Genomic DNA, 47,406 nt, shown 5'->3' on the forward strand with positions numbered 1-47,406 from the left:
CTCGACCTTGGGCTACAGAGCACCGAACGAGTACGAGCGGCTAGCTGCCTAGACACCACTTATTGAGGTGTCCGGAGAAACTTGACCAGGCCACCCTGATGTTGTGTTGGTGGGTTTTGCTGCGCGCATGGGCTGGCTGGCCCCTCGCCCGGCACAGCCGGCCTCCCACCAGTTCTCTGTAAATTCTTGATTTCCGAGACAATACACATCCCGTGGGAGGCCGGCTGCGCCGGGCGATAGGCCCTGAAGCCCCTGCACTAACCCCCACCTGCACCTCCACCTACCGGGTAGGCTGTGCACTCAAGCGATCAGCATGGTGAATCCAGGGTTATAAACCCTGATGTTGTCTTGGTGGGTTTTGCTGCGCGCATGGGCTTCAGGGCCCCTCGCCCGGCACAGCCGGCCTCCCACAAGATATGTGTAAATCCTTGATTTCCGTGACAATACACATCCCGTGGGAGGCCGGCTGCGCCGGGCGATAGGCCCTCAAGCCCCTGCACTAACCCCCACCCCCCTCCAAAATCCCCACCAACGCCCCCGCCGCAATCTCCGCCACCACCCCCAAGCGCGCCTCATCCATCCCCTCCCGCGCACTCGCAGACAACCCCGCCATCGTCGCCCCGACAAAATCCACCACCACCCCCTCCAACCCCGGGTGGCTCACCGCCACAAACGCCCGCATCCGCGCCCGCCGCTGCTCCACCACCGCCCGCGCCAACACCGCCCCCTCACCGCTGCCGCGCAACGCCTCCAGCGCCAAACACCCCCGGCAGCGCGGGTGCGCCGCATACACCCGCGCTGCCCGCCGCAGCAAATCCCCAAACGCCTCCGCCACCGGCCGCCCCGGCACCAGGCTCGGCTCCAACGCCAGCACCGTTTGCGAATAACGCTGCAGCACCCGCTCAAAAAACCCAGCCTTGCTGCCAAACGCACTGTAAAAACTCGGCGGCTTGATCCCGAAGGTTTCCGCCAACGCCGCCAAGCCCACACCGTCATAGCCCTCGGCGTGAAACATCTGCTGGCCAACTTCCAGGGCCTGTTCCGGGTCAAACCCCCGCGGCCGCCCACGGCCGGGTTTCACTGCACTGCTCATGGCGCCTCGCGCTTGCGGGTAGGGTGGGGGAATTTTATAGTGGAGATTATTTTATTCAAGCACAGCCCATCGCGGAGGCCCCCATGAGCAACAGCAATACCCAGGTCGTGGTGTACGTCACCTACCAAGGCACCCCTGAAGCCCGCTTCGACCGCGGCTACTACGTCGCCACCCACCTGCCCCTGGTGCTGAACGCCTGGGGCCAATACGGCCTCGAAAGCATCGCCGCCTTCTACCCCGCCGTAGAGCAAACCGGCACCGTGTGCATCTGCGAATGCCGCTTCCGCGACGAAGCCGCGCTGCAGGCAGCACTCAACTCCCCGGAAGCCCCGGCGGTAATGGCGGATGTGGCGAAATTCACTGACCTGGAGCCCGTGCAGGTACGGGTGGCCTAAAACATTCAAGCCCAGGCCGGTTGCCGGCCCGGGCGTGCTGCGTGTTACTGAGCAGCCTTCAGCTTGACCACGTCACCCGACACCTTGGTGGTGTAACCGGTCAGTACCCACGCCCAGAACCAGTTTTCCTGAACCTGGGTGTTGATCAGCGCATCACCGCCCTTGGCCTTGATCGCCGCGTTCTGCGCGCGCACAAAGCGGGTGTTCTGCTGGATCGGGATCACGCCAAACAGCAGCAGGCCGGTGGCCGTGGCTTCACTGTGGCCAACAACGGTGTACTGGGTGCTGTCGTACTGCGGGGACTTCATCGGGGTGCCGGTGCAGCCGGCCAGGGCCAGGCCCAGGGTGGCGGCGGCGATTGCCTTGGTAAAACGCTTCACTGTCGAGTGACTCCATGCGTGTGCCCGGATCCATTTCGCGGGCGGCGCGCACTTTAGCGGGTTTGTGTTGGGATTGATACGGTTGGGGTGGCAAATGGCTTGTAGGCGTTTTCCACGTGTAGAGCCGTGTTCAATTTTTCGCGGGCCATCTCGATGAGGTGTACTGCGGCGAAGGCGTGGTCGCGTTGGGAGCCGTGTAGGGTGTCGGCGCTTTCGTAGGCGGTGGCTTTGGCGCAGCGTAGGAGTTCTTCTGCGTCGTAGAGGAGTTGTTGGAGGGTGGGGGTGGAGTGGTGTGTGTGCATGTGATGGCTCCCAGAGTTATGGAGCTGCCACGGGCCTTCCTACGGGCTTTGGGTGGCAACTGTACGCGGGGTAGGAATACCGGAACTCTAGGCAACCGGCCACGCGCGAGCGTGCCCGCGCACAGCTGCCATAACAGGCTGCGGGGGCGCTTGGGTAGCGACCGCAGGTGGTACGGTTGGCACGTGCGCGCCTAGTTTTGTTCCGGGTTCCTACGCCCAGGTCGCTGGATTGACGGCGACGGGGGGAAGGGTAGCGGGGTGGGGGGAGTGGGGCAAGGGGGAGGGCGCGGTAGGGCCGGGGTGATCTGAACCGTTCTTGTAAATTATTGATTTAAATAGATAAATTAAGTTTTAAAATTTCAGTTGGAATACATTTTGGAATACGGGTTGACTGAGTAAGGCTTGAGTCACCCTTGGCCTCCAATGTGCAGGAGGGACAGGTTTACGGCTGGGCTTACTCTAGGAGCGCTATGAGCCGCTAAGGTAATCTAGTCTCAGGCGCAAGCAGCACGATGGGCCTTCTCTCTACTGAATAGGGCTACCAGCACCCCAGCGATTACAAGCAGCCACACAGCAGGGGTATTGATTTCCGCTGCAACGATGATCTTAGCCGAGCCGATTATCAGAGCGAATGCCGCAAGGGCGCAGCCCAACGCTAGCTTCAACATTATGAACTCCTTTGCGCCTAAAAAAGAAATATGGGATGCCCCTGAGGGCATCCCGCGTATGCGCCTGGACGCTCAGGCAACCAGCTCAAGCGCAGTATCCAATGCACGCTGCTTGATTCCCGCGCCTGGGCCGAACCAGGCCGAGTCCAGGCGATAGTCTACCGATCGAGCACGTCTCTCATGGTCCACATACTCGGTGACGGCGTTCAGTAAGCCCCAGGCAGTACCATTGGCTGATACGAGGTCAGACCCGCGCCCGCGCCCTGTGTAGAGCGCCATAGCCTTCTGGAAAGCATGGTTCACCGCAGGCTTGGTTTTGCTGCGTGGGGCGGCTTCGGTGTGTAGGATCTGGCCGAAGTACGCTTGGGCTTCCTGAGGGGAGACCTTGCGTTCCGCTAGCTGGCGCATACGGTACATAAAGTCGTCCCATTGCGAGACGGCGATACCCAACTGCTTTTTCACCGCTTGCGGATCGAAGCGAGTGCTGTGAGGCACTTTAATCGCGCCGGTTGCACTCCCGAGCGATATAGCCAAGGTGTTGTTGCAAACTACTCGAATCGTGGTCGGCGTAGCTACGGTGGCCAGCGTGCCGTCGCAAGACGTTGCTAGCAGCAGATAGCCTCCCACCTCGTCCTTTCCTTTAAGCGCTGTCGACTGGCCAGTGCGGGCGAGGGCCCAGAACTTGCGGCCTCCTTTAAGTACACCAGCAGTCTCAAGCTCATAACCCGAGACCTCAGTAAGGTCTCGGTAGAATTCGAGGACTTCGGCTGGCTGAACCACTTGGTAACGATGGGATACCACTGACAATGGCTCTTGGGTGTCGGAGCGGTACAGCACCTTTTGATCCGGAAATGAGTGAATCTCCGAAAGAGTTCCTTTGGTTGTAGATTTGAAATGGACTGGGCCGGATTCGATCTGCCAATTCATCCCGGCGGCTTCCTGCCACGCCTCTAACGGCTGCTTAGGAAGCAGCTGGTTCCCGAGGCCATGCCACGGAGTTGCACCGACATAGGCCATTTGATGAATTTCATGTGCCATGATTAGATAGTCCTTGAGATTATGATTTGGAATCAAGCGCGTAGTTGAGGGGGAAGCTAAATATGCGCCCGCAACGTATACATACATGGGTTGCACTTACTGCAGTCGCACTTTGATATTTTATTTTTAGCGCTAGATCCAAAGCATCAAATAACCTACCCGCAAGCTCCTCGAGTCCAGCTAATATAAGAGGGTTTCTTGCCGTATTTTTGTTCTTCGAGACTTGGTGAATGATAAGCCGGTTTACGGATTTCGCGACGATGGTGATGCGGTGGACAGAGTCAATTGAAAGTGTTTTACAGCTACAACAGTAAGGGCATTTGGTAGGCATCGACGGAGGCTTCGTGGTGGATTCCGCTATGCGATATAGGTTTTAGATTTTTTGGAATCGAACGCGGCTTCGTTATCGATAGATGTGCTTCTCTGACGAGTAGCAGCTATTTCTGCTACTCGTAGCGGAATCGCAGGATATCGCTCATCAGCTCGCTGCCTCAGGAGCATAACTGAGCTGTAACTGGCTATAACCGTTATGAAATCATTTCAGTCAGCTTGATTGCTGGTATGGTCGCTTCGCTAGGCCATCATCGCCTCTTAGGAGTGTCCATCATGTATACATCGCTGTATTACCCGCAACTGCCCTTTCCGGGCTGTCATTTCCCTGCGCTGTCTCAAGCGCATCCTTTGTTCAACAATGCAATTTCAGAAATACATCAAAACCTCGGCCTGCCATTGCCTCTGATCTCCCTCACTGCATTAAGCGCAATATCCGCTGCATTACAAGGGGTTTTAAGTGTAAAAATGCCAAGCGGGGGTAGCTTGCCGGTCTCCCTTAATGCCTTGATTACCGTTCCGTCAGGCGGAGGTAAAAATAGGATAGCCAAGCTTTTCAAGAAACCTTTTGAAGAGTTTGAGGAGTCTCAATTTAGATCGTATACAGAAGCGCAGCGGGCCTTTGAAAGTGAATTAGAAGTATGGAGGTTGGAAAAAAAGAGTTTACTGAAACAGATCCAGAAGTCACCAGGTAACGAAGCGCTAAAGGTATTGTTACGTAAGCATGACCAAGCTAGGCCAGAAGCTCCTACCGTTTGTCGAATGATTTTTGAAGATACCACGCCGGAGGCTCTCATGGCATGTATGGCTGAAGGCGGAAAAAATGCATGGCTGGTGACGAGTGAAGGGGGAATAATATTGTCGCAGCATGCGATGAGGAACATGCCGGCCTTTAATCAGATCTGGAGCGGGGATAGAGTTACGGTTGATCGAAAGACGGGTGATAGCTTCAGTCTTAGAGGAGTTAAGCTATCAATACTAATCATGAGTCAGCCTGGTGTTTTTGAATCTTTTATAACAAAGTACGGTGCGCTTGCAAAAGAGTCAGGTTTTTTTGCACGTTGTCTAGCTTTAGCAATACCGCAAAATATGCTAGGTCAGCTCGTAGATGATAGAGTGCTGGAGTGGGTTAGCCTAGAAGCGTTTAATTTAAAGATTAGTGAGTTACTGCGTATGAACCTGTACGGAGTAGATTGTACTGAGTTAGGGATGTCGGCGGAGGCGCGACCATTTTGGGTTTCTATCAAAAATGCCGTGATTTGGGAGCAGCGACAAGGAGGGCGATTCGATGACTTCCATGATCTGGCTGCAAGGACACCTGAAAATATAGCTCGTGTGGCGGCGCTGCTACATTTCTTTGAACGTAGGAGTGGGTGTATTTCGTTAGAAACACTCGATTTTGCGTGTCGTTTGTGTTTTTGGCATGTCGACCAGTTTCGTCAGATGTTTTCAGAGCAATCGTCCGGTGAGGGTGATGTAAGAGCCTTGTATAATTGGTTTCGTACGCGGTATGAGGTGTCACCCATGTCGGCTTATGGAAAAAATTATGTGAGACAACGATGCCCAGGTGCCTTAAGAAAAGGAGGGCGGTTCGATGCGGCCTTTGATATTTTGGTATCCAGAGGAAATTTGGTGCTCCAAACTTATGGGAGTAATTCCGTAGGGGTTGTGTTTCGCCCGTAAGGGCTTTTAGTACGGTAAATCAAACAAGCAAAGAGCGAATGCCGTTTGCGATGCCGGGCTTGATGCCACATTTCGAAAGAATTTCCGCTCGGTGTTCACTCATATTGTGTTCTTCTCTACGCGGGATTAACGGTGCAATTTTTTTTGCATGATTAACCCGCGCTAATGCCTCAAGCATATAGGTGGGATTACCTTCCAATGGCGTTACTATCTCAGGCTCTCCATCGTCAAAGACCGTGGCGTGACTAATGATTACTTTCATGGCTGCGTCTATAGAACTATCTTCTAGTTTTAATTTGCTTTTTAAATAATTAAATATTTCCTGTCCGTGTTCATGGTCTTTCCATTTTTTTTCGGAATTGTGAATCGAAAGTATTTTATTTTCAAAGATACGTGCCACGCCGTTAACTATGTCGAGTCTGGATTCAGGTTTCAGGGTTTTACGTTCGTCTTCAATACCCTTTAAAAATGCTTTGATGGAGTAAATGTCAGATGAATAGAAACAGATATCGTGACGACTAATCTTAAGATTTTTTGGATGTCCTTCCCTGGTCGGTTGTGTGTGATCAAGCATAAAGTCAAGGTAAAAGTTATAGGGCGGGGGAGGAGTGTTAAGCTCATAACCCCTACTTTCGAGTGGCAGGGTGCGGCTTGGTAACGTTAGCTTGTGTATGGGCTCAATTGGTTTTGTATCTAACGAGATCCACATTCGCTGTGAATCAGATTTAAAAGTTTCGTAGAAATTAATTATTTTCTGTAGTGGAGGTTTGGGGTCATAACTTGGATACGGGGCGGTGAGTTGTAGTCTGTAAGTCTTTAGTAGGCTTCTGGATACCTTGGTATGTAGGTTGTTCTTCGTTAGAGAAGTTCTGTCGTGTAATTTGATTGATTTAAATTTGGTTATGGTTATTTTTCCTCCCGATGCTATTGATTTTAAAGTTTCTTTGTCGATGATCACGTATGTAGCATCACTCTGTTTCTGGGTCAGTGAGCGTAGCCTGAATGACATATTAAGGTTGTCATAAAAAAGTTTAGGCTCCATATCCAGAGGGATTTCAACCAGGGGTTCAATGTGGGCCCATGTCAAAAGATCAATAACTTCATCAGCAGGGTGCTTAAGCTCGTCTGCAGCCTCCTCGAATGAAAATGGTACCCGGAGATCCTCTAGTAGCTGTTTCACAATGGCCTCATATTCTCAGTAATTAAGGAGTCGAGTGTTACCAGATGGGTATCTATATCGAAAAGATTTTTATCTTGCAACCAGTTTTTTCCTCGATTGCACCTGCGAGGTGGTTCGGGGAATTCAGATGAACGACGCTCAGAGCTTCAAAGGCTCGACTGCCTCCTTGGGCCTTTGAGGCCGATCATCAGCTATTAGCCTTCGATTGTGCAGGAGCTAGGCAAGAATAGGCCATTAGAGAGCGTGATTTTTCTTATAACACCTCATAACAGTTATGGAATCCCCCGATGCTCAGAGGGATCTGGCAGTGTTGCTCCTGTACGCCAGAGGTCGCATTCCATGCACAATTCACATTTAAAAAATTCGCCCGTCAAGGTTCGTGTGCTACGTATGAAATCCGTAAGTGAGCGCACGGGCTTATCTAGAACTACTCTGTATAATTTGATGGATCCTAAATCTAAATACTACGATCCCAGCTTCCCACAGCGAATTAGATTAACCAGTAGGGTTGGAGGAGCAATTGGATTTATAGAACATGAAATAGATGAGTGGATCGCCAGCAAAACGACAGATGCATCACTTGGTCAGTTACCGCCCGGACGCAGCTGAATTTGTGGGGTGTAGAAAATTAGGGTGAGTTTCGTCGTGCTATCAATTTTTTGTTGGAGAGCTATATGCCAGATCTACATGAGCCTCTTGCAGTCTTTACATTTTCTGAAATTGTCTCCGGAGTGCTGCGCTATGCGATGGGGGATCATCGTCGGATCTTAGTTGTTCGGGTGGATTTGAACTATCCAATGCGTACGATCGGTAACGCCCCATTCGATAACTCTTTTATGCGAAAATTCTTAAAATTGTTAAGAAGCAGGATCTATGCATTGGCGCGTAGAATGAATCGAAAATTTTCTCGAGAAAGGGTCACAAGAGCTAGAGCTGTATGGATAAGAAATTTAAGATCTCAGGATGGTAGACAGCACGTTCATCTGGTGTTGATGGTAAATCGAGATGTCTTTCGGACACTGAGTCGTCCCGATCTCGATGGAGAAAATTTGTCACGTTGCATTCAACAAGCTTGGACGAGCCTACTTGGGGTGGATGTGAATAATCACCCATCGCTAGTCAGGCTGTTGATTGACAGATCCAATGAAATAATCAATGGGCACGGTGCGCAACAATTTATGAATGACATGCTCGATTTGCGTATGATGAGCCTTAATGCATGGAGTGAATCTGTAGATGTTGGGTATAGCCTAGCGGAAGAAGATTTGCTGACTCACAGGTGCAGTATTCAATGCGTCCATTAAATGTGATGCAAGCTCTGTACATTGATTTTTTAAGGCAAAGAGGAACCATCTGAAATGATGTGATATTCCTCGATAGGGCTTATGTTTGCTGATTTCTGTATGATTCTATTATTGTATCTTATTCAATAACAATATTCTTTTCAGGTTTGTTGGGTTATGTGGGTCGAGACAAGGGTTTGGCTTGTGAGAGCAACCTTGCAATGGCTAAGGAGTAAAATATGGTCATGCCTATTGAAGAAATTATCGCTGAGGAAGCACATTCAAAGTCAATGAGGGTTTTAAGGGATGCCTCTCTTCCATTCATAAAGCAAAGTATGCATGAGAAACAGCAGGGAGTGCTGGAGTGTGATGAGGAATACGAAGCCAGAAATTGGCTTGCATTCAGGCTTCTTCCCATGATCCACGATATGGTGGTGACCAAGCACAACCTGTTCTCAATGGGTAAAGACCGTTACGACCTACCTAGAGTAGTAGTGCACCGAATGGGTCGCAGGTTCATGAATTGTATAAAGAACGATATAAAACAGGCGTTCGATACTTTCCCTAATTCACAATTTAATCCGTATTTTGAGGTGTTCTACAAGCATGCTTGTTATCATAAATTGATATCGTTGGATATCAGCTTATTTCGAAATACAGGGGAGCACGTTCCAGACGTGATCCACCGCCTAAACGCCTGTATCGCTGATATCCGATCTGAAGTGAACACCGGAGATTTCAAGGTTAGGCTCAAAGCCTATAGGCGACCTATTAAAAGACACTATGATACCTTCATGGCCTACACGAGCGAACTGTTCGCGAGGCATTCAAGAATGCTCGTGGTCCGTGTAGATCTATCATATCTCCAGCAATACCGATCAGCCCGGTATCTGACCGGGGCTGATGTCTGTAGGCATCGTGATGCATTGATCAAGGATCTTGAAAATGGTCGTCTAGGGCCTCTGGTAGGATACGTCTGCAAACTCGAGATGGGGCAGCGCAAGGGTTATCACATCCATGGGTTATTCTTCTTCGATGGCTCTACGGTCCGTAAGGATATGATCCTAGGCAAGGCCATAGGCCAACATTGGGACTCAGTGATAACCCAAGGGATGGGAAGTCACTTCAACTGCAATGCTCGTAAAGAGATGTATCCCAAATGCTTCCTGGGAGCAGTGCATCACACTGATCCCGTTGCACGTGAAGGTTTTGAACTATACGCAGCCTATGTAACCAAGCCCGATGAATTATTGCGCTTGGCCTTACCTGGGGTACGGGCTTTCATCAGGGGTAAACTAGGGCCGCGGGCGGACGGCCCGAGCCGGGGGCGGCCTCGCTCTCCCGTAAAGGGAGAGACACAATGGCCAGAAGCGCTGGTTTGACTAGCGCTCCGATTCAGACGTACTGGTGATGGGTGAAAGAACATTTTCACTCCTCCATTGTTGCTTTCTATTACCCTGATCCAAAAGAGTTGGGTATGGCCAAGCAGCGTTGGATTGATAAATGGGAAGAGCAGGGCGATGCGTTGCGCTGTAAAGCGTGTGGGGCCCTTCAGCCGCTGTCTGAGGCTCGATCGCCGTTTAGGCATGCCAATGGCTGCTCTGCGGCCAGCAACGCACTGGAGCTGCCATGGCGGGACCTAGCTGCTGAGTTTCGTAGCATCGCCCGAAATCTGCTACAAATAACCTGAACGCTATCCTCAACGCATGTCTGGTCCTGTATTTTAAGGCGAAGGGGCCGGTCAAGGCCCCTCGCTGATTAATGATCCATTTCGTCTTTGGTGATTTTCCCGGTGTGCGGATCGACATGGAACTCGTATTTCATACCGTCGGCCTTGGTGCCTTCTCCCTCCCAGTGACCGTCATCCGCTTCAATCTTGGTTACCTGAGTATATCCCGCAGCCTTTAGGGCGACCTCTGCTTGTTCCTTGCTGACCTTCCAATCCGGACATCCTGCCCCCGCTTCATTGATCCATTGACCCGAGGCGTGACGTCCGTACGGGCGGCTTTCAGCTGTGTCGGCCCGTCATATCGCATGAACGTTTGCGCGCAGGTCATATCGGCCCGCTCCAGAGCGGCTTGAGCGTGATATGGGGTTGCCGCTTCGCTTTTGTGAACCGGTTCAAAAATCGGTTACTGCGTTTAAAGCTTCATGGTCAATCGCCGATAAGCCTCGTGACTTGCCGCTGCAGCCCAGGGCCAAGAGCTTGCTTGCTTCAGGCCATCGTTGGTGGCGTTCCGTTCGCTTAATTGATCAAAGGGATATTGAAATGCCACTTCCGCTCATCATCGGCGCTGCCGCGCTCGTATCTGCCGCATACGGTGCCAAAAAAGGCTATGACGGCTACCAGAAGCACTCTGAGGCTGACGACATCGTCAACAACGCAAAAGCCCGTTACGCCAAAACCAAGGCAACCTTCGATGCCCAGGAAAAAGCCACGACCGGCGCGTTGACCGTGTTGGGTGAAGACGAGCTGAAGATGGGTGAGCAGTTCAACGAGTTCAAAACGTTGGCAGACAAACTGCTCGCGCAACTCAACAGCGGCCGCCAGAAAAAGCTGGACATCAACGTCCCGAAATACCAATTGCAACGCATCGAAGACTACAGCTACACCGCCATTGGTGTGTTGGGTGCCGCCGCCGGGGCGGGTATGGCGGGCGCAGCGGCAGGCTTTGCAGTGTATGGCGGGGTGATGGCTCTGGGCGCGGCCTCCACCGGCACGGCCATTTCTTCGCTGGCCGGTGTGGCCGCTTCGAACGCCGCCTTGGCGGCTATTGGTGGCGGCTCACTGGCCACTGGCGGCCTGGGCATGGCCGGCGGCACAGCAATCCTCGGTGCGGCAGTGGCCGGCCCAGTGCTCGCCATCGCAGGCTGGGCCTATAACAGCCACGGTGAAGAAGCCCTGAAAAACGCCAGCAAGGCCAGCCGTGAAGTCGACAGCGCGCAGGCCAAGCTGGAAAAAGCCAAAGCGCATCTGAGCAAGGTCGAAGACTACGGCTTCGAGTTGCTGGAAGTACTCAAGGGTGTGTATGCGCAGTTCGAACCCTACTTCCAGATCCTCAAGGCGATTGATAGCCAGGTTGAGGCAGCCAAGGTGCTCAAGCAAAACCCGGACGAAGTGCTGGCGCGGGTGTGCGACACCGTTGTGCAATCGGTGAGCAACGGCTTCACCCTTGCCTCGATTCTGGTCAACCTAATCACCACCCCGTTGTTCAAGGTCAAGAAGGCCAATGGCGAAGTGGTGCTGGACGAAAACAACGTGCCAGTGATGGACACCGACGCCGATGGCTCGATGGTGCTCAACACCGAGGAGCTCGACGCCAAGATCGCTTACACCAAAACCCGCGCAGGTGAAGTTGCCCCGGCCTGAGTGTGAGGCGGGGCCTAGCAGCCCCGCCCTTTTATTCGTCAGTACCTTCCCTAGACAAGGACGCCGTCATGCACGCCGCAGCGCGAGAATTCCCTTGGGCCGCCGAGTTCGAGAAAACCGTCGTTAACAGCCTGGTCACCAGCTTTGGGCTGGATTTCATGTTGTTCAAGGACCAAGTCGGTGGCAACGTCGATACCATCAACAATGTACGCAACAACATTTGGGCAACCGACGCGTCGAAGCAGCAGTACGATCAACGCGGCGCCTACGACAGCACGCCCTATCACACGCACGCCAATTACGTGGCCACCGGCCAGGCAGACAAAGCCGCCCATTTGGCAGGCAACCTCATAGACCCTTACCGCAACACTGTGATGGGCTTGGGTGAAACACGTAACCTTGACCATGTGATCAGCGGCAAGGAAATTCACGATGATGCAGGCCGTGTGCTGGCTGGGCTTAGCGGCGCCACTTTGGCCAACCGCAGTAGCAACTTGCAGTCGACCCACGAGAGTGTGAACAAGTCGAAAAAACAAACCGCTATCGACGACTACTTGAGCAAACTGCCCGGCCTGATTGCCCAGCACGAACAGCAGCAAGCCCAGGATCGCGCACGTTTGCAGGCCATGCCGCGGGACACGCCGCAACAGCAGCACGAGGCACGTGAGCTGGAAGACAAAATCCGGAAGGCAACCACCAAGATCGACGCGCTCAAGGCGGTTGAGCCCGAAGCCATGCGCAAGCGTGATGCCGAGGCGCGCAGCGCCTACGAGCGTGAGGTGAATGCCACCTATTACACCAGCAGCAAGTTCCTGCGCCAAACCGCCAGTGCGGCCGGCGTAGCGGGTTTGGCCATGGGCACCCGGCAGATGCTCGGCCTAGTGCTGGCTGAAGTCTGGTTCGAGTTACGCGAGCAACTGCCGGCGCTGTTGGTCAGGCTCAAGGAACGCTTCAACATCGAGGTGTTCATCGAAGGCATCACCGCCACGCTCCAGGGTATATGGGAGCGTGTGAAGGTGCGCTTCAGCGCGTTTCTGACCGGCTTCAAGGATGGCGTGTTCGCCGGCGCCTTGGGTAGCCTGACCACTACCGTGTTCAACATCCTGGCCACCACTCAGCGAATGGCGATCAAGATCATTCGTGAGGTATGGGGCTCGTTGGTCAAGGCCGTCAAGCTCATGGTGTTCAACCCTGAAAAATTGGGTTTCGTTGAATTGTGCCAGGCTGTGACCTCGTTACTTTCTGTGGGCGCGGCGACGGTGGTGGGCTCGATGGCTCACGCGCAACTGCTGCCGCTGTGCAATTTCCCATTCGGCGCCGAGCTCGCTGCGTTCGCCAGTGCGTTGCTCACAGGCTTGGTCACCCTGGGCCTGAACTATGTGCTATTGCACAGCAGCCTTGCGCTCAAGCTCTGGGCGTTCGTCGAAACGCTGCCGCCTTATGCCGGTGTGTTCAAGCAGTTTCAGGAAATCAACGCTCAGTTGGATCGCTACCTTACTGAGTTGAGCCAGATGGAGTTCAATCTGGACGTAGTGCAGTTGCAGGCCTTTACCGCAGAACTGCAGGCATGCAGCAGCGAGGTTGAACGTAGCGTGGTGTTGCGCCAACAGGTCGAGGCGCAGGGTATCGAGATGCCTTTCGAGGTCGGTAATGTCGCCAGCACGCGCAGTTGGCTGGCCTCATTGGTATGAGCGAAGCGGCTTTCCCCTGCACGCAATGTGGGCTGTGCTGCCGCAACGTGCACCTTGCCGAGCCAACCCGTCATCTCGACCGGGGTGACGGCGTTTGCCGGCATTACGGCGATGCCGACAAGCGCTGTGCGGTGTACGACAGCCGCCCAGACATTTGCCGGGTAGACCGCCAATATGAACTGCACTATGCCCAGCACTACACATGGGAGCGCTTTGTGGCGGTTAACATCGATGCCTGCCACACCTTGCAGAGCCTGGAGCGAGAGGTTTAGGCTCGGCCCCTCTGGGACCGTGACCTCCCATCACTGATACAACCAAGCCCCCAACGCCCCCAGGTTTTTCACCACAATCTGCTGCGCGGTCGCCTTGGCGTGCACTTTGGTGGGGTCGATCTGATAGCGCTGCAGCACGTACTGCACCAATGCCCCGCGGGTGTCGATGGCCAGTTGGCCGTCGCGCATGCCGTAGTCGGTTTCGATGATCGCTTTTTGTTCCCGTTTCAGCCGGGTGTCCGGCTCGATGATCACTTGCACGGCGGTGTTCCAACCTAGATCCGCCTCGCGGCGGTGCTCGGAGGGGTCGAGCACCTCGGGTTCGCCGCGCAGCCGGCTGAGCACAAAATCGCGGTAGTCGCGGTTTTTCTCGCAGTAGGCGCGCACGTGCCAGCGCATGCCGGTATACACCAGGGTGTGCGGTGCGATCAGCCGGGTTTCGGCTTGAGGCGAGGCCAGCGACACGTACTCGCACTCCAGGCGCAGCCCCTCGCGGCAGGCGCGCAGCAGCGGGCGCAAAATTTCGGGCTGCACTGAGCGGTCGGGCACCTGCAGCACCTGGGTGTGCGCATAGGCAAGCGCCAGCCCCTCGATGTGAGGTGCGCGTTCGTGGTTCTGGTTGAGCAGGTGGAGGTAGGCGCTGGCGCTGTCATCGATGAACAGTGGCTTGAAGCCCTTGTTCGGGACGTACCCCTTCAAATGCTTGTCGTATATCAGGTTGTCCGGCGCATGGTCGTTGATGTAGCTGTTGATGTCCTTCGAAGCCTGCTGGCGACTGATGCCGAAACTCTGGCTCAAATGGATGGTGGTCAAGCGGCCTTCCCACCACGCCACAGTCTCGATCAACCGATAGCGCAGTGCCAGGTCCCAGCGTACGGATTCGATGGCTTGCTTGCGTTTCATCCCGCGTCCTTGTGTGTGAAAACTTTACCTGTGCATGTAAACACTCTAGATGTGTCGTTTCAAGCGACATATCTTCAGCGCCATGAATTAGCTGACGGAGTCGTGAATGAGTGCAATGGATGTTTTCGCAGTGCTGGGTTGGCTTGCCGCTGTTGGGCTGAGCGTTGCCTTGGTACAGCGTGTTGGCGAGGCGCGCGAGCAATGCCGCCGCGCGGGTGATTGCGAGCGTGACCTGTTGCGCCAGCAGCGGTTGGTGTGGGAGCAGGAACACGCTCAGCGCGAGTTGAAATCCGCAGTACGCGCCGAGCGGGCCCATGTGGAACAGCTTGAGCGCAAGGTTGGCGTGTTTCGGGAAGAGGCCCAAGAGGTTCGGGCGGCGCTGCATCAGGCACTCGGGCAACTGGCCGAGGCGCAGCGGGAGGGCGGGTTGGTGCATCTGCGGTATGCGCAGTTGTTGGAGGAGTATCGGGGGGTTAGGGGGCGGTAATGACCTCACTTCCAGGAACTCGGTCGGGTCTTGTCGACGGGGTCATTAGACCAGCTCATAGACCAGGCCAAAGAGCTTGAAACACCCATCTTCACCCTCGATTTGCCACCCCAAACGGCACATGCACCAACGGCAAATCCCCCGCTGGCGACATCAGATGGCTGCGCTGATCATCAAAGAACATATGCGGCTTCAGGATGCTCAGCACCCGGGCTTTCTCCATCCCGCCGAGAAAGAACGATTCATCCGGTGACACCCCCCAATCCTTGAGCGTGGTCACCACCCGCTCATGGGACGGTGCACTACGCGCAGTAACGATCGCAATGCGCAGTATCCGCGAGTACTCCGGGTCCTCGGCCAGCCGGCGTTGTTCCAGTGCCTGGATATTCGACAATTTGCGAAACAGGTCGGCCAGTGGCCCGGGTTTATGGGCGATGGCCTGGCGTTCGGTTTCGTGGGCTTCGAATTCGTTGAGGTCGAGGTTGCGCTTGAACACGGTTTCGGCCTCGTCGTCGGCGATCACGCCGTCGAAGTCGAAGGCCACGCGCAGTTCCGGGTCCAGTGCATCGTCATAGACTTTCGATGGCAGTACCCGGCCGGCTGGGTAATCGGCGTCGATGGCGCGTTGCACGTCTTCTTCGTTGGCGCTGAGAAACAGTGAGGCGTTGAATGCCGGGATGTACTCGTACGGCGAGCGCCCGGTCATGAACGCCGCGCGGGTGATGCCCAGGCCGTAATGGCGGATGGAGCGAAACACCCGCAGGCCGGTTTCCGGGGAGTTGCGCGACAGCAATACCACTTCCACCGGTTGCTCGGCCGGGAAGGCCTGGTTGAGGCTGAGAAAGCGCCGAATGAACGGGAATGCCACGCCTTTGCCGAAGGGCTCGTCGATGTGCTGTTCCTGGTGCAGGCGGTAGGCATCGACGCCGTCTTTCAGGTACACCTCGTGGGATTGCGTCAGGTCGAACAGTGCGCTCGAGGCGACGCCGACAACCAGTTTCTCTTCGATGGGGTAGGGCATGTTCGGCCTTTTTATCTCAGTTTTCCGTTCACTTGGGGGCGGCGCCACGCGGCACATATTTCAGCCGCAGGAAGTGGGTGTCCCATTCCCGGTATCCACCATGCCTGGCGTAGTGCCGAGGGTCGATCAACGCGGCCTTGAGGGCCTCCACATCCGCAGCACCGCTGATTCTGAGCAGGTACTGGACATAGGCAGATGCAGGTTGATACGAACAGCACCAGTGCATTACGAGGAAACGATGCACAAAATCGTCGTCGAGTTCGCAATCCGGATCGGCGAAGTAATAGACGTACTCGCCCAGCCGTTGCTCCAATGCGTGGGCAACGTGTTTCATGGCCTCGTACCAAGCCGTAAATGGCCCCCCGGGAATGAACGGGTCGTCGTCCAGCCAGGCTGGGGCAGGCATGAACTCGATCAGGTTCACTGGCTTGCCCAATGCGGCGAGGTCGTGCAACGACACTCGCTGCCCGCCGTGGCCGCCGTATTGTTGGAATATCGCTGTGGTGGTGCACAAGTGACCAGCGGTTTCGAGGTAGTCGAGTATATCAACCGATATGCCTGCGCTGCCTGGGTGGGGCTGGCGCAAGCAGTCGATGAACGCTGTCAACGGTACGCAATCAGCGGACGTTACGTAGGACGTATCCAGAAAGTTGACCCAGTCGCTCGCCGGCAGGTGCTCGCGCAGGTGCGCCATGCGTTCGAGCGCCTGCGCTTCCGCCAGCGGCCTGGCGGCACCCATAAATTCCTGCAGCCGTGTCAACGCACCCACCGGCTCGATATAAGCCACCCGCTGCCCCAACGGCGGCTCCAGCAAATCAATCCCCAGCCCGTCGATAATGGCCAGCACCAATGGCTGCAGCCCGGTCGCTGGCAAGCCTTTCATCAACGCATCCATGTCCACCATCGCCTTACCCCTCCTGCCCACGAATGACCCGCTCGATCACTTCACTCAACCAGTACCCTTGCGCCAGCACGGCCTCGTCCATCCGGGCGAAGGTGTGGTGCACCTTGCGCCAGTCCATTTGCCCGTCCGGCTGCACCCATTCCTCATCGGCCTGCCCGGCGGCCTGGGCGCAGGCGTCGTCGGCGAGTTGCATGAAGCGTTCGAGCAGTTGGTGCAGGCCGCGCTTGCCGCTGCCGGGGTGGTCGTTGAGGGCGCACAGGCGGGTGGCGGCGCGCGCCTTGGGTTCGGGCAGTTGTTGCCAGATGAGTTGCGTGGTTTGCAGCAACCAGGCATCGCCCTTGTGGTACAGCGCGGCGAGGCCGTGGCTGCGGCTGTAGAGGTCGCTGAAGTCGAAGGCTGCGGGCTCCGGGGTTTCTTCCGGCTCGGCCTGTTTTTCGGCGCTGCCCACCGCACCGAACGCCGGCGGCAGCGGGAAGCGCTCGCCGCCGAACAGCGGCACGCCGTGCTCCACGCTGAAGTCCTCGTCATCAGCGAGCATGTAAGGCAGGTGGCCTTTGCGGGCTTCGCCGAGCAGCGCGCTGAGCCAGCCGGCGTAGGGCCAGTCTTGGCCGTGGCCGGCGAGGGCGAGTTCGGGGAATTGCTGCACGAATTGCCGGGCCATTTGCTGCGGGCTGAGGGCCTCGGCGTTCTGCCAGCCGAAGGGTGCCCATTCGGCCCCGGTGCTGTAGCGCGCGACCAGGCGCGGGTTGTCTGTGGCTGGCGGCTCGGCGGTACCGTGCTTGAAAGCCTCCACAGGCACCCATTCGATGCGCCAGTGGCAGCCGGAGGCCGCCATGTACGGAAACAGCCGCAGGCGCTGGTAACCCATGCTGTGCAGCTCCTGGGTCATTTCCAGCAGGCGGATGCCGGGCTCCAACCCATGCGGCGGCGGTGGGGCGCTGGCGTCTGTGCTAGCCGGGCGCTGCCAGTGGCGCATCTGTTCGGCTTGCTGCAGCACTTCGTCGAACACGTCGAGGCGGCGGACCCAGCTGTGGGGCAAGTCATCCATGCCGCAGGCGGCGCCCCACAGCTGGCCGGCGATGGACGCGGTGGAGTCGCTGTCGCCGTCATGGTTGCTGGCACGGCGGATGGCGTCACTGAAGTCGTGGGCGGAGAGAAAACTGTACAGCGCGATGGCCAGTGCTTCGTCGCCCACCCAGCCTTCGCCGAGGCGGGCGATGGCGAGCTCGGGGTTGTAGCGCATCTTGCGTGCGAGCTCGCGCGCCAGTACGTAGCGGTCGTTGCTGAACTGCACGCCATGGCGTTGCGCCCAGACGCTGGCGTCGTCGAGGGCGTGGCGCACGGCGAGGAATTTTTCCTCGCCGCTTGCCAGCCGGGCGACGATCCGGGCAAGGATGCCGGCGGGCATCCAGCCGTCGACGTGGCCGTGGGTTTGCGCGGCGGCACGGGCGCCGAGGTCGAGGTGGTCGGCGTGGGCGAGCAGGCCGATCGGCGCGGTGCGCATCACCCCGCCGCAGCCCTTGGAGTCGTTCACTGGCCGCTCAAGGGTGCCGCGGCCGCCTTTCGCCAGGGCGCTGAGGCAGGTGTTGCCCGGTGCGCGGCGTACGCGCAGGGCCGCGTGTGCAGCCAGGTGGCCGCGGGGCGTGCGGGTCACGCTGTCGCCGCCGTTCTGGCTTTCCAGCCAATCCAGGCAGGCGTGGCGCACCTCTTCGAGCGGGTCGCCATGCTGCAGCTCGCCGCGTGCGTTGCTGCAGCGCAGCAGCCCTTCGAGGGTGAACAAGGTCATCTGAGTGTCATCGCTCACCACCAGTTGCCCCTGGTGATACACCGGCCGGGTGATGCCGGCGGGGCCGAAGCGCTGCTTGATGCGCGCCAGGCGGTCGAACTCGACTTCATAGCCGAAGGCATCACCCACCGCGCCGCCGAGCAGGCAACCGAGCACCCGGTCCATCCACGGGTCGTTGCGGATCACCTCGCGCTGGCCGAGCCAGGCCAACTGCTGCGGGCGTACCAGGGTGCCGGGGCGGGCCGCCTGCACCTTGCGCTCGGCGTCTTCGTCGCTCATGCCCAGCTCGATCAGCAAACGCGCGGCGATCAGCCCGCTGCGGCCCAGGCCACTGCGGCAGTGCAGCAGCACCTTGCTGCCGGCCGCGATCAGTTGCCGCAGGCGCACGCCGGCATACACCCACGCCCGTTCGAAATCATCGCCAGGCAGTTGCTGGTCTTCGATCGGCAGGTGAAACCAGAGCATGTCGCGGGCTTCCACCTGCTCACCCAGCCGTGCCACCTGCAGCGTCGCCAGCTCGGTGCTGGGCATCAAGGTCACCACCGCCGCCGCACCCCACGCCTTGATCAGGTCGAGGTCTTGCTGCAGGTCGCGGAGGAAATGCCCGCTGGCGGCGCCAGGCTGATGCTTGCCGGGGCAGAGGGTCATGCCCAGTTCGCCGGGGTAGCGAACGCTGTGAATCTGCAGGGGGGCGTTGTTGCTGGTGAGTGCGGCCATGGAGTGCTCGTCGTGAATGCGATGGCGGCACACTAAAGGCCGCCGGCACCCGCGCCAATGCTGTGGATCTGCACACGTAAGCTTTTCGTTCAGATGGCTAGCGTGCCTATTGCGCCTCCACCACCGGGTAACTGGCATCGCCCCATAGCGTGTCGGGGTTGTCCAGCATCAGCAGGATGATCAACGGCACCAGCTTGCCGAGCAGCCCGGTGGCATCGCGAAGTTGTGCGCGGTTGGTGGTGCCGTTGCAGGTCGCGCCACCATGCATCACTTGATTGCGCAGCGTAAAGATGCGGTTGAACAGCACCCCGAGCACCTCCGCGGTGTTACGCCTAGCCAGCGCGTCATGGGCGCGTCTGCACAAAAACGAGCACTATCGGATCAGCCGCTCGTCAGCCATGTCCTGTCATAACCTGCGTTACTCGACTTGATAGTCGTTGGAGTGTAAGGAGATCCGAAGTCTGGGATGGCGTGCTTCAAGCCGTGCGCAGCCATGCCACATCCTGGCCGGCAGGGTTATTTAGGCGTATCGACAGTTCAAGAACTCTGCCGCCGTGCCGTTTAGAAGCCTTGGAAGGCTAATGAAGGAGCAGAGCTCATTGTAAGACTAGGGTCAGCGCTGCAGAGCAGGCGCGGTAGAATTGTACTTGCCAATTAGGTATGGGCTTGTGATATTTACGGCTTTCCGAAACTGGGGCGTTCCTGTCCTCAATGGGCGGCATGGGCTAGGGAATGCCGGACGATCCTGTGCACCCCGCGGGCATCACTCCTTGGCTGGGCAAAGCAGCCGTCGCTGTTTTTGATACTTGAGAGCCTTAGGATTGCTAGGATGCAATATTTTGAAGCGGGCGAATTGTACGACGCGATTCCTGTATGGGCAGCTGTTGCACTCAATTTGGGTTACAAATGGCGCCTGGCTGACAGTAGCGCGCGCCGAATCGGCCTATTATCAATGCCGGGCGATTCGGAGGCTGCGGGTCTAATCGCATTGGGTGCCCTTCGGAGCGATCTTGAGCGTACTACGGCACATCACTTGGATACGCATTTCGATCTTCTGCTGCGATTTTGCCGCGAGCGTGTCGCTCGAATGCGTCACGAAGGCTCTCCCGAAGCAACCGCGTGGGATGTGCGTAACGTTGTTGACGATACCCGCTGGCGTTTTGTTGCCTACGATAATGCCTTGGACGCCGTTGTTCTCGAGCTCGCCAAACACCGTCCGGTCGTGAAGTTCAAGGGCAAAAAAGTCGCTAACATGCACGGGGCTTGCAGCCGCTACATCATGCGGAACAACGCGACCGACTGGCAGTTGCGCGATTGCCCAGTGCCGCAGTTGCCTCAGAACTTAGAGGCGCGGGAGCTCTCCGCGTATAGCGATCTGCCTGGTTGCGTCGGCCCTGTATTGGAAGAAAACCTGCGGCGGTCCTATGACGGCCTGGTGCTAGTTGGACAAGGCGCCGCGCGGGACTCGACCTATATGCAAAAGTTTTATGCGACTGGCTTCGCGTCGGCTGACCGCCGACTTTCGCTGGCCGATCTGCTGACTCTTAATCTCACCGAGCAAAAATACATACGACGCCTGCGTTTCCTCAACGAACGCGTGAATCAGGACGAAGCCTTACATGCAGCGTGGTTAGTGGTGGCCGATGGTGTATCAGCGCTGCTCTGTGCGGAAAAGCTTTTTCCCGCTAGCGATATCATTGGCGTCTGCAACCGGGACGCGTCTTCCGAGGCGATACTTGCGCTAAAGGACTGGCTGAACGACATCATTCGTTACTATACCGATACCGCCGCCAGCCACTGTGTGTCAGGCGAGATGCCGGCCGGAATGCTGCTGCGTGTATTGCAACGAAGGACATGAACATGCTTGTCCCGACGACCGCACGCCTGCAGTTCCTGGAAAACAATCCGCCCGTTCAAGAAATCTACATCGGAGAATCTCCGATTTTTTCCGCGATTCGCCACCATATGAGGATGCTCTATTCGGCGGTTTACCAGCCCGAGGGCGACCCATATCTCAACGAGTCGGCGTTGCTACTTCGTTTCGAGATGCAGAAGTGGCTGACCTCGCCCTTGATGCCCGATATTGGTCTGTTCCTACGCTGCGGTCTTGCCAATGAAGGACAGATCCGCCGACAGTGGGGCGGGGATGCCGCGCAAACCGTCGAGCTCCTGAAAGATCTGATCACTTGCTACGCTGACCAAGGCTCTGTGCTAAATACGGAATTCGTCAGGCTGTTCGTTGAACTTGCCTGCGAATACGCGGAAGACCGCATCAGGATCTGGTGCCACCGCAAGGAGCGTGATTTATTTCGCGAGCTGCTCGAGGGATTGGTCGATCTTGATGATGGGATATTCGTAAGCACGCTTGCAGATTACCGCAAGGTTCCTCCGGCAGATGCATTGATTCGGTTCGGGCCGTTGCGCAGGCATGGCTTCGGCAATGCGCCGGAGGCGCTGATCACTTCACCATCATACCGTCGGCTGGTCCGGCTTGTTTGGGCAGGGCTAGCGGATGACGACGGATTTGCCGATGACCCGGTACTACCCGGCCACAACTATCTGACGAGCATGCCCTCGGTTCGGACCACGATCACCGGCAATCTTGGAACGGTGACCGTGCCGCCAGACACGGAGCCGGTAGATGATCTTTTGTTCGTTGACCAGAAGGCGCCCGCCTGCAAAGCCCTGCATCGCTGTGTGCTCGTTGAGTTTCCTGCCGAATATGGTGTGCTGCTGCGCCCCGGTTCGCGCTTGCTGGTATATAGACCCCATTGCGCTGAAGATGAGGCTATTGGATACCGACATATTGGCAACGTCGAGGCAGGCGATTACCTGCTGATCCACAATGCCGATGCCGACCTGGGTGAGGTCAGCGTCGATGCCGCCAAGGCGCCACTGGCTGCTGTGTGGAAAAAAGCCCTGGCCGAGACCTGGAAACGGCACCCCAGCATATGTATCCAGAAAATGCAGCAAGCCGGTATTGACCTGCGGGACCTCTCGCGTGCAGTGCTGAAGTGGACGGCACTGAATGGCACAGTTATTCGCGCTCCCCTTCGCAAGAAACATTTCGAGGCACTGCTAACAAAAGTGCTTGATCCCGAACTCATTCCCGCGATGGTTGTGGATGGCAAAACAGTTCCCAGTTGGCGTCGGGCTTGGATAGAGGTCGAGTCCACACGCGTAAGGGCGATACAACACGGGGCTGTAGAGAATGCCATTGTCAACGAACAATTGGTTGCGGAGCTGCGCAGGGAGTTGTGCTCCATCCGCGACATGATTTCACCGGAAGATGTCTATCACCACCTGCTTGACCCGGCAAGTGGGCTGACAGGCAGCGTGGCATTCAAACCCGTGATCAGCCTCTCGCCGGACTTTGCTGCGCCGCCAGAACAGATGGAAAAACCCCTGAAGCTGCCAGTTGCTGAGCAGTACCGCGCAGACCATGGAGGCAATCATCCATGCGCATGATCCCGGGATTTATCGATGAGTCCGCCCCGCCAGGCGAGATTACGCTGTACCGGAAACTTGAAAGCGCGCAATGCGGCTGGACCGTCATCCACTCATTGGACCTGGCCCCGAGCAACCACAACAGGCGTACCGAGCTGGACTTTGTGATCCTGATTCCTGACGTTGGTATTCTCTGCGTAGAGGTAAAGTCACACCACGAACTCGGCTTCGACGGCAACCGCTGGTACCCGGACAGTATTAAAAAATCGCCGTTCCGTCAGGCACAGGATGCGCGTTTTGCTCTTCGCCGCCGGCTGGTGGATCGATTAGCTGTCTTTTCCCAAGTCCCGGTGGTTCACTGCTGCATATTCCCCCGGGCGGATTTTGCGGTACCGCCCAATCTGTCGGTTCAGCCGTACGAGGTGATGGACCGCGGCCGGTTCCAGGCCTGTACAACGGGCGATGCATTATGTGATGCATTGAAGACCATGGCGCGGCGGATCATCGATGCGGATCCGACGATCATGCCGCTGAAGACGCCGTTGTCAGGGCAGCAAGTAGAAGATTTTGTCAGTTTCTGTTTCCCCATCCGAACGCGGCGGCCAGAAAAGAACGCTGAAATACGCTACCGCGAGGAGGAGCTCGAGAGGATTTTGCTTGAGCAGCAGCAGCCGGTGCTTCGCTTGACGGAGTACAACGCTCGCGTGGTTGTCGAAGGCGGGGCCGGTACCGGGAAGTCCCTAATAGGTCTCGAGGTGGCCCGGCGCAAGGCCGCCCAAGGGCTCCGTGTAGGTTATCTCTGCTTCAACAGGCTAATTGGCCAATGGGCTGCCCGCCAGCTTGAGGGCGATCACAACCCACTCTTGGTCGGTGGATCTGCCCTAAGCGTGCTGATATCCCTGACTGGAATCAGTGTGCCGGAAAATCCCGGAGATGATTTCTGGTCCGGCGTAGCGTTGGATATCCAGGACTGTCTTACGGATCCCGAGTTTGCCCATGACGCTCGATTCGACTATCTGGTGATCGACGAGGCGCAGGACATACTTGGTCGTCCGGATCTGTTGGATTGTATCCGCCTACTACTGGACGGCGACTTGAGTGGTGGCCGTTACCTGATGCTCGGCGACTTCCGCAACCAGGTTCTTACTGGCGCCGCAGCACTTGCCACCGCACTCGCCGCTGCGCAGCGATACTCCGCCCGCTGGGTACTTACGGAAAACTGCCGGAACTACAAGGCCATTGGTCAGATGGCTATGAAGCTTTCCAAGGCTGACCAAAATACCTACGCAGGGTACCTGCGTCAGGGCGGCGGCCTGCATGCGTGGAACCTCGGCATGTACCAAGACGCAGCGGATCAGGTACACCAAATCATGACCTGCATAGATTCGTACTTGGCGAGCGGGTTTCGTGAGGAGGATATAACGGTGCTTTCCTTTGGGGCCGAACAGCAATCGGTGCTGCCGCTGCTCCGCGAGACGTGCAGTCGTTCCTTCGTCGTCGCCGGAGATGCCAGCACCAGGGGCATTCGCTGCTCCACTGTTCCTGCCTACAAGGGCCTCGAGAGTAAGGTCATCATCATCACCGATGTAATTCCTTCGGGCAGTGGGTTTGATCGTAGTCGTTTCTACACCGGAATTACCCGAGCCCAGGAGCGACTTCATCTTTTTTGTCACGTGTTGGGCGCCTCACAACTGGCCGAATGGGTAGCGAGTTCAGGGAAAGAATATGAATAAAGAACGATCCGCCGAAATTGAATTCCTCCGTGGTGAGCTGGTTGGCCCGGCCCGCCTCCTAGGCCCGGATCACTGCAGTACCACGGTGACCTTTGACGCACAAGGCAGCTTCCGGATGGCCGAGGAAGCCGACGCGGCCTTGTACTACCAATGGGGTGGTAGCGACGTTCCGCAGGAGATCGTTCACTACCGTGGCGAAACGCCCATGCAGCGTTATGGTGCCGGCCTGCTCCATCCTCGCAACTATATGCGTGGGGCGCTAATTGATGAACCGGTGGATGCTGGGCCATCCGTAGGGCAAACAGCCGACGCAGAGCCTAGCGAGACTGCATTGACTGAGACTGTACAGGCTGTGGTCTCCGATCCGGAGGAGTTCACCTCGTCTGGCGTATCCATGAGTGCCGGAGAAGGGACCGAAATCGGCGGCGCGGAAGCGGGTGACGATGATTTCGAGGTCGGCAGCGACGATATGTACCAGCCGTCAACCATGGGTATCAGCTTCTGTCTCGAAGAGGGGGATGGTGAATTCGTTGTGTCGCTGCCCCCCATGAAGAAATTTTTCTGGCAGGTGCCAGAAGCGGCCGCATTCCCAGTCAACGGGCGGTACGAGCCTTGTACCAAGGTCACCCTCAAGGAGGGTAAGGAGTACCCAACCGAAGCATGGCGGCGTGTGCCGGCGACTACCGAGGAAACGCATGAGCGCTTTCTCCTGGCCAGCCTGAAGCCTGGTAAAACCGAGTCCAGAAACTTGACCCTGCCAGGGGGGCTGGCTCTACAGATCCAGGTATTTCCTCGACGCATGCATGGCAAGTGGATCATTACCTGTGTGCTGCGGAACCAGCTGGACGCCAACAACATCAAGAGCAGGATGGAACGGGTCCAAGGGGTGCTGTTCCAAGCCTGCTTCGAGGTGCGCGTACAACACGGCGCAACCTTTAGCCGTTACCCTGAAGGCGTCAGGCCGTTCGCGCAGCTGGATGATGACGAACAAACGCTCGCCCTGCTCTATCGTGACGAGGCCACTTGGGCTATAGGCCATGGCTGTGCTGCCGGATGGGATCGTACGGAGGGCGCACGGCCGAACGCGGTGTTCGCGGATGTAATGCCGGCTGTAGAGCTGCCGAGCATGACGCCAGATATCCGGGATCGAGACGGCAAGCCGGTGACCCTGTCAATGCGCGAGCTGGCAGGCATGCCTTCCTTTGTCACGGGCGGCGCGGGCTGGGAGGCACTCGACCGCCTCGCTGAAGAGTATGCAGCGTGGATCGAGGCGCGCAAGGCAGACAGCGCGGGACTCGAGCCACATTTGCGTGAGGTGGCCGCGCGCCATCTTGATGGCTGTCGGCAGTGCCTCGTGCGAATCCGCAATGGCATTGCCATCTTGCAGGAAGATGAAGCTGCGCTGGAGGCGTTCCGTCTGGCTAACCAGGGAATGCTGCTCCAACAGATAGCTTCCAAGCAGATCGTACGGCGCCCCTTGGTCCGTCTCGACAGCTACGTAGCGGCCGCGGAACTACCGGAAGGGCAGCCCCGTACTCCATGGGAGGTCTGGGCCGGTTGTTCGGAGAAGCCGCATATCGGCAACTGGCGCGCCTTCCAGGCGGCTTTCCTGCTAATGAGCATCGCTGGCTTGGTAGACGAACGTTGTGACGACCGGGAAATCGTGGATCTGATCTGGTTCCCCACAGGGGGAGGCAAGACCGAGGCCTATCTTGCTGTAGCAGCCTTTTACATGTTCCACCAGCGCCTAGTTGCGCACCCCGGTGACGAACTGCGCCGAATTGGCACCAGTGTTTTCATGCGTTATACCCTGCGCATGCTGACCACACAGCAGTTCCAGCGTGCCGCCAGCCTGATATGCGCGATGGAGCAAATCAGGATACGCCGGGAAGAAGATCCAACCCGCCCCCGGCTAGGGCAGAACGGCTTCACACTGGGGTTGTGGATTGGGGGAGGTGGCTCGCCGAATACTTGGGCTGACGCCGCTACTGCCATTCGTAAATATGATCACGACGACGTGACAGGAAACCCATTAGTCCTTACCGAGTGCCCCTGGTGCCGTAGCACAATCGGCCGGCTGGACCCGGTCCCCACCGGTCGAAGCAGCAAAACGAAAGGCAGCAATCTGGCGGGTCTTGCACTTGCCGGGAAGCAGCCATACTTGAAGTGCTCCGACGTTTGCTGTGAATATGGCGGCGAGCGTGACAGGCTTCCTGTCGAAGTGATCGACGAAGCCATCTACAAAGACCCGCCGTCCATGTTCATCGCCACGGCGGATAAATTCGCAATGATGGCATGGAAACCTGAAACCGGCGCACTCTTTGGCTTCCATCATTACGGAGACGGGGAGGTCGCCCGTATCAGACGCCCGCCAGGACTGGTGATTCAGGATGAGTTTCACCTGATTTCCGGACCACTGGGTTCCATCTATGGTCTCTATGAAGGGGTGATCGAGCAGCTGTGTACCGCAGGAGAAGGCCGGCACCCGATCCGGCCCAAGATCATCGCCTCCACGGCCACCATTCGTGGTGCAACGAATCAGGTAAGCACAGTCTATGCCCGGGAGAATTTGCAGCTTTTTCCTAACCCGGGACTTAAGATGGGAGACTCGTTTTTCGGTCTCTACGCCAGGGAAGATGAGGGGCAGCTTGCAGAGGGTCGTCTCTACCTAGGAATTCATGCCAGCGGTTACCGATCCTTCCTGACGGCTCAGGTCCGTACCTTCTCGGCCGCGCTGTTCAGGGCCTGGATGTTCGAGGACTGCAAGAAGGACGCGTGGTGGACCTTGCTGGCATTTTATAACAGCCTTCGCGAGCTGGGTGGTGCCCAAACCCTGTTCCAGTCCGACATTGCAGCACGCATGAAGGACTACTCGCTGCGCTATGGCCTCAAGGGCAGCAAGCAACGCTATCTCAACTCGGTCGAGGAGCTGACCAGCCGTCAAAGCCAAGCCCAACTCGTGGAGCTCATGGACCGGCTGGCACTGGACTGGGACGATAGGAAAGCTCTTGATGCCTGTCTCGCATCCAACATTATCGAAGTGGGGGTAGATATCGACCGGCTGGCTTTGATGGCAGTCGTCGGTCAACCCAAATCATCGGCTCAATACATCCAGGTCACGGGCCGGGTCGGCCGGCGCTGGAAGGATCGCCCTGGCCTGATTCTGAGTATGTTCAATCCAAGCAAGAGCCGTGATCGATCGCATTTCGAGCAGTTCCACAGCTTTCATCGCCGTCTCTACGAACGGGTCGAACCGACCTCCGCCACACCATTTTCGGTCGAGGCAGTGGAGCGAGCCTTGGCAGGCGTCCTGCTGGTGTGGGCCAGGCAGTGCCATGACGCCAGATCGCCTGGGGAGGCCTTTGGTGACTATGCCGATTATCTGGATGAAGCGCTCGAACTGTTGCTCTCGCGTTGCGAGGCCATCATGGGAGGCCAGCCAGCGGAATTGGCCCGCGTGTGCGAAGCCATGCACAGGGTTCACCGTGACCTCTGCAGGAAATGGCAGACCAATCCACAGGAGTGGTGGTCGTTTCCGCAAAAGAAGGACGGGGAGTACCTGATGCTGTGGTCAGGCGAATTCGCAGCCCCAGAACAAAAACTAAAGGGAGTAAAGGTTCTCAGCAGCATGCGCAACGTCGACGGCTCTGCCCGGGCAGCGATCAGCAACAACTATTTCGCGGAGGAGTACACAGAGTATGGCCAGTGAGATTCGACTGGGGCAGCTGATTGCTCCCTTTGGTCCGGGAAGCATCTATACCGACAAGCATGGCATTCCGAATATCGTCTGTGGTCTGGATTTCTGGCACAAGCAACGGGACGAGCGCGGCAACTGGAGGGAAGACGAGACAGCCATGCGTAAACATTTGATTGACGAGCCTCGGCTTTCCGCGCTGCTCCAGGTTCCTCGATTCCGCCAGCCGCCGGAATATTGTGTTGACGATCAGAATCCTGGTCTCTCGAGATTGGAGATTCAGACTCACCGCTTTCCTACCTGGTATGTTGACAGCCTCAGCGGAAGGATGCGTCGTTTCAACCTTGAGACCAAGAAACTGGCCCCGCTCCAAAAGGGGGAGAAAGCGAAATGGCGGCCGGTACGTTTCATCAGCGTCTGCAGCCATGGGCATATGGCGGATTTTCCATGGAAAGCGTGGTGCGGATGTACCTGTCCCGGGGATGCAGGACTGGTCCTCAATGATTCGGGCGGCCCGGACCTGCGGTCGGTAAAAGTCTCGTGTTCGGCCTGCAAAAAATGGAAGACGCTGGCTGGGTCCATGGGTATGGAGCGCAACAAGGAAAGCGGGAAAATCGATATTTCAGGGCTTAAATCTGCTGGAATCGACTGCAGTGGTGAGCGCCCTTGGCTAGGCCGGGCAGCCCAGCCGTGCCAGGAGCCTCCGGTAGCTGTGCTGATAAACCAATCGAATATCTATTTTGGCAAGATCCTATCTTCAATCTACCTGCCGGATATGACCAGCGAACAGGCCGTTTCCGACATTCAGAAAATCCTAAGGCAAAATGAAGGGGATCTCACCGCTATCAAAACCCTTCTCAGCCTGCATCAGCATAAGTATGCCTTGGGCATGCTCCACGATATTCTGAGGCCTCATTACTCCAGCCTTCCAGACGACGATTCAATCATGAAGGCCATGGATTCACTGAGCCAAGGCACCTCGCTGGCGGGCAGTGGTCCTCTGCCGGTTATGGCCGAATCCGAACCGCAAATATTCCGGAGATCAGAGTACAACGTGCTGCGCAACGAAGTAGGACCGGGGGTAGACCCCGAGCTAAGGGTCATACATAGCCGTATTCCGCAGTGCCTGAAGCCTTGGTTCGGGCGGATCAATCTGGTCGAGCGGCTGCGGGAAACCCGGGTGCTTTGTGGATTCGAGCGCCTGATACGGGCCAAGGAACCTCTTGAGTCTATGCCGTCATCGGCCATGAACCAGCTTTTCCTTCATCCACCAGAGCCCGCATTTCAATGGCTCCCAGCCATCAAGAATTACGGTGAAGGTATCTTTGTCGAGCTCAATGAAGATGCGGTCCGTCAATGGCTCACGAATAATACAAAATGGCTGACGGATCGACTGGACCAAGCTTTTGTAGAGCGTATGGCTAATGAGACGAACCTCATGCCACCACTCCAGAGTAACAACCGGATGCCGCAATGGGCAGCCCGATACCTTCTGGTTCACTCTTTGGCACATATTCTGATCAACCAGATGGTGTTCGAGTGTGGTTACTCGTCAGCGGCGCTGAAAGAACGCATCTTCGTATCAAGCGATCCAGAGGCACCGATGGCGGCCTTCCTTATTTACACCGCGGCCGGAGATTCTGAAGGGAGTCTTGGCGGTCTGGTTCGTATCGGCCGGCCCGAGCTGTTCGAGCCGATGGTACTCAGGGCACTCTCCCGAGCATCCTGGTGCTCTGCTGATCCTGTATGCTCGGAGAATCTGGGTGGAACTGGCTCGCGTCGGGTCAACAAGGCAGCCTGCCATGCTTGTGTGCTGCTACCGGAAACTGCATGCGAAACAGTTAACAGCGGGTTGGATCGCGCCATGGTTGTCGGAACCCCTGAGGCACCGCATCACGGGTTCTTGACTGATCTGATTCATGAGGCTATGACCCGGGCAAGCTTGGCCGAGTCAGGAGCAGGGGCCTGACTGGATTACCTACTCAAAAAAATGTGTGCATGATCGCATCGTTTGAGTGCGGTGGCGGGCAAATGGATTGTCAAACTTGCCGGCCGGCCAGAAGCTATCTGCCCATTGATTTGTTTCTATACCTGCTACCTCCAGCATGGAATTGGCCCTGTTACTGAAATTCAATGACCTTGGCTACCGCTTGGTAGGTGCAGATTCGCCTTCCGGGACATTCAGCAGGAATACGAACCTTGGTGAATCCCCGGGATTGGCCATGCCAAAGGTTAAGTCCGGCTCGTCGGCGTAGTTGTAGGACGTGCCAGGGAACTTTGGGAGCGCGCAGCCTATTAGCACCTCCAGACTCGGCGGAGGGCCGCGCTCAATGTTAGTCGATTCGGGACGATCAATTATGGACGGTGTCCCGTCGAGTGTTCCCAATACAGACAGATAGTCGGCCCAGTTTCATTCAGGATGCGCCGAACCCTCGACGACCTACTCAGTATCGCTGGTGTCGGGATGGTACGAGTTGATCATGGCCGATACCAGAGGAAGGTTCTACGTCAGAACCAGACGCCGTACCTACCACTCGACGCGGTGACAGTCCGGATCTTCATCGTCCGCAGAACAGGTGATCGTCTCAGCTTGGTTTGCGTATTTCTTCAGCTATACCCGTTCCATTTTCAGGTTCAGGAAGGAGCGTCCCATTACTGCGTTGTCCCAGCAAGCGACTGCAACCATAGGCCTGCTCGGGATCCGTTTCCAACCGTATCGGTAATCAACATTTATGACAGTGCACGGCGAGTCTGTTTGCATGCACAGTGCATGGCAAGGCTCTGCCCTGAGCCGAAGCCCTAAGCCATAGCTCATCAACCCTCACAAAAACCCTTTCCATTTACCGATATTGGGATAAAATGGTGACTTAAAGTCACAGATTTTACCCAGAGGTGTTGATGAGCGTTTTGGATGGCGATGGTGTTTCCCTGCGGCCTGTCGTGGCACCTCTGCACGAACGCATTGGCGGGACCGCCAGCGATGATCTGTCACTGATCAAACGGCTGCTGGAAATCTACGATCAGGGCTATCTGGCCAAGGTCCTCAACGATGCCAGTCCTGGGCACTGGTGCCGGGAAACCATCAATCGGTGGGTAAAAGGAAAGGCTTCCCCGACACTGTCCCACCGCGACTTCACAGTTCTGAAGGGGTTGCTACCCGCCCGGGTGAAAGGAGAGCGGACCTTCACGTTCATCGACCTGTTTGCCGGTATCGGTGGGATCAGGAAGGGGTTCGAAGCCATCGGTGGCGAGTGCCTTTTCACATCGGAATGGAACCAGCACGCGGTGCGGACCTATAAGGCCAATCACCACTGCGATCCCGAGCGTCATCGCTTCAACCTAGACATTCGGTCGGTGACGCTTTCCGACAGGCCCGGGATCAGCGAGGACGAGGCCTACCGCCATATCGACCGCGAGATTCCGGATCACGATGTGCTTCTGGCAGGCTTCCCCTGCCAGCCATTCTCGCTGGCCGGCGTCTCCAAGAAGAACTCGCTGGGTCGCAAGCACGGCTTCGAATGCGAAACCCAAGGCACCCTGTTCTTCGACGTGGCCCGCATTCTCGCAGCCAAGCGTCCGGCAGCCTTCCTGCTGGAAAACGTAAAGAATCTCAAGAGCCATGACAAGGGCAACACTTTCCGCATCATCTGCGAGACGCTGGACGAGCTCGGCTACGAGGTGGCGGACGTCAATGCGCCCAAGGGAGCGGATCCGAAGGTCGTGGATGCAACGAAATTCTTGCCCCAGCACCGCGAGCGCATCGTACTGGTCGGGTTCAGGCGCGATCTGAACGTGCATCAGGGCTTCACACTCAGGGACATCGCGAAACATTATCCCGCCGAGCGACCTTCCTTCGGAGACCTTCTGGACAAGGACGTCGACAGCAAATACACGCTGACCCCCAAACTGTGGGAGTACCTCTACAAGTACGCCCAGAAGCACCGTGAAAAGGGCAATGGGTTTGGCTTCGGCCTCACCGGCCCGCACAGCGTCGCCCGTACACTATCCGCCCGTTACCACAAGGACGGCTCGGAGATCCTCGTCGATCGCGGTTTCATCGAAGGCTTGGACTTCTATGGCGAGCTCAACCAGATGAACCGGCCCCGTCGTCTCACGCCTCAGGAGTGTGCGCGCCTTATGGGCTTCGACAGGCCTGGGGAGAGCACATTTGTCATCCCCGTTTCCGATACCCAAGCGTATCGGCAGTTCGGCAACTCCGTGGCGGTGCCGGTTTTCGAGGCTGTGGCCAGACTGATGAAGGATAGAATCTTGGCTGCAAAAGCCAAGACCATCGATGCCGAGCAGCCCCAGCTGGAGATGGCGCTTGCCTATTGAGCATGGCTTGACGATATTGCGGTCCTCCGAATCTTGAGCATTCCAAGCTCGAGGTGGCCGCAATATCCAGAAATACCTTGTAGCCGGATCTGTGCATTAACCGCTTGAACACGTTTCACGCGTGCTGCGCCGCTACGTCGCCCTGCCGGAGGATGCCTTCGCGCTGGTCACTGACTGTTGCCTGAACTGCTCCAGCATCGAGAGCAATCTGGCGAGGGTTTGCTCGTCGTTTTTTAACTGGCACTCCCAGACGATGATCACTCGCCAGCCCGCCGCTTCCAGACTCCCGGTGTTTGTCAGATCTCGGGCAACATTTTTCTGAAACTTATCATTCCAGAATTCTGGTCTGGTCTTCGGATTGGTCGCGTAGCGGCAGCCTGGGTGACGATGCCAGAAGCAGCCGTGCACGAATATGCAGACTTTCAGCTTTGGAAACACAAGGTCGGGATTGCCCGGCAGGTCCTTGCGATGGACGCGGAAGCGATAGCCATGAGCGTGGAGGAACCGCCGTACCATCAGCTCCGGTCTTGTGTTCTTTCCACGAATTCCCGACATCATTCGCGAGCGGGTCAGGGGGTCTACAACGTCCATATCCCTCCAGCAACAATGGCATTGGTCCAAGATCAATCGCAGCACTGTTGCGACCTGGCATCCCCTTAGGTTATACATCCGCCGATACGTTCACCCGCTGATAGGGTGGCAGGCCGCAAGCACGATCCTCCAGCAAGGCCAGCCGCAGCGCCTAGCATGGTCAGTGGGCACTAAGGAAAATTATCCCTCGCGACAACTTGTCGTCCACCATCGATATTCACTGACCGCGGATTTTTCAGGTCTTATTGATTCTAAGGGACTGGAGCTGATCATCGCTGCAGTAATCCGTCAGCTTTCCCTGAAGTAGGAGACATAGGCGTTTTGCTATTTCCTCGCGATTGCAGAGGAACGACAGACGAATGAAATTCGTCGCAGCCATGCCATAGTATTTTTGCCTGGTTTTTCCGTCGATACTCGTATGGTTCGGTGAGGAGCGAGGTGCGTCCGCTAGTATCCTTGTTATTTCCTTGGTGCCGACCGTTAACCCCAGTAGGAGAGCCTTGTCGCGGACATCAAAGTCGGTCACCAGATAGGATGACCCTACTTTTTTATCCCAATAAGGCTTCACGATTATAGCGTGCAAGGCATTGATACCAATTTCCCCTAAATCCTTCAGGAGATACGCTTCGCCAGTATTAAGTCCGAACTCCAGAGGCCCGGGATCACCATATGGAAATTTGTGTTTCACTTCTAAGGCCCAGATCTTGTCGCCCATGATGGCAACCCGGTCGATGTTCCAGACGCTCGTGAACCATGGCTGGATCCCCCAGTTGACCAGCAGCCGTGGCAGGGCGACATTGTATTTGAGATAGCTCCGGGGACGTTGCTTCAGATATCCCCAGAAAGCTCCGAGATGACGCTCCGCGTCCTTTACCCCCGCGGTCACCTCATGCTTCTTGCCATGGCGGGAGCCCAGTTCCTCAACCAGCTCCGCAAGCGGTATACGCTTTACCGTTCGCCCGTGTCTGATGACCCTCGCCATGAAAAAGGCCGAATCCTCGACCCACTCTAGGAGGTAGACCCTGAATCCTTTCTCCAGCGCGTTCAGGTACCTTCCTAGGCCGTGCCCTTTTGTACGTGCCCAGACAAAGGCATGCCGTACGTTGAAGTCTGCACGATCCCGCGTGATGAAGGTCTCGACATCAAGCAGTATTGCCGAACCGCCTTCAACGACCTTTGGAATATGCTCGATGATCTGATCGAAAAGGCTTTCGACCACCATGCCTTCGGCAACGCTATGCTTGTCATGAGCAAGGATTTCGTAGACGGTCTGGGCGTCATCAAGATCGATATCCCTGAGAGAACCAAAGGGTGTTTCCATGCTCATGTCCCGAGAGTGTGCCGGATCTGCCCGATGTATTGATCCAGACTTTGCAGCCACTGCCGCTGAACCGGGGAATAGCTCTCGAGGAGGCTGACCGGGACAACCAGCTGAAGGTCGTGTGCCTGCATTTCATTGGTCTGGTGGACGCTGATGCTTGGCTCTAGGGTCAGCAAATGCTTCACCCGGATGCGGCGTGCCTCAGTCAGTACCTGACGCCAGCGATCCTTGCAGGTCGATTTCGAGGCCAGCATGATCAGCCTGTCATCTGGGTATGCCGGATCGAGGTAAGCCTGCTGTCCTGGGAACAGAAAGTCCGCTGTCGCACGATTCTCTGTCTGGACCTGCCTTCCGAAAGGGATTCGGTGCGCATCGAATACCGCAGCTAAGTGATGCTCGAGCGCATGACCCACACGCGATTTCCTTCGATTCTGTACGCTTAGTGAGACCTTGATGAAATGCTCCACACTGTCGAAGCCATTATCCAGCTGGACCTGGACCAAATAGCGTTCGAGGGTCCGGAACAGCATTTCCTCATGGTTCATCCATGCCATCAGCATGGTGTCGGCTGAATCATACGCACGAACATCGCCTGGACATGTTTCCCTAGCGAACCCGCTGAAGGCGGCAGTAGAAGGAAAGCTTCCGCCGAATTGTTGGACCAGTCTGTCAAGCCAGTCCTCATCCCCTCCTACCGGTTCAAGTCCCAGTTCTTCTAGGATCATCGACTCGATGACGTTGACATGGCGCGTGCCCTCCACCTCCCTTGTATGGAAACGGTCGCTGGATACGTGGTCGATCCCGAACAGCCAGCGAAGCTGACTTTCACTGGTTGATCCGCCTGGCGTGATGATTATCATCACCGTACTGTCGGGTTTGACCGCGACCAGACAGAAGTCCGTTTCGGTCATCCTCAGAGTCACGGAATTATCCGGATAGTAGAGGCGATACTCCGGACCACGGTTCGGGTTGTTGCGACGGGAATCGTACCAGGTTAACTCACCCGAGGCGCGAAGCGGTTCATCCTTGTCATCGCTGAAATAGAAAAAGACGCCACGCAGGGGGATGGTCGCCTGGCCTGGCTCACCCAAAATCCTGGCGAAGGCGTTCGAACCTATTTCATGCTGGTTCGAGTTTCGAGTTGCATCCACACGGGACAGGTACTTGGCAGCAACGCCGGTAAAATGCTGACGAAGTGATTCCACGAATACCCCTTGTTCATTGACTCTGTAGAGCTTTCAGCGGGCTCGTTGCGCGACAGGTCTTCTACCAATTTGGGCTGGGCTGTCGACCATGGCTCGATCAGTTGCCAGAAGGGCAGAAGCGGCATCTGCGCTCGAAAGCATATAGCGCGGCGTCTGATAAATCATGTTCGTCCTAGCATGGCGTGTCACATCGCTTACACGTCTTTGAAGTCTTCGATTTTCATTTCGGGTACCCCGACACAGTAATTCCCATCTATCTAATGTGCCAGCCCTAGGCTCCTTGGCTAGCCTTTGCGGCTCGGCAGGTTTGGAAATTCGTCGTACCTGCGGCATACATCCAAATCGCTATGGCCGTAATTGCGGACGTTCCCAAGCCGTTTTTACAACAGCGCCATCGTACCCGAAATCGAAGCTGGACAGATGCCGATGCCCGCTACCGGCACCCGCCAGCCGGCTTTCGGTGCGCTAAACACATAGGTCGCGTATTAAGAGAATTTAATGACATGGTCCAGCGAGCCACTTGCCTCGAAGGATTCCCACAGAAGCTTGCCTGCGGAGGACGATTGCAGGCTGTTGCTAAAGGCGATAATCAGCTCTGGTTCACATGACGGCAACTTGGCCAAAGAAATCCATTGGGAGGGCACATCAGTTCTGCGAGGGTACCCAGAGGGCTGGTGCGTTCACGCCCGGCGAACGCACCGCCTCGACACGCTCGCTGAGTGATCGTGGAACCCACAATGGGTGGATATCCTTCCATTGGTCTGGGGATCTGAAGGTGTGTTCGACAGACGTTTGCGGCGGAATGCTGGATCTGCGACAAAAAAATATAATGCCCACCGGGAATCCCTCGGAGGATTCCCGGCGATAAGTTTTCATACGGCGGAGATCGCTAAATTTCCAGCGGCTGCCGTTTGGATATGCTGGCTCCACCAAGCCATCATCGGCCGGCGACGTTCAATGTAATCCGCACGATTGTAAGCGCTACGTACCTCGTCCTTGTCCACATGAGCAAGCGCAACCTCGATTAGCTCAGGATCCCACCCTTGCTCATTGAGAATGGTGCTGGCCATCGAGCGCATACCGTGACTTACGAGCCGGCCTTCGAACCCCATTCGCTTCAGTGCCATATTTGCCGTCTGGCTATTGCAGTGTGTGCGGGGGTTGCGGTCAGCCGGAAAAACGTACTCCCGGTGACCACTGAGGGGCTTTATCGCATTCAATAGCGCGATTGCCTGATCGGTAAGTGGGATGATGTGAGTGCGTCGCTTCTTCATTCGCTCGGGTGGAATGATCCAGATTTTCTTCTCGAAGTTGATGTCCGCCCAGCGAGTCGTGGCTGCTTCTGCCGGGCGAGTCATGGTGTGCAGTTGCCATTCGATCAAGCATCTAGTGGTCCTTTTTATACTGGCGTTGGCAACCGCATGCATGAGCTCTTGCAGCTCATCGGGAGCGAGGGCTGCCATATTTTTCTTTTTCGGCTTTTTAAAGACCGATCGAATTCCAGTCAGCGGGTTAGAATGAATCAAACCGGAATTCACGCCGTAAGTCATGATTTCGTTCAAACGCTGGCTTAGGCGCTTGACTGTCTCGAGACTGCCCTTTGTCTCCAGCGGGCGAAGCAGCTTGATCACCGTCGGTGCAGTGACCGCGGATATCGGCGTTGCCTCAAGGTCAGGAAAAACGTGCAGTGTAAGCGATCGCCAAATGTCCTCGGCATAGGCGGGGGTGACTGCGTCCTTCTTCAGCTCAAACCATGCGATCGCCACATTTTTAAAGGTGTGCTCCACAGTCGCTTTGAGGGCCTGGCGATCTGCGCTTCGCGCTTCCTTCGGATCTAGCCCTTGAGCAACAAGCTCTCTCGCCGCTACGGTCCGTTTGCGCGCTAGAGCTAGGCCGACCTCCGGAAAGGTGCCCAGCCCCATGTTCACGCGCTTTTTGGTCACTGGGTGGATGTAATTGAAATTCCAGAGCTTCGAGCCATTGGCCCTGACTCTCATTTGCAGGCCGTCACCATCGGTGAGGATGTAGTCTTTTTCAGCAGGTTTAGCGGCCTTGACCTTCAGGTCTGAAAGCCGCGCAGCTTGGGCGCACATGGTCGTCTCCAGAGGCTCGTGTATTCCAAAAAATACCAGTGGTAGCCTTGGAATACCACGTGGAATACATAGATTGTAGGATCTGCTCGGATAGCCTCGGACACCATTGGACCTGAAACCCTTGATTTTACTGGCTTTCAGGCACAAAAAAAGACGCCCTTGGACGTCTTTAGATGTAAAAGTGGTGGAGCCGGGGGGATTTGAACCCCCGTCCGCCAGTACTCCGCTGTCGGTACTACATGCTTAGCCCGTTCTACTGAGTTAACCCGCGGCCGCCCGAGGGGCAGGGTGCTTTGGGCGAGTCGTGTAAGTTTTAGCCGTTTCGTCCACGACGTACTACGCGGCGATCCTGTTCTGTATGACAGTCGGTTCAGGTTTACAGGCATCCCCTAGCGACTGCTGGCACCGAAGTGACCAGAACGCATTGGTCGTTAGCCGCGATTAAGCAGCCAGGCGAGCCTCAGCGTTGAAGGTTTCGTCATTGGCAACTATAAGAAGTTGCAACAGTGGATTTACGAGTTCTGTTACCAACTCGGCATGCACCTAAAGTTTCGTTACCGGCGTCGAATCCTGATCGGCCCCGATCCGTCAATGTACCGACGGTTGCCGCGCAGTCTACCGCCAAAGCCGCGCCAAGTCGACCCTCCCGTGAAGGCCGGCCCGGCGCCGTGCGCCATCAGTTGCCCGCGGCGCCGCCTTTCTTGGTGGTTTTGTCCAGCTCGGTGAGGATTTTCTGGGTCTGCGCGATGCAGTCCTTGGTGTCGCCCTTGGCTTGCGAAGCCTTGGCGGCATCCACCTTGTTCTGCACGCCTTTTTCCAGCGACGGGTTAGACGCGCCCACGGTGGTCAGCTCGTCGTTGATCTTCTGCAGGTTGGCGGCGCAGAGGTCGTCGGCGGCGAACACCGGCGAGGCGGCCAGCAGCGCGGTGGAGAGGAACAAACCAGTGATCACGGTGCGTTTCATGGGTAAATCTCCTCGAACGATGGGCTCGGCATTGAGCGTAAAAAGCCGGTGCCGAGGTACAGGGTTCACCCGAATGGCCGGGCTTATCAGGATTGACTTTGCCCTGTGATGGGGGTTCGTTTTTTCTTCACGCGCTTACAAGTTTTGTTAAAAACTCTGTGGTTCAAAGCAAAATCGCCCCATTTTGGGGCGATTTAGGGTCAGTTCGCGGCAGGTGTTTTGGCGGTGGTCACCCGGTCGACCAGGTACACCAGGCCGTGGTAATCGATGCCGCCGTGGTGCGACAGGCCGATCTCGCAGGTGCGGCTGGTGGAGATGCCTTCGCTGCAGTGCTGCACTGCTTCTTTGAGTGAGCGCAGGGCGTGTGCGTTCAACTGGGGCGTGGTAAAGCCCTTGTCGCCGGCGAAGCCGCAGCAGTGAATGCCTTCGGGGATCACCACCTGCTGGCTGCAGCGCCGGGCGATGTCGATCAGGCCCTGGCTTTCGCCCAGGTGCTGGGTGCTGCAGGTCACGTGCACGGCCACCGGTTCCGCCTGGGGGGTGAACACCAGTTTGTCGAGCAGGTGGGTGCGGATGAAGCGCACCGGGTCGTAGAGGTCGAGTTGGCTGCTGGCCAGGCCCTGGGCCAGGCGCAGGGTGCAGGGGCTGGTGTCGCAGTAGATCGGGTCTAGCCCGCCGCGGCTGGCTTTGAGCAGGGCGCCGAGCAGTTGCTGGCGTTTTTGTTCGGCGGCTTCTTCGTAGCCTTTTGAGGCGAAGGGTTGGCCGCAGCAGAGGGCGGCGAGTTGTTCCGGGATCACCACGCTGTAACCGGCTTTTTCCAGCAGGCGCTGGGTTTTCGCGAGCAGGGTGCTTTGTTCGCGGTCGCCGGCGGCGGGGCCCATCACCCGAGACACGCACGCGGGCAGGTACACCACCCGTGGCCGGTCGCTGGCGGTGGGCGGGCTGAAGCTGATCGGCGCCACCGCCTGTGGCAGGGCGCGGTTCCAGCGCGGCAGGCGTTCGCCGCTGGCGCGGCTGAGGGCGGCGGACCACTTCGCCAGGCGTGGCGCGCCCAGCAGCCGGCGCGCGCTGTCGGCGCCGCGCAGGGTAAAGCGCGCGCCTTGCAGGGTGGCGGCAAAGTGCTCGGCCAGCCAGCCGGCGGTTTTGCCGTGTTGGGCCTGCTGGCCGCGCAGTTTTTTCACCAGCTCGCCGGTGTTGATGCCCACCGGGCAGCGTTGCGCGCACAGGCCGGTGGCGGCGCAGGTGTCGAGGCCCTGGTAGTTGAAGTGGGCTTCGAGGTCGTGGGTGCTGCTGCCGGCGCGTTTTTTTGCCTGGATGTCGCGCCACATCACGATGCGTTGGCGGGGGCTCAAGGTCAGCCCCTTGGACGGGCACACCGGCTCGCAAAAGCCGCATTCGATGCATTTATCCACCAGCTCATCGGCGGCGGGCAGCGGCTTAAGGTGCTTGAGGTGGATGTGCGGGTCGCGGCTGAGCACCACGTCGGGGTTGAGGATGCCGGTAGGGTCTAGCAGGTGCTTGAGCTGCCACATCAGTTGGTAGGCCTCTGCGCCCCATTCCAGCTCCACGAACGGCGCCATGTTGCGGCCGGTGCCGTGCTCGGCCTTGAGCGAGCCGCCGAATTCCACTGCCACCAGCTGCGCCACGTCGTCCATAAAGGCCTGGTAGCGGGCGATCTCCGCCGGGTTGTTGAAGCCCTGGGTGAACACGAAGTGCAGGTTGCCCTCCAGCGCGTGGCCGAACAGGATCGCTTCGTCGTAGTGGTGTTTGTCGAACAGCGCGATCAGCCGGTTCACCCCTTCGGCCAGTTGCTCCACGGGGAAGGTCACGTCTTCGATGATCACCGTGGTGCCGGTTTCGCGCACGGCGCCGACGGCGGGGAAGGTGTCTTTGCGGATCGCCCAGAGCCGGGCGTTTTCCGCTGGGTCTTGGCTGAACGGCACCTGCGCTTGCAGCGGGAAGCCGGCCAGGCTGCCGGTCACCTGCTCGATGTTGCCGTGCAGCTGTTCCACGCTGGCGGCGCGGGTTTCGATCAACAGCGCGCAGGCGCTGGTGGGTAATTCGCGCACGAACGCCGGCATGCCGGGTTTGTTCTGCACCGAGCGCAGGCTGCGGCGGTCGAGCAGTTCCACCGCGGCCACCGGTTGTTGCTTGAGCACGGTCACGGCGTTGCAGCAGGTGGCCACATCGGCGAACACGATCAACGCGGTGGCTTTGTGCGGGTAATCGGCCACGGTGTTGTAGGTCACCGCGCTGATAAACCCCAGGGTGCCCTCGGAGCCAACCAGCAGGTGGCTGAGGATTTCTAGCGGCGCGTGGTAGTCCACCAGGGCGTTGAGCGAGAGGCCGGTGGTGTTCTTCAGCCGGTATTTGTGGCGGATCTTATCCGCCAAGGCGGTGTTGGCGCGGGTGCGCCGGCCGAGTTCGGCGAGTTGCTCGAGCAGCGCGGCGTGGCTGTGTTCAAAGGCTGCCACGCTGGCCGGGCTTTCGGTGTCGAGCAGGGTGCCGTCGGCGAGGATCAGGCGCATGCCGGCGAGGGTGTGGTAGGTGTTTTGCGCGGTGCCGCAGCACATGCCGCTGGCGTTGTTGGCGACGATGCCGCCGATTTTGCAGGCGTTGATCGAGGCTGGGTCTGGGCCGATCTTGCGCCCGTAGGGGGCCAGCCAGCTGTTGGCCTGGGCGCCGATCACCCCCGGTTGCAGGCGGATCTGCTCGCCCTGTTGGCGAATGCTGTGGCCGTTCCAGGCATCGCCCAGCACCAGCAGCACCGAGCCGCTGATGGCCTGGCCGGAGAGGCTGGTGCCGGCGGCGCGGAAGGTCACCGGCACCTGGTCGCGCTGGGCCAGCTTGAGCAGGGCGATCACTTCGTCGTCGCTCTCTACCCGCACCACCAGCTTGGGCAGCAGCCGGTAGAAGCTGGCGTCGGTGCCAAAGGCCAGGGTCGAGGCCGGGTCGCTGAAGCGCCGCGCGGTGGGGATCAAACGCTCGGCATCACGCAGGAACGGGGCGGGCAGGCTCATGCAGTCTCCTTTGCCGGGCGGCAACCTCTGTGGGGTTGCTCGGCCCGGGCCATCAGGGGGCGGGCGGCGCTCAGGCGCCCAGTTCGCGGACCAGCGAGTCGCGGGTGATGTCGCTGATGCTCTTGGCGCCGGTCAGCACCATGGCCACGCGCATTTCTTTTTCGAACAGCTCGAGCAGGTTTTTCACCCCGGCCTCGCCGTGGGTGGCCAGGGCGTACAGCCAGGCGCGGCCGATCAGCACGGCGTCGGCGCCGAGGGCGATCATCCGCACCACGTCGAGGCCGTTGCGGATGCCGGAGTCGGCGAGGATCTTCAACTCGCCTTTCACCGCGTCGGCAATCGCCGGCAAGGCGCGGGCACTGCTGAGCACGCCGTCGAGCTGGCGGCCGCCGTGGTTCGAGACCACGATGCCGTCGGCGCCAAAGGCCACCGCGTCGCGGGCGTCTTGGGGGTCGAGGATGCCCTTGATGATCATCGGGCCGTCCCAGAACTCGCGAATCCACTCCAGGTCGCTCCAGGAGATCGACGGGTCGAAGTTGGCCCCCAGCCAGCCGATGTAGTCGGCCAGGCCGGTGGGGTTGCCGCGGTACTTGGAGATGTTGCCGAGGTCATGGGGCTTGCCGTTCAGGCCCACGTCCCACGCCCACTGCGGGTGGGTGATCGCCTGCCAGGCGCGGCGCAGCGGCGCGTTCGGGCCGCTCATGCCGGAGTGGGCGTCGCGGTAACGGGCGCCGGGTACCGGCATGTCGACGGTGAACACCAGGGTGGTGACCCCAGCGGCCTTGGCCCGCTCCAGGGCGTTGCGCATAAAGCCGCGGTCGCGCAGCACGTACAGCTGGAACCACATCGGCCGGTCGATCGCCGGCGCCACTTCTTCGATCGGGCACACCGACACGGTCGAGAGGGTAAAGGGGATGCCCTTGGCGGTGGCGGCGCGCGCGGCTTGCACTTCGCCGCGGCGGGCGAACATGCCGGTCAACCCGACCGGGGCGAGGGCCACCGGCATGCTCAGGGTTTCGTTGAACAATTGGGTGTGCAGGCTCAGCTCGGCCATGTTCTTCAGCACCCGCTGGCGCAGGGCGATGCCGGCGAGGTCTTCAACGTTGTTGCGCAGGGTGCGCTCGGCGTAGGCGCCGCCGTCGGCGTAGTGGAACAGGAACGGCGGCAGCTTGCGCTGGGCGGCGGCGCGGTAGTCGGTTGCGGCAGATATGATCATAAGGTCTCGCACCATGGGTTAAACGAACGCTGGCCGGGCGCGCGGGTGGCGCCCGGCCGGGCGGTTTCAATGCACCAGCATGCCGGTGAACAGGTACGCCTGAGCGAGGGTGATCAGGCCCACCACCGTTGCGAAGAATAGGCTGTGCTTGAGGGTGAAGCGGAACAGGTCGGATTCTTTACCCACCAAACCGGTGGCGGCGCAGGCCACGGCGATCGACTGCGGCGAGATCATCTTGCCGGTGACCCCGCCGCTGGTATTGGCCGCCACCAGCAAGGTGTCGCTCACGCCAATCTGGTGCCCGGTGGTGGCCTGCAGCGAGCTGAACAGCGCGTTGGAGGAGGTGTCCGAGCCGGTCAGGAACACCCCCAGCCAGCCCAGGAACGGCGAGAAGAACGGGAACGCCGCGCCGGTGCCGGCCAGCACCAGGGCCAGGGTGGCGCTCATCCCTGAGTAGTTGGTCACGAACGCAAAGGCCAGCACCATGCCGATCGACAGGATCGGCCAGCGCAGCTCCAGCACCGTGCTTTTGAAAGTTGTCAGGCCAATTTTTGGCGATACCCGCAACACCACCATGCTGATCAGCGCGGCGAGGAAAATCGCCGAGCCGGTGGCCGAGATCGGGTCGAACTTGAACACCGCCGCCACCGGGGTTGGCGCGGCCACGATCGGCGCGGTTTTGATCACCAACTGGTCCAGGTGCGGGACCGCCACGTTCAGCACCGTGCCGTACAGCGCGCCACCGGCGGCGAACAGCGCCTTGAACGGCTTGAGCGTCCAGATCGTCACCAGCACGGTGAGGATCAGAAACGGCGACCAGGCCTTGAACACTTCAGCGCCGCTGTACTGCGCCGGCGCTTCCGGCTGCACCGCGGCAGCGCCGGCGCTGGCGGCCAGTTGCGCGCGCTGCGGCTGCCAGGTTTTCAGGAACAACGTGGTGGCGACCAGGCTGGCCAGCGCCGAGGTGATGTCGGGCAGTTCCGGGCCAATGAAATTCGAGGTGAAGTACTGGGTCACGGCGAAGCTGCCGCCGGCCACCAGCGCGGCGGGCCAGGTTTCTTTCACGCCGCGCAGGCCGTCCATGATGAACACCAGCCAGAACGGCACGAACAGCGACAGCAGCGGCAGTTGCCGGCCGGCCATGGCGCCGATTTTCATCGCGTCGATGCCGGTCACCTGGCCTGCCACGATAATCGGGATGCCCAGCGCGCCAAAGGCCACCGGCGCGGTGTTGGCGATCAGGCACAGGCCGGCGGCGTACAGCGGGTTGAAGCCCAGCCCCACCAGCAGCGCGGCGGTGATCGCCACCGGCGCGCCAAAGCCGGCGGCGCCTTCGAGGAAGGCCCCAAAGCAGAAGCCGATCAGCAACACTTGCAGGCGCTGGTCGTCGGTAATAGACAGCACCGAGCTGCGGATCACCTCGAACTGGCCGCTGTTCACCGTCAATTTATACAAGAACACCGCGGCCACGATGATCCAGGCAATCGGCCACAGGCCGTACATAAAGCCATAGCCCGCGGCGGCCAGGGCCATGCCAGCCGGCATGCCAAAGGCCAGTACCGCCACCAGCAGCGCCAGCAACAGCGTAACGCTGCCCGCCACATGGCCCTTCAGCCGTAACACGGCCAGGGCAACGAAGAAGAACACGATCGGAAGCACAGCGGCCGCGGCGGACAGCCCGAGGCTGCCCAGGGGGCTATAGAGTTGTTGCCATGGATGCATGGAGGTGGGCCTTGTTTGTTTTTGGTCGGCTCTGGGGCTGATTGTAAATTGGTAATACCAATTTACAACCAGTGGCCGCTAGGTTAAAACCCTAGGCTGGGGTGTGTCAATTTGCCTCGCTGCGACCTTGGTCGAAGGCCGCTGCAAGCGGTGCGTGCCCGGCGCCGCCGAATCGGCGAGAATGGGCACCCGCTTCAGGGGTGTGGAGATTGCAATGGGGTTTGATCAGGTTCGCCAACGGCGCCTTTCCGACGGGATCATCGAGCGGCTGGAGGCCATGCTGCTCGAGGGCTCGCTCAAGGCCGGCGACCGCCTGCCGGCCGAACGGGTGCTGGCCGAGCAGTTCGGCGTGTCACGCCCGTCGCTGCGCGAGGCGATCCAGAAGCTGGTGGCCAAGGGCATTCTGGTCAGCCGCCAGGGCGGCGGGCACTTTGTGGTCGAGGCCTTGGGCGCGACCTTCAGCGACCCGCTGATGATGCTGCTCGAGGCCAGCCCGGATGCCCAGCATGACCTGCTCGAGTTCCGCCACACCCTCGAGGCCTCGTGCGCCTATTACGCCGCCCTGCGCGCCACCGAAGCGGACCGCGAGCGCCTGACCGCGGCCTTCGAGGCACTGTTGGGCTGTTACCACCGTGCCGGCGAGGTGACCCGCGCCGAAGAGGGCGCGGCCGACGCCACCTTCCACCTGGCCATCGCCGAAGCCAGCCACAACCTGGTGTTGCTGCACACCATTCGCGGGCTGTTCGACCTGCTCAAGCGCAACGTGGTGACCAACATCGGCGGCATGTACAAGCAGCGCAGTGAAACCCGCGACATGCTGATCGCCCAGCACCGGGAACTGTTCGAAGCCATCATGGGCGGCCACGCCGAGCTTGCGCGGGAGGTGTCTAGCCGGCATTTGCTGTACGTGCAAGAGGTGCTGCAGGAGGCCCGCCAGGAGGCGGAGCGGGAGGCGAGGGCAGAGCGGCGGCGCGGGCTGTAACGGGGCGCGGCGGGGGCCGCGCCGGCGTTACTCTTCCTTGCCCTTGTTGCGTACGGCGCGCTGCATTTCGCGGTTCGAATCGCGCTCGCGCTCGGTGTCACGCTTGTCGAAGGCTTTTTTACCCTTGGCCAGCGCGATTTCGCATTTGATCAGGTGCGACTTCCAGTACAGCGCCGTGGCCAGGCAGGTGTAGCCCTTTTGTTGCACGTCGGCGTACAGGCGGTCGAGCTCTTTGCGGTTGAGCAGCAGCTTGCGGGTACGGATCGGGTCGGCGATCACGTGGGTGCTGGCGGCATTCAACGGCGTGATGTGGGCACCGAACAGCCAGGCTTCGTTGTCTTTGAGCAGCACGTAGCTGTCGACCAATTGGGCCTTGCCGGCACGCAGGCTTTTCACTTCCCAGCCCGACAGGGCGAGGCCAGCCTCGAAGCGGTGCTCGATGAAGTAGTCGTGGCGCGCCTTCTTGTTGAGCGCGATGGTACCGGTGGGGTGTTTCTTTTGCTTAGCCATAGGGCGCGCATTATAGGGGCAAGCGCGGCGGTCGGCTATGGCCTTGAGCACGCGGAACGAATCCCGGACAATACCGCTCACACTTTTGACCTGAATGGCCGGGCCGGTGCGCTACCGTGCACCTCGCTCACCCGGCCTTGGACGCGACGGATAGATGACGACCCATATACAACGCTCGGCCTTGCTGCCGTATCCCGCCCAGGCGCTGTTCGACCTGGTCAACGATGTGGCGCGTTATCCGGAGTTTCTGCCGTGGTGCTCGGCCACCACGGTGCTGGAGCAAAGCGCAACGCACATGCGCGCCAGCCTCGAGGTGGCCAAGGGCGGCCTCAGCCAGAAGCTGGTGACCGCCAACACGCTTGAGCCGGGCCAGCGCATCGAGATGAACCTCGAGGAGGGGCCGTTCACCCAGTTGCACGGCATCTGGGTGTTCAAGCCGCTGGGCGAGAAGGCCTGCAAAATCAGCTTGGACCTCTCCTTCGACTACGACGGGCCGTTGGTGCGCGCCACCCTCGGGCCGCTGTTCAACCAGGCCGCCAACACCCTGGTAGACGCCTTTTGCCAGCGGGCCAAGCAGCTTCATGGCTAACACCCTGGCGGTTGAAGTGGTGCACGCGGGTGTGGCCGAGCAGGTGCTGCTGGCGCTGCAGGTGCCACCCGGGACCACAGCCTTGCAGGCGGTTGAGCTGGCCGGTTTGGCGGGGCGTTTTCCCGAACTGGACCTGGCCACGGCGCCGATGGGTATTTTCGGCAAGCTGATCAAGCAGCCGGCCGAGCAGGTGCTGGAGGCCGGGGACCGGGTGGAGGTGTACCGGCCGCTGTTGGCAGACCCAATGGAAGTGCGCCGGCAACGGGCGGCGCGGGCCAAGGCGGCAAAACGAGGGTGACAGCCCTGGTTCTTTCAGGTGGTTTTACTGAGTGCATGGCCTGGCTGTGCCCTTCGCCCGGCACAGCCGTAATGCTGTTCACTTAAGTCATTTCACGGCTTTACGGAAGAGATCAATCTGTGAGCTCTGCTGATTTTGTGCATGAGCTTCAGGGCCCATCGCCCGGCACAGCCGGCCTCCCAC

General features: G+C 58.3%; 36 protein-coding genes, 1 other RNA gene and 2 pseudogenes. 18 read left to right on the top strand and 21 right to left on the bottom strand.

Features of this window, described 5'->3' with window-relative positions; translation table 11 throughout:
* Positions 1 to 499: 499 nt before the first annotated feature.
* Positions 500 to 1,093, bottom strand: a complete 594-nt coding sequence (locus ACFZCE_RS25585; protein WP_390943343.1) for a TetR family transcriptional regulator — start codon at positions 1,091 to 1,093, stop codon at positions 500 to 502.
* A gap of 83 nt (positions 1,094 to 1,176) precedes the next feature.
* Between ACFZCE_RS25585 and ACFZCE_RS25590 the strand changes: the two genes are divergently transcribed.
* Positions 1,177 to 1,488, top strand: coding sequence for an EthD family reductase (locus tag ACFZCE_RS25590; protein ID WP_390943344.1), 312 nt, complete (start codon positions 1,177 to 1,179; stop codon positions 1,486 to 1,488).
* 44 nt (positions 1,489 to 1,532) lie between these two features.
* Here ACFZCE_RS25590 and ACFZCE_RS25595 read toward each other — a convergent pair whose 3' ends face one another.
* The 3 genes from ACFZCE_RS25595 to ACFZCE_RS25605 all read right to left on the bottom strand — a co-directional run bounded on the left by ACFZCE_RS25595 (position 1,533) and on the right by ACFZCE_RS25605 (position 3,876).
* Positions 1,533 to 1,868, bottom strand: a complete 336-nt coding sequence (locus ACFZCE_RS25595) for a hypothetical protein (RefSeq protein ID WP_390943345.1) — start codon at positions 1,866 to 1,868, stop codon at positions 1,533 to 1,535.
* Between the two features lie 53 nt (positions 1,869 to 1,921).
* Positions 1,922 to 2,170, bottom strand: a complete 249-nt coding sequence (locus ACFZCE_RS25600) for a DUF6124 family protein (protein ID WP_390943346.1) — start codon at positions 2,168 to 2,170, stop codon at positions 1,922 to 1,924.
* Between the two features lie 740 nt (positions 2,171 to 2,910).
* Complete coding sequence (locus ACFZCE_RS25605; RefSeq protein ID WP_390943347.1) at positions 2,911 to 3,876, bottom strand: DUF932 domain-containing protein; 966 nt, start codon at positions 3,874 to 3,876, stop codon at positions 2,911 to 2,913.
* A 606-nt stretch (positions 3,877 to 4,482) separates the two neighbouring features.
* On the opposite strand from ACFZCE_RS25605, the gene ACFZCE_RS25610 reads away from it, so the two are divergent.
* Positions 4,483 to 5,889 (top strand): DUF3987 domain-containing protein, encoded by a 1,407-nt coding sequence (locus tag ACFZCE_RS25610; RefSeq protein ID WP_390943348.1) that lies wholly within the window; start codon positions 4,483 to 4,485, stop codon positions 5,887 to 5,889.
* 19 nt (positions 5,890 to 5,908) lie between these two features.
* Here the strand turns inward: ACFZCE_RS25610 and ACFZCE_RS25615 are convergent, their stop codons facing one another.
* Complete coding sequence (locus ACFZCE_RS25615) at positions 5,909 to 7,069, bottom strand: hypothetical protein (RefSeq protein WP_390943349.1); 1,161 nt, start codon at positions 7,067 to 7,069, stop codon at positions 5,909 to 5,911.
* A 339-nt stretch (positions 7,070 to 7,408) separates the two neighbouring features.
* On the opposite strand from ACFZCE_RS25615, the gene ACFZCE_RS25620 reads away from it, so the two are divergent.
* The 3 genes from ACFZCE_RS25620 to ACFZCE_RS25630 all read left to right on the top strand — a co-directional run bounded on the left by ACFZCE_RS25620 (position 7,409) and on the right by ACFZCE_RS25630 (position 9,734).
* The gene (locus tag ACFZCE_RS25620; RefSeq protein ID WP_390943350.1) at positions 7,409 to 7,678 is read left to right on the top strand and encodes an AlpA family phage regulatory protein; all 270 of its coding nucleotides are present in this window, start codon (positions 7,409 to 7,411) and stop codon (positions 7,676 to 7,678) included.
* Between the two features lie 65 nt (positions 7,679 to 7,743).
* Entirely contained in the window at positions 7,744 to 8,373 is a 630-nt protein-coding gene (locus tag ACFZCE_RS25625; protein WP_390943351.1) for an inovirus-type Gp2 protein, read from the top strand.
* Between the two features lie 218 nt (positions 8,374 to 8,591).
* A complete protein-coding gene (locus ACFZCE_RS25630) occupies positions 8,592 to 9,734 on the top strand; it encodes an inovirus-type Gp2 protein (protein WP_390943352.1) in 1,143 nt (380 codons plus the stop codon).
* Between the two features lie 376 nt (positions 9,735 to 10,110).
* Here ACFZCE_RS25630 and ACFZCE_RS25635 read toward each other — a convergent pair.
* A pseudogene (locus ACFZCE_RS25635) lies at positions 10,111 to 10,296 on the bottom strand (PepSY domain-containing protein); the annotation flags it as partial.
* A gap of 145 nt (positions 10,297 to 10,441) precedes the next feature.
* Between ACFZCE_RS25635 and ACFZCE_RS25640 the strand changes: the two are divergent.
* The 3 genes from ACFZCE_RS25640 to ACFZCE_RS25650 all read left to right on the top strand — a co-directional run bounded on the left by ACFZCE_RS25640 (position 10,442) and on the right by ACFZCE_RS25650 (position 13,685).
* Positions 10,442 to 11,722 carry a hypothetical protein gene (locus ACFZCE_RS25640; protein ID WP_390943353.1) on the top strand — a complete coding sequence of 427 codons (1,281 nt, stop codon included), beginning with the start codon at positions 10,442 to 10,444 and terminating at the stop codon, positions 11,720 to 11,722.
* 68 nt (positions 11,723 to 11,790) lie between these two features.
* Positions 11,791 to 13,413 (top strand): hypothetical protein, encoded by a 1,623-nt coding sequence (locus ACFZCE_RS25645; RefSeq protein ID WP_390943354.1) that lies wholly within the window; start codon positions 11,791 to 11,793, stop codon positions 13,411 to 13,413.
* Entirely contained in the window at positions 13,410 to 13,685 is a 276-nt protein-coding gene (locus ACFZCE_RS25650) for a YkgJ family cysteine cluster protein (protein WP_390943355.1), read from the top strand. Before ACFZCE_RS25645 ends, ACFZCE_RS25650 begins: the two co-directional genes overlap by 4 nt.
* A 30-nt stretch (positions 13,686 to 13,715) precedes the next feature.
* Here ACFZCE_RS25650 and ACFZCE_RS25655 read toward each other — a convergent pair whose 3' ends face one another.
* On the bottom strand, positions 13,716 to 14,588 hold the full coding sequence (locus ACFZCE_RS25655; RefSeq protein WP_390943356.1) for a WYL domain-containing protein: 873 nt from the start codon (positions 14,586 to 14,588) through the stop codon (positions 13,716 to 13,718).
* 106 nt (positions 14,589 to 14,694) lie between these two features.
* On the opposite strand from ACFZCE_RS25655, the gene ACFZCE_RS25660 reads away from it, so the two are divergent.
* On the top strand, positions 14,695 to 15,075 hold the full coding sequence (locus ACFZCE_RS25660; protein WP_390943357.1) for a hypothetical protein: 381 nt from the start codon (positions 14,695 to 14,697) through the stop codon (positions 15,073 to 15,075).
* Positions 15,076 to 15,166: 91 nt separating this feature from the next.
* Here the strand turns inward: ACFZCE_RS25660 and ACFZCE_RS25665 are convergent, their stop codons facing one another.
* The 4 genes and pseudogenes from ACFZCE_RS25665 to ACFZCE_RS25680 form a co-directional block, all read right to left on the bottom strand.
* The gene (locus ACFZCE_RS25665; RefSeq protein WP_390943358.1) at positions 15,167 to 16,096 is read right to left on the bottom strand and encodes a 5'-nucleotidase; all 930 of its coding nucleotides are present in this window, start codon (positions 16,094 to 16,096) and stop codon (positions 15,167 to 15,169) included.
* A 28-nt stretch (positions 16,097 to 16,124) separates the two neighbouring features.
* A complete protein-coding gene (locus tag ACFZCE_RS25670) occupies positions 16,125 to 16,991 on the bottom strand; it encodes a hypothetical protein (protein ID WP_390943359.1) in 867 nt (288 codons plus the stop codon).
* A 13-nt stretch (positions 16,992 to 17,004) separates the two neighbouring features.
* Positions 17,005 to 19,503: an ADP-ribosylglycohydrolase family protein gene (locus ACFZCE_RS25675; protein ID WP_390943360.1), complete on the bottom strand. Its 2,499-nt coding sequence runs from the start codon at positions 19,501 to 19,503 to the stop codon at positions 17,005 to 17,007.
* A 106-nt stretch (positions 19,504 to 19,609) separates the two neighbouring features.
* Positions 19,610 to 19,861: pseudogene (locus tag ACFZCE_RS25680) on the bottom strand (hypothetical protein); the annotation flags it as partial.
* A 471-nt stretch (positions 19,862 to 20,332) separates the two neighbouring features.
* Here ACFZCE_RS25680 and ACFZCE_RS25685 point away from each other — a divergent pair.
* From ACFZCE_RS25685 to dcm, 6 genes are all read left to right on the top strand, one after another.
* Entirely contained in the window at positions 20,333 to 21,361 is a 1,029-nt protein-coding gene (locus tag ACFZCE_RS25685; protein WP_390943361.1) for a hypothetical protein, read from the top strand.
* A gap of 2 nt (positions 21,362 to 21,363) precedes the next feature.
* A complete protein-coding gene (locus tag ACFZCE_RS25690; RefSeq protein ID WP_390943362.1) occupies positions 21,364 to 22,971 on the top strand; it encodes a hypothetical protein in 1,608 nt (535 codons plus the stop codon).
* On the top strand, positions 22,962 to 24,683 hold the full coding sequence (locus ACFZCE_RS25695; RefSeq protein WP_390943363.1) for an NERD domain-containing protein: 1,722 nt from the start codon (positions 22,962 to 22,964) through the stop codon (positions 24,681 to 24,683). The genes ACFZCE_RS25690 and ACFZCE_RS25695 overlap by 10 nt, the downstream gene beginning before the upstream one ends.
* Entirely contained in the window at positions 24,676 to 28,392 is a 3,717-nt protein-coding gene (locus ACFZCE_RS25700; protein ID WP_390943364.1) for a helicase-related protein, read from the top strand. Before ACFZCE_RS25695 ends, ACFZCE_RS25700 begins: the two co-directional genes overlap by 8 nt.
* The gene (drmB, locus tag ACFZCE_RS25705) at positions 28,382 to 30,346 is read left to right on the top strand and encodes a DrmB family protein (RefSeq protein WP_390943365.1); all 1,965 of its coding nucleotides are present in this window, start codon (positions 28,382 to 28,384) and stop codon (positions 30,344 to 30,346) included. Before ACFZCE_RS25700 ends, drmB begins: the two co-directional genes overlap by 11 nt.
* A gap of 929 nt (positions 30,347 to 31,275) precedes the next feature.
* The gene (gene dcm, locus ACFZCE_RS25710; protein WP_390943366.1) at positions 31,276 to 32,712 is read left to right on the top strand and encodes a DNA (cytosine-5-)-methyltransferase; all 1,437 of its coding nucleotides are present in this window, start codon (positions 31,276 to 31,278) and stop codon (positions 32,710 to 32,712) included.
* A gap of 132 nt (positions 32,713 to 32,844) precedes the next feature.
* Here dcm and ACFZCE_RS25715 read toward each other — a convergent pair whose 3' ends face one another.
* The 9 genes from ACFZCE_RS25715 to ACFZCE_RS25755 form a co-directional block, all read right to left on the bottom strand.
* Complete coding sequence (locus tag ACFZCE_RS25715; RefSeq protein ID WP_390943367.1) at positions 32,845 to 33,303, bottom strand: DNA mismatch endonuclease Vsr; 459 nt, start codon at positions 33,301 to 33,303, stop codon at positions 32,845 to 32,847.
* Positions 33,304 to 33,538: 235 nt separating this feature from the next.
* Positions 33,539 to 34,624, bottom strand: coding sequence for a hypothetical protein (locus tag ACFZCE_RS25720; protein WP_390943368.1), 1,086 nt, complete (start codon positions 34,622 to 34,624; stop codon positions 33,539 to 33,541).
* Between the two features lie 2 nt (positions 34,625 to 34,626).
* On the bottom strand, positions 34,627 to 35,829 hold the full coding sequence (locus ACFZCE_RS25725; RefSeq protein WP_390943369.1) for a type II restriction endonuclease: 1,203 nt from the start codon (positions 35,827 to 35,829) through the stop codon (positions 34,627 to 34,629).
* Between the two features lie 872 nt (positions 35,830 to 36,701).
* Complete coding sequence (locus tag ACFZCE_RS25730; protein WP_390943370.1) at positions 36,702 to 37,922, bottom strand: integrase domain-containing protein; 1,221 nt, start codon at positions 37,920 to 37,922, stop codon at positions 36,702 to 36,704.
* Positions 37,923 to 38,104: 182 nt separating this feature from the next.
* Positions 38,105 to 38,504: a transfer-messenger RNA gene (gene ssrA / locus ACFZCE_RS25735) on the bottom strand.
* Between the two features lie 94 nt (positions 38,505 to 38,598).
* Positions 38,599 to 38,886 carry a hypothetical protein gene (locus ACFZCE_RS25740; protein WP_390943371.1) on the bottom strand — a complete coding sequence of 96 codons (288 nt, stop codon included), beginning with the start codon at positions 38,884 to 38,886 and terminating at the stop codon, positions 38,599 to 38,601.
* 200 nt (positions 38,887 to 39,086) lie between these two features.
* The gene (locus ACFZCE_RS25745; RefSeq protein ID WP_390943372.1) at positions 39,087 to 41,906 is read right to left on the bottom strand and encodes an FAD-linked oxidase C-terminal domain-containing protein; all 2,820 of its coding nucleotides are present in this window, start codon (positions 41,904 to 41,906) and stop codon (positions 39,087 to 39,089) included.
* Between the two features lie 70 nt (positions 41,907 to 41,976).
* Positions 41,977 to 43,122, bottom strand: coding sequence for an FMN-dependent L-lactate dehydrogenase LldD (gene lldD, locus ACFZCE_RS25750; RefSeq protein WP_390943373.1), 1,146 nt, complete (start codon positions 43,120 to 43,122; stop codon positions 41,977 to 41,979).
* Between the two features lie 66 nt (positions 43,123 to 43,188).
* Entirely contained in the window at positions 43,189 to 44,844 is a 1,656-nt protein-coding gene (locus ACFZCE_RS25755) for a lactate permease LctP family transporter (RefSeq protein WP_390943374.1), read from the bottom strand.
* 214 nt (positions 44,845 to 45,058) lie between these two features.
* On the opposite strand from ACFZCE_RS25755, the gene ACFZCE_RS25760 reads away from it, so the two are divergent.
* A complete protein-coding gene (locus ACFZCE_RS25760) occupies positions 45,059 to 45,826 on the top strand; it encodes a GntR family transcriptional regulator (protein ID WP_390943375.1) in 768 nt (255 codons plus the stop codon).
* A 27-nt stretch (positions 45,827 to 45,853) separates the two neighbouring features.
* On the opposite strand, the gene smpB is transcribed toward ACFZCE_RS25760, so the two are convergent.
* A complete protein-coding gene (gene smpB / locus ACFZCE_RS25765) occupies positions 45,854 to 46,336 on the bottom strand; it encodes an SsrA-binding protein SmpB (RefSeq protein WP_390943376.1) in 483 nt (160 codons plus the stop codon).
* A 154-nt stretch (positions 46,337 to 46,490) separates the two neighbouring features.
* Here smpB and ACFZCE_RS25770 point away from each other — a divergent pair, with 154 nt between their 5' ends.
* Together ACFZCE_RS25770 and ACFZCE_RS25775 are read left to right on the top strand one after the other, a co-directional pair.
* Complete coding sequence (locus tag ACFZCE_RS25770; RefSeq protein WP_390943377.1) at positions 46,491 to 46,925, top strand: SRPBCC family protein; 435 nt, start codon at positions 46,491 to 46,493, stop codon at positions 46,923 to 46,925.
* Positions 46,918 to 47,223 (top strand): RnfH family protein, encoded by a 306-nt coding sequence (locus ACFZCE_RS25775; RefSeq protein WP_390943378.1) that lies wholly within the window; start codon positions 46,918 to 46,920, stop codon positions 47,221 to 47,223. The genes ACFZCE_RS25770 and ACFZCE_RS25775 overlap by 8 nt, the downstream gene beginning before the upstream one ends.
* The last annotated feature ends 183 nt before the right edge of the window (positions 47,224 to 47,406 follow it).

Origin of the sequence: Pseudomonas sp. NPDC007930 (assembly GCF_042958985.1) — a bacterium.
Taxonomy (GTDB): domain Bacteria; phylum Pseudomonadota; class Gammaproteobacteria; order Pseudomonadales; family Pseudomonadaceae; genus Aquipseudomonas.

Coding starts and splice junctions, on each gene's coding strand:
- ACFZCE_RS25585 (WP_390943343.1), bottom strand. CDS start 1,093: ATGAGCAGTGCAGTGAAACCCGGCCGTGGGCGGCCGCGGGGGTTTGAC.
- ACFZCE_RS25590 (WP_390943344.1), top strand. CDS start 1,177: ATGAGCAACAGCAATACCCAGGTCGTGGTGTACGTCACCTACCAAGGC.
- ACFZCE_RS25600 (WP_390943346.1), bottom strand. CDS start 2,170: ATGCACACACACCACTCCACCCCCACCCTCCAACAACTCCTCTACGAC.
- ACFZCE_RS25605 (WP_390943347.1), bottom strand. CDS start 3,876: ATGGCACATGAAATTCATCAAATGGCCTATGTCGGTGCAACTCCGTGG.
- ACFZCE_RS25610 (WP_390943348.1), top strand. CDS start 4,483: ATGTATACATCGCTGTATTACCCGCAACTGCCCTTTCCGGGCTGTCAT.
- ACFZCE_RS25620 (WP_390943350.1), top strand. CDS start 7,409: ATGCACAATTCACATTTAAAAAATTCGCCCGTCAAGGTTCGTGTGCTA.
- ACFZCE_RS25625 (WP_390943351.1), top strand. CDS start 7,744: ATGCCAGATCTACATGAGCCTCTTGCAGTCTTTACATTTTCTGAAATT.
- ACFZCE_RS25630 (WP_390943352.1), top strand. CDS start 8,592: ATGGTCATGCCTATTGAAGAAATTATCGCTGAGGAAGCACATTCAAAG.
- ACFZCE_RS25640 (WP_390943353.1), top strand. CDS start 10,442: ATGGGGTTGCCGCTTCGCTTTTGTGAACCGGTTCAAAAATCGGTTACT.
- ACFZCE_RS25645 (WP_390943354.1), top strand. CDS start 11,791: ATGCACGCCGCAGCGCGAGAATTCCCTTGGGCCGCCGAGTTCGAGAAA.
- ACFZCE_RS25650 (WP_390943355.1), top strand. CDS start 13,410: ATGAGCGAAGCGGCTTTCCCCTGCACGCAATGTGGGCTGTGCTGCCGC.
- ACFZCE_RS25655 (WP_390943356.1), bottom strand. CDS start 14,588: ATGAAACGCAAGCAAGCCATCGAATCCGTACGCTGGGACCTGGCACTG.
- ACFZCE_RS25660 (WP_390943357.1), top strand. CDS start 14,695: ATGAGTGCAATGGATGTTTTCGCAGTGCTGGGTTGGCTTGCCGCTGTT.
- ACFZCE_RS25665 (WP_390943358.1), bottom strand. CDS start 16,096: ATGCCCTACCCCATCGAAGAGAAACTGGTTGTCGGCGTCGCCTCGAGC.
- ACFZCE_RS25670 (WP_390943359.1), bottom strand. CDS start 16,991: ATGGATGCGTTGATGAAAGGCTTGCCAGCGACCGGGCTGCAGCCATTG.
- ACFZCE_RS25675 (WP_390943360.1), bottom strand. CDS start 19,503: ATGGCCGCACTCACCAGCAACAACGCCCCCCTGCAGATTCACAGCGTT.
- ACFZCE_RS25685 (WP_390943361.1), top strand. CDS start 20,333: ATGCAATATTTTGAAGCGGGCGAATTGTACGACGCGATTCCTGTATGG.
- ACFZCE_RS25690 (WP_390943362.1), top strand. CDS start 21,364: ATGCTTGTCCCGACGACCGCACGCCTGCAGTTCCTGGAAAACAATCCG.
- ACFZCE_RS25695 (WP_390943363.1), top strand. CDS start 22,962: ATGCGCATGATCCCGGGATTTATCGATGAGTCCGCCCCGCCAGGCGAG.
- ACFZCE_RS25700 (WP_390943364.1), top strand. CDS start 24,676: ATGAATAAAGAACGATCCGCCGAAATTGAATTCCTCCGTGGTGAGCTG.
- drmB (WP_390943365.1), top strand. CDS start 28,382: ATGGCCAGTGAGATTCGACTGGGGCAGCTGATTGCTCCCTTTGGTCCG.
- dcm (WP_390943366.1), top strand. CDS start 31,276: ATGAGCGTTTTGGATGGCGATGGTGTTTCCCTGCGGCCTGTCGTGGCA.
- ACFZCE_RS25715 (WP_390943367.1), bottom strand. CDS start 33,303: ATGGACGTTGTAGACCCCCTGACCCGCTCGCGAATGATGTCGGGAATT.
- ACFZCE_RS25720 (WP_390943368.1), bottom strand. CDS start 34,624: ATGGAAACACCCTTTGGTTCTCTCAGGGATATCGATCTTGATGACGCC.
- ACFZCE_RS25730 (WP_390943370.1), bottom strand. CDS start 37,922: ATGTGCGCCCAAGCTGCGCGGCTTTCAGACCTGAAGGTCAAGGCCGCT.
- ACFZCE_RS25740 (WP_390943371.1), bottom strand. CDS start 38,886: ATGAAACGCACCGTGATCACTGGTTTGTTCCTCTCCACCGCGCTGCTG.
- ACFZCE_RS25745 (WP_390943372.1), bottom strand. CDS start 41,906: ATGAGCCTGCCCGCCCCGTTCCTGCGTGATGCCGAGCGTTTGATCCCC.
- lldD (WP_390943373.1), bottom strand. CDS start 43,122: ATGATCATATCTGCCGCAACCGACTACCGCGCCGCCGCCCAGCGCAAG.
- ACFZCE_RS25755 (WP_390943374.1), bottom strand. CDS start 44,844: ATGCATCCATGGCAACAACTCTATAGCCCCCTGGGCAGCCTCGGGCTG.
- ACFZCE_RS25760 (WP_390943375.1), top strand. CDS start 45,059: ATGGGGTTTGATCAGGTTCGCCAACGGCGCCTTTCCGACGGGATCATC.
- smpB (WP_390943376.1), bottom strand. CDS start 46,336: ATGGCTAAGCAAAAGAAACACCCCACCGGTACCATCGCGCTCAACAAG.
- ACFZCE_RS25770 (WP_390943377.1), top strand. CDS start 46,491: ATGACGACCCATATACAACGCTCGGCCTTGCTGCCGTATCCCGCCCAG.
- ACFZCE_RS25775 (WP_390943378.1), top strand. CDS start 46,918: ATGGCTAACACCCTGGCGGTTGAAGTGGTGCACGCGGGTGTGGCCGAG.